Source organism: Parabacteroides sp. Y3-G-102, assembly GCF_023656845.1.
GTDB lineage: Bacteria > Bacteroidota > Bacteroidia > Bacteroidales > Tannerellaceae > Parabacteroides > Parabacteroides distasonis.
On record NZ_JAMOKU010000006.1, the window covers coordinates 1 to 57671 of the forward strand.

Here is a 57671-nt window from a genome sequence, read left to right on the forward strand (position 1 = left end):
TGAAAGTATCTCTGATGGCAGAATCAACTGTGCCAATGCTAATAGTCCTTGATTGTTCATGGTACAAAGGTGCAAATTTTCTATAGAATTAAAGAATTTTCCCCCTGATTTATCGGGTGAGCCCGGAGCTGGCAGGGACACTCGGGATGAAGCGCGACAGGAACGGCAAACTCACGGCGAGCAAGGCCGAGGAAAAATACGGCGAGGCCCTCCGCCTGTATGAGACGACGGGCGAAAGCCTGAAATCGATAGCCGCCCGCTTGGGGCTGGTTTACAATAGCATCGGAGGATACGTGCGACGACACTATCCCGAACTGATACGCCGACACGAAGCGCTGGTCGAGAGGGAAAAGAAGACCGGTTTGTGATAGAAACGAATATAAAACATAAATAAATAGAATGAAGAAAAAACTTTTCAGCTTGATGTGCATGATATGCTTGTTTACATGTACTGCCGCATGGGGACAGGATGTCGCCTTGAAGACGAACGGGCTGTTCTGGCTGACCACCACGCCTAACGTGGGTGTGGAAGTGGCACTCAGTCCGAAATATACGCTGGAACTGGCTGGTGCCTACAACCCTTGGACGTTCAAGGACGACAAGAAGATGCGTTTCTGGCTGGTGCAGCCGGAACTGAAGTACTGGTTCTGTGAAAAATTTGAAGGCCACTTCGTCAGTGTCCACCTGCATGGGGCGCAGTATTACGGCGGGTTCAAGAAGAAACGCTATGACGGTTATCTGGCAGGGGGCGGCTTCACCTACGGATACGACTGGATTCTTTCCCCTCACTGGAACCTGGAGGCCGCCATCGGCATCGGTTACGCCCGCCTGTGGTACAAGGAGAGTCCCCGGACCATTTGCGAGAAATGCCACGAGGACAAGACGAAGAACTACTTCGGCCCCACAAAGGCTGCCATCTCATTGATTTACACTTTCTAAAGGTTGAACTGACATGAAATCGAAGATACAATATATTACATTGCTCGCTGCCTCTGCCGGGCTGCTTGCCGGTTGCGCCTCCCAGCGTCAGGCGGGAAGCGGCATAAGGGTTACGCCGGCGGCTTGCGTACTGGTTCCCGAAGACGGGCGGAACGCCGATATGGACGTGGTGTTCCATGTACCGGAAAACTATTTTACCAAGCGTAGCCGTCTGGTCATCGTTCCCCAACTCGTGGTGGGCGACACGGTGAAGGACGAATACCTGCCATTGGTGGTGGACGCACCTATCTACAGTAAGAAACTCAAACGCCGTGAAGTGCTGGAAAACTATACCGACACGCTTGCCGCCGGCATCCGCAAGGTGGACAACACCTCCGCCTCGTTCGAGCTGCCCTACAACGGAACAGTCGTTCTTCCCGCCGGGGTCGATACCGCCCGTGTGGTGGCGGTGGTCTCTACCGACGGCTGTGGCGAGTGCACCGGCATCGACACCATCGAGGTGGCATCCATCGGGCGTCCTTCGCTTTATATCCAATGGATGGAACCGCAGTTCGTGGTGCGTCCGAAAGTGGTGGACGGCAAGGGTGAGGCCCGTCTGGCTTTCGAGATTAATAAATACGATATCAATTTGGGGTTGGGCAACAACCGTTCCGAGCTGGAAGCCATGCTGGAAACCCTGACCCCGGTGCTGAAAGACACGCTGGCAACGGTCAACTCGTTTACCATCAGCGGTATGGCTTCGGCCGACGGCTCGCTGGCTTTCAACACCCGTCTGGCTGAGAACCGTGCCAACGCTGCCAAGGACTGGGTTGCCGACCGTTTGAGTCTGACTTCGGCACAGAAGAACGTCATCAGGATAGATTCCCGTCCCGAAGGCTGGAGGCCGGTGCTCGACTCCATGACAAAGGATGGAAATCCCGACTCCGTCAAGGTGAAAGACATTCTGGAGCGGTTTGCCGACCAGAACGACGACGTGCAGGAACGCCATATCCGCCGCCTCGACTGCTGGAACACAATCCGTGACAGATACCTGTCGAAAGACCGCAAGGTGGAATACACCTACTCTTATACCATCAAGAGCTTCACCACCGACGATGAACTGCTTGACATGTACGCCAAACGCCCCGACGCGTTCAACGAACCGGAACTGCTGAAAGTTAGCACGCTCATGCAAACCGATGCGGAGAAAATCGAGGTCTATCAGACGATATTGAAATACTTCCCCGATTCCGAGACGGCGAAGAACAACTTGGCTGTGCTCTACCTGCGCACCGGCAACGAGGATGCCGCACGCAGCATGCTCCGCCAGTTGCCCGGACGCTATCCCGACATCGAAGGCAAACGGTTAAAGGTGGAGGGCGCAGAATGATGAAGAAAGCGTTTGCATACCTGCTGTCCGCACTGGCCGTGGGGCTGGTGCTTACCTCCTGCATCCGCGACGAGATAGCGGAGTGTCCGCCCATGCGCATCACGCTGGCAGTGAAAGACAAGAACTATTTCAACGAGAACAGCGTGGCGGCCAAAGGGCTGATCGAGAAGAAGGCCGACAACCTGCCTTTCCGGGAGTATGTCTCTACCTTATATTATATCGTGCGTGACGAGGCCGGAAACACCGTGGCGGAGCATGCCACCTACGAGGTGACGGGCGATGCCAACGAGGAGGTGATAGATATGCCGATTGATCTGCCCTACGGCAAATACCACGTCACGGTATGGGGAAACCTGAAAAGCGAGGAACCGTTAGGCGATGACCTCACAGCCGCCGAGCTGGAGCACGCTGACGCAGCGAGCCGGGATGTCTATCTGGCGGATGCCGAGGTGGAATACGCCTTGGGGTCGGAGCATCACACCGTGGAGCTGGAGCGCACCAAAGGCCACCTTATCATCGTGGCGGAGAACCTGCCGGACTATATCGACCTCTCCGATAAAACGATATGCGACGTGTATAGCTTCGTTGCCACCGGTCTCAAATACGACCGCCTGACGGATCTGACCAGCCGTACCCATTGGACGGAGAAGAACCATATCACGACCCATACGCTGACCGGTCCCTCGAAAGGCTTCGAGAAATCCACGCTCAAGGTGGCGTTCCACGATGCCGACAACGCACCGGCTTCGCCCATGGCTCGTGCCAACAGCAGCCTGCTGCCGGAGGATATCCGCATCACGATGGGACGAAACGAGATTACAGTGGTGAAGTATGTCTATATGAAGGAAGACGACCCAGATCCAGATCCAGATCCAGATCCAGAGCCTGATCCAGATCCAGAGCCCGATCCAGAGCCCGATCCAGATCCAAAGCCGGAACCGGGTGGCAAGTTTGACATCTATGTACTGGTGAACGACAACTGGGAAGAAATACACGGACTGATCGTAGAAGAATAAAAACAGAGTTTAATCAAATAATTGTTTAATTTAATTTTCAACAAAATGAAAAAGTATCTATGTATGGCAGCGGCAGGTATGCTCCTGTTCTCTGCATGTAGTAACGAAGATGATGTTATCAACAACGGTAACTCATCTGCTGACTTCGAAGGGCAGGAACTCATTATGAAGGTAGTTAACACTGGCGATGGTTTGACAACTCGTGCTGCACGTCCTTTGTATAGCTCTGAAGCTGGTCAGAAAATCGACAAAGTGAAGCTGGCTATCTTCAAACTGAATGGTCTGGCTATTGAAAGTTGTGTTTTCGAAAAAACATTCGATGACTGGCAAAATAATGGTCAGAATTATGGAGGTGACCCCGATAATAAATCTGATCATGGCAAGTACGCTTCTTTGAACCTGAAGAAAGAAATTAATCCTGATGAACCGACAAACAAAGGTCTTGCTCCGGGTGATTACATGGTGTATGCGGTAGGTTATAACTCAGTAAGTTCAGTTTATACCTATGATCCGGGACTGACAAACATTGTGAAAGACTGGGGCGAGGCTGCAAAATTTAAATCAATTAAGGCTAGCACCAATGGTGATGCAGAGGAAATCTTCGCAGGTAGCATTGCTAAGATTACGGTAGGTAATGATAGAAATTTTACTATTGTAACAGATAAACCTGATAACAACATCCTATATTTGCATCGCCAGGTAGCAGGTGCTTTCGGTTATTTCATGAATATCCCAGCTGTAGGTCCTGACGGAACAAAAGCAACTCACTTGCGTTTGGTTGCTGCTAATAAGAATATGGCTGTTAATATGACCAAGTTCAATACAGATTTCAGAGTAAGTGACAACAACGTGAAATACGTTGTCAATGGTGAAACTCCTGGAACTAGTGATGCTAAATTTAAAGGAGGTTCAGAAGGCTTCGTCGTTTATAATATCAAATTGGAGGATTGGTTTACAGCTGGCGATTCAAATAATGATGGTGTATTGGGTAAAGGCGATACTTGGGCTATTCCTCAAACTATAAAAGACAAGGGAGAATTTGATGCCATTCAAGGAACTGTCTTCGCCGGTGAGTTCGTAATTCCTTTCGCAAACAAGAATGCAAAGACCTTTGAGTTACAACTAGTATCAGGAGAAGATAAGACTGCGACAATCCTTAGAACTTGGACTGTAAACTTGAAAACAAAACAAACTGGTGTTGTTGGTCTTGAAAATGACACTGAGATTGCAAATGAATCTGTATCTTCTTACAGTATTGTTCGTAACCACCTTTACACTATCGGTAGAAAAGACGTTGCTAATCCAACAGATCCAACAGATCCAACAGATCCTGAGAATCCTGAAGATTTGAGCAAGGGACAGATTCTGACTCTTCGTGTAAACGATAACTGGGAAGTAATCAATCAGTTAGACATTGAGCCGGAAATCTAATCTCCCCCTCATGTAACCTCATTTATGAACCCTGTTTCATAAATCTAATATAATCCGGAAGTTTCCAAGGGCCGAGCCCCCGGAGGCCTCCGGATTATTTGCATAATGTGAACGCACAATCATATTTTTACTATTCATCTCAAAAACAACAATCACCATGAGTATCTTCCTGAAACCCGTGCAACGCCGCAACCCGGTAAAGCCGAAAGACCCTATGAAGTGGTATCCCGTGCAATACACCACCAAGCTGGTGGGCGAGAGCGAAGTGGCAGAAATGATTGCCGACGATACTACTCTCAATCCTATGGAAGCGCAAATGGCTATCCGCCAGCTGCGCAAGGTGGTGCAACGTCTCCTGCTCGACGGCAAAAGCGTGAAGTTGGGCAACTGGGGAACCTTTAACGTCACCCTCAGCACCGAGGGAGCCGACACAAAAGAAGCCCTCTCTGCCCGCAACGTGAAGACGGTGAACATCAACTTCCAGCCCGGCGACGAGCTGAAAACCGCCATGCAGAAGGCCGACTTCGTATGGCTCAACAAAATCGTGGAAGGCAGCACCTCCACCGACTCCGAAAGTCCCGACGAGATCGATGAAGGCGACGATCGCCCCGTCATCGAATAACGCTGTCGGCTCCATTAGACATCCGATTGCCCGCCCCGTTCCGGCTGTTTGCTCAACCCCTTTCCGTGAGTCGGGCAACTCAAATCAGCGAGTCGGGCAACTCAGAACTGCGAGTCGGGCGACTCACGACAACCGTTCGGGCAACCCGGCAGAAGCCGCCCGTCCCGAACAGAAAAAAAACAAATCGCTCTTTGACATCTTGGAACATGACGGAAAACAATCTTTGCAAGGAGGGGAAAAAGAAACAGAGAATGAGGTGTTATGAACTTTCAAAGCGTATGTTGAAGGATTAGCATAGTTCTTCCCCACATAAGATACGATTCATAGAAAGAAGTTTTCCGTTCCCCTCGTTGCGCCCAAAGAAAGGCGCAGCGAGGGGAATGGTCCGTTTATACCCGTACCGTTCCAAGGATGGCTTGAAGAAGCGACAAGACATAGGATTGACAACAGATATAACGACGATATAAATATAAAAAGTAAAATAATAAACAGGAATGAAAAGATTGAAACTAAGGGCAATGGCCTTGTCGCTATTGCTGGCAATCGGAATGAATGTCATGGCGGGAGAAATCGTGGTCGAGAATCCACGTTTCCCTCGCAAAGCGTTAATTGCGCCCGACTGCATGATCAACACGATGATTAACGTCGTGGACGTGGCTTCGGGCACGAATGAGATGAACAACCTCTTGGATGAGAATCTGGACAATTTTGCTACCTTGGCGGGATTGGCCAAAGTGGGTGTGCTCTCTGACCCCATTGTCAGTGTAAAAGACCTGAAACATACCTATCCGGCAGGGACAAAGGCGGGGTTTTGCGTGGTGAATGAATCCGGCAATCTTCTCAAAGTGGATCTTTTAGGAAATGTAAAAGTCTATTTCTATCTTGACGGGCAACTCCAAGAGGGTGTAACCGTAGAGCAGTCAGACAAAGAATTATTGTCGCTCAGCTTGATACAAATGGGTGCAAGCGATGCAACGCTTTCACTTACTGCCCAATCAACAAAGCCTTTCGACGAGATTGGTTTGTTTGTGGAAGGTGTCGATGTAAGTGCCCTTAGTGCCACAAAGGTGAAATATGCTTTTGTGGGAGATGAAAGGAAGAAAACGCTGACTACAAACAATTTTGACGGTATTCAAGTAGATGCAGGATTATTTACTAAAGATAATGCAATTGATACAATCCTAACCAACACATGTTCATTTGCTACAAGAGGGATCTTAGTTAAAGAAAGCTATATAACTCTCTCTGAATTTGGAAATTTCCCGAAAGGAACAAGAGTGGGTTTTAAGTTTAAATCAGAGACCTTACTATCTCTGAATATTGCAAAATCTATGAAATTTAAATTAATTGACGGTAGTAGTAGTCAAGAAACAATCGTCAATGGAGATTTATTAAAAGTAGGTCTTATAGGAACAACTGATTATGATATATCTATCCAAGCTGAGCGAAAATTTAATAAAGTAGAACTTATCATTGATCATGGATTATTAGGTGGATTGTTGGATATATCTAAACTCTCCTTCTGCTATGGCTATATCGAAGAAGAGCCAGAGGTGCCCCACCACCACGATCTGAACCTCAGCATGAATCCTGTGATTTGCCCGGAAGAGACGGAATACCAACTCCAACCCTCTGACGGAAGCGTCACTTGGACTTTGGAAAACAAGCCTGCGGGCGATAATTCCGTACAGGTTTCCTCTACCGGCAAAGTAACCAATATGACTCCCGGTGTGACAGGCGAATATGTTTTCAAAGCTACGGCGAGTGACGGATGTTCAGGAACCGTTACCCTTACCAAAGGTATTCAACAGTCTGTCAATCCTGAATGCAACAAGCCGATTGCGGACGAAATGGAACTTGCCGGCAACATTCATGACTCAAGTGGCTCGTTGATAAGCATCTCTGATTTGAAAAATCCGAATAATATCATAGATCAGGATATGAGCACCTATGCCGAATATGTTGGTGGATTGTCTTTAGCCAATAACATGCAAATCATCGGCGTGAAAAAGAAAACAGCCGAACCGATGTGGACAAGCGGCACAAACGGAAAACGTGTCGGCTTCGTGGTGGAAATGAACAGTGGAGTGTTGGGACTCAATGCCTTGGAATACTATAAGATTCGTTTGTACAGCAACAAGACGCAGCAGTATGTGCACGAAGCAGTGGTTAGCCGTTGGAACACCGTTTCGGCCGGACTGATTGGCAACAATCAGGTGCAAAAGGTACGCCTTAGTGTGGAAGTGCCTGCCAATAAAGAGTTTGACGAGATTACGTTATGGAAATCCGGCGTATTGGATTTGCAGCTCAATGCCTTGCGCATTTATGGAGCTTTTATGAACGATGCCGGTAGTTATTGCTATACCGACGATCCGTTGGGATGCGGCAGTACGATTATCTCCACGGAGACAACCGGAGCCTCTATCAATTACGACGAGACCGGCTTCACCGGACTTGCAGGAGCAGCTACTTTTATCAAAGATTTGCAGCGTCTGATTGATGACAATCGGGATTCTTACACTTATTCGGACGGAATCAAGGTGGGAGCTGCCGTGAAATATGCCGTCAAGCTGGGCCGTACGTTCGGTAAGAACCAGCAGATCGGCATTATTATGGACAAAGAAACCTATCTCGCCAATTTGGACGTAATCAATAGTTGGACAATGAAAACCTATTACCGAGGCACAGAGACCGGTGACGAGAAGAAAGGCTGGAGCGTGTTGGGACTGGATGCCATAGGTTATGGCGATAAGATTTACCTGTTGCTGAACCCCACAAAATCTTTCGACGAGGTAAGGATACAAACGGGTACACTGGTTGAAGCTCTAAGCGGCCTTAAACTTTACGGTCTGTTTGTCCGTAACGATGCCGACGGCGATGGTATCCCCGATTGTGAGGACGAGAACAGCTGCGGACCCGATGTGCCCGTTGTGCCGGGCGACATTGATTTCTCGCTCTCTGCCGAGCATCTTTGCCAGCAGGACAAACAGACTGTTACCATCAAAGGCACAGCCGGTAGTATTTACAAGATCTCATGCCCCGTGCAGGGTTTCAATAACATAGAGGTATCAGCAGGTGACAACGGGCAATGCACTTGGAGCGGCACGATGCCGAATGCGGGACATAATCTCACTTTAACCGTTACGACACAAGACGGTACAAAAAGCGCATCCAAAACGTTCACGGTACATCCGCTTCAAACGAAATGGAATGGTAGTGTAGATAACGATTGGAACAATTGGGACAACTGGACGGAAGGTTCACCGTTAGCTTGTTCGAATGTGATCATTCCGGCTGACTGTACGCACTATCCGGTCTTGACAGACGCATCGGAGAACCTTTGTAATCTTATCCATTTCGAGATGGGTGCCGAAGTGGTGAATACCCACTTACTGACCTATAAGCAAGCCTCTGTCGATATGACACTCGATGCGGACCGTTACTACATGCTTTCCGCCCCCTTGCATGGGATGGTAACGGGCGATATGTTTATCCCGAGAGGAGGAAACCCAGCGGTATTTACCGAAGCAAATGCCAACAACGCTCCCCAGAACCGTTTCAACCCACGCGTCTATCAACGCTTGTGGGCGACCAACGCTAAAGGAAAGCCTATATCAGGCAGTCTGATAGAGGTAGCTCCTGATGAAACCCGCTGGACACCACCGTTCAACGCCTTGGCAGAAAAGTATGAGCCGGGCGAAGGTTTCTCGATGAAGGCTGCTAAGGGCACGGCAAGCCAATCGCTTACCTTCCGTTTCCCGAAGACCCATACTGAATATGAATATGTGACGGATCAAAACCAACCGACCGGCATCAAGGAGACAATCAACCGCGATAACGTTGGCCGCTTCATTTGTGAGAATGAAAAAGAAACGGTGGATTTCCCCTTTACCGTTGCGCTCTCCAACAAAGAGGCAGGAACCACCTTCTTGGCGGGAAATCCCTTTATGGCGCATATCGATATTGAGAAATTCATGACCGCAAACAAAATCACTTCTGTCAAGGTGTACGATGGCAACAACGCCAACTCACAGATATTGGTCGATGGCCAACTGGTCAGCAATGGAGCGGACTATACGCATATCGCTCCGATGCAATCGGTCTTCGTGACGGTGGCAAACGATGCCCAAACTTTGGATGTCACTTACACGGCTGATATGCTGGCTTCGGCTCCGGGATCTTTGCTGAAGAGCCATCGATTGGCAACCGAAAACCATTCGGACTTGAACCTGAGCGCAACTGCCGGCAAGCACGTTGCCAACACCTTGGTACGTCTCTCTCCGGTAGCTTCGAAAGCCTACGTTCCGGGTGAGGATGCCGAACTGCTGGTCGATAACGAGGTGCGCCCGGCCATCGCCCTGTTCAGCGTGGCTGGCGGCAAATCGCTCGACATCCAACAGTTGGATGGGGCAGACAGAATCCCCTTGGGCTTCTACCTACAAACACCGGAAACGGTTTCCCTGACCATACGGAAAAGCGGAAGCGGAGAATGGGACGGATGGTATCTTTCGGATATCCAGCTTCAGAAGAGCTACCCGCTGGAAGCAGCCGAGACAGTGATTCCGCTGGGTGTGCTCAGCACGAATGTAGGCCGCTTCTTCCTTGTAAAAGGCAATCCTACGGCAAACGAGTCCATCTCTGATGGCGAAATCCAGTGCTATTGCTACCGTGAGGGAACAGACCGCATCGTTGTCCGCTCGACAAACGCTCCGATGAAACGCTGCGAGATCTACTCGGCAAGCGGTACACTCGTAGACCGTGCCAATGGCGAAAGCACGGAATACCGTCTTCGCCCGACCTCCGGTATGAACATCATCAAGGTGTATCCGGAAGGAAAGGAACCCAAGGTATTCAAGGTGTCGTGCTACTAAACACGATGCTGAAGAACAGAATGTAGAATGAAACATAAAAAACAAGCATATGAGTCTGAAATTATCGAACACAATCAAGGGAACGCTTCTCTTCCTGACCTGTCTGGCAACCGCCGGCTGCGGACAGGAAGATATGCCCACGCCCGACGACGGAAGGCCGCAGGTGGTTCTCACCTTCAGTGCCTCGCCGGGCTTGATAACCCGTACCCAGCTACCGGGTCCGGACAATCTGCAACACGTCCAAACGGTGCAGCTCTACATTTTCAACGGAACAGGAAACGATGCCCAGTGTGTAGCCTCCGAAGCGGTGGACTGGGAGGATATTAAAGCTCCTGCAAACGGAGCAAATACAGCCTCTAAGACACACCCGGTGCAGTACAATCAGTTTACGGCGGGACAGCCCTATACCTTTCTTGCCATAGGTATGGACAACTGTTCTGGCGATACTTACGGTCTGCCCGCTGCGGTGCAAGTAGGTCAAACTACGTTAAGCGATGCCAAGGCGGTGCTCGCTTCCGGTAAGAGTCGTAACGACATCGCCGTATCCGAGCTTTTCGGCGGTTCCACCGTGCTCACTCCTGTAGAGAAAGGGCAGATAACAGGCACCATAGACCTCTACCGCCGTGTGGCAGGCGTGATGGGCTGGTTCAAGAACATCCCTAAGCAGGTGAATGGAAAAGATGTGTCCTCCCTGCGGATCGAGCTGTACAAGGCGCAGAACAAGAGTATCTGGCTCACCAAACCCCAATCGGGAGCGGATGTCATCATGGAGCCTATTGCTGAAAACGATGACAATAAGACCTTGGTGCAAATAGACTTGAAAGATACGGATTTCGGACCGGAAACAGTTGTATCCAAAGGCTCGTATGTGCTCCCCATGATTGCACCTTTTGCCACGGCGGATGAAATGACAGAAGCCGGGTATAGCGATGAGAGCATCTACGTAAAAGATTATACCCTCCGGGTAGTCTTGGCAGATGCAGACGGCAAGGTCATACAGGCAAAGCGGGTGAAAAACAAAGATACTAATACCAATGGCGGAACAGAAGGCGGTACCGGTATCATCACCACAAGCGAAGCCTACCGCTTCCCCATCAACGCCAACTGGTTCTACCCGATAGGTACAAAAGATGCGCCGATAGACTGGCCGGAAGAGGGAGAAGATGGCAATATTGTAATCACCGTATCTCCTAACTGGGATTGGAAAGGAAATTTGGAATGGGCAGATTAACGAACAATAAACAACGGAATAACATGAAACGATATTTCTTTTTATGCGGATGCCTGCTGGCCCTGTTCGCTTCTTCGTGCAGCGACGATATAATGGAATCGGGAGGTGCAGGAACAACAACCGGAGAAAACGGTAAATGTATGATAACAATTTCGCTGCCCAGGTCGAACGCACGAACGGGTGAAGTTGTGGGCAATGGTGAAACTAATGCCTCTGGAACATGTGTGGTAGATAAGGGCCTCCTTCTCATTTTTGAGTCGGATGCTCGGAATAATAAGGATTATGCACTCAAAAAAAGTGTGGATCTCAGTTTTGTCAACAAAGATTATAGTACGGAAACAGGATATATTTTTAAGGAGAAGAGATATACGGCAGCGGCTGAATTTGTGCCTGAAAAAGGAAAATTTTATCGGCTTTATGCGTATGCCTATAATTCGAATGGCGTGAAGCCGAATTTTGATTATACCGGCAAGGTGCTTCAGAACCTCAATGAAAAATTAGGACCTGATAGACTTGCTTCCATTGCTGTATCTATACCACCAGAAGTGCCGACCTTCAATGAAAATGTTACGCAGGAAATCTACGGTGGATTTTTGGATGCTTTTGGCGGTACTGAGCCATATCCGCAAGATGGATCTAATGCTTTAATTGACCCGACAAACAACCATTATTTAACTGGAGGTATCACAAACGGTATCATTGTAGGAGATGATGAAGACCAATATACCAGCTACGGCGCAGACATTCGCCGTCAGACAGGACGTCTTGACATCACATTGAGCGAGATGACTTCACAAAATGTGACAAAAGCGACCCTGCTGATAGAGCGATATACGGACAAGGCTCCAATAGGAATGGAAGTTATTCCGGAGATTGGTTATTGCAATCCTTTCGAGAAAGAAATTAACGAAGTGAAGGTAGCGACCGCTACACCTGATACTGATGGGAAGATTCGCCTTTGCGCTGACATGCTGCGTTTTGAGAACTCGTATGTCTATATCGAATTGGAATATGAAGACGGAAAAAAATCCCGTTATTTGGTACGCAGTGCCGACAAGGAAGTACCGGCTGGTCCGGATGCAACGGTAACACAAATCTCAAAGGATTTCAAAATAACCCTACTTGAAAACATCTGGATTTTGATGGAGGGGACTTATGACAATTTAGTGAAGAATAATCTGAAAATAAAAGTAAACTGGGAAGCGGACGTAGAAGGTCCTGACCTGATTGTGCAATAAATTAAAGCGATATGACAATGAAAAAGATATATGACAGCCGAATCCTCTCTGGGTTGCTAATGCTCCTAATGGCTGCATTTTGGACATCCTGCTCGGAAGATACCATAGGAACAGAAACCAACGGGGGCAAGCTATCCTCCGTCACGTTCCATATAGGTGGAATAGAGGGGCTGCGCACCCGTGCGGCAAACGGTATAGAGAACATAGACTTCAGTAAATATGGAGCCAAGCTCTATCTGTTCAAAGATCAAATTAAAGATAGTCAAACCGATCCGGATAATCCTTATCCCAATTTCAAACTTGACAGGGAACCTGTTGAAATTACAGAAGGCTACGTTACGATTGATAATCTTGATAGAACACAGAATAATTACATTTATATCATAGTGGCGTATGAAAAAGCTTATGCGGAGAAAGCCAAAGTAATGTCTTGGAACGCAGATTATTATAATGGCGTAGAACTTGAAGCAGCTAAATCTCTCTATACAACTTGCTACATTGCAGCTCTAGATGAAAATAATTATGCCCCTTATCCCACAGATGGAGAAGATCAGTTTATGATTTACGGAGCCGGAGGCGAAATAGCTTCGCAACTCGATCAATTCGTTCCGGTGGAAGTAGTTCTGACTCGCCAAATGGGAGCCGTAGTTTTCTCCACAGGGGCAGATAATATAAAAAGCATACCGGCAAATTGCACGATAAATACCGACTATTATCATCTGTATTTATCACAGATAATTGAAACACAAAGCGGTACACAAAATCATTGCAGTGATTTTGCAAGTCATAATTCTAATCCGGAAATTTCTATTGAATTTAGTGGAGGTGCTTTTATTAATGAGATAAAAGGCTACATGGTGTATCTGCCATGTACGACAACAAAAGCGTACGAGTCTTATGAAGCTTCGAATATTCCAGACAATGAAAAGATAAACTACAAGGCTGCTGAGCCGGAAGTTACAGGTATGACTTCCATTACAATACAAGAAAAAACGTATTCAACAAGCGAGCTATTTCCCATCTACCCCAATCGCCGCACCATCTTGACGATTGGCGACGGTTCAAAAATCACGGTTTCATTTGGAGATAACCAAGGCAATATAAATCAGGAAGGAGATTGGAATGGCGGTTTATAACAAAAAACAGATTAAAGGCATGAAACATCTATATATACTATTGGCAGGATTGGCATTATGCGGTTCTGCCTTGACCGGTTGTAGTGAAGATTACCTGCTCGGAGAAGAGGGAAATACGGTGAATACCGAAACAGAGGCGGATGTTCCCGAAGGATATGTTCGTGTATCGTTCGTTCCGCAAGAGGCTATGCAGACTCGTGCTGCGGTGGATGGAATCAGCAACTCGATTTATCGGGTACAAACTTTGCTGTATAAAGATAATGCACTGGTAGAAACTAAAACAATCTTGGACGATACCGAAGGAACAGGGCTGGAATGGCCGTATTATGGAGGCACCTATCGGAAAGATTTGGAACGTGGCGGAACATATACCATTGTGTATCTGGGTAACATACCGCAAGAGAAGCTGACCGGCACAGACGATAAGACTACGGCTCGCATCGCTGCTCCCGATAATGACATGTTCCGTGAAACCAATATGTATTATTTCTTTTCTGAGACATTTACTGTGCCAACGGATCAAAATACAACGAGATGGCAAATCCCTGTTATGCTTCGTCGTCTTGCGTCTCGCCACATCATTGGCGGTTACGGCATACCGGAGGACATAGAAGCAGAAGGAAAAGATTATTCGGAGAAATACTACGCAAGTATGCTGGATGAAAATCATTCGTTGGGAATAGGCAAGAAACTGTTCTCCGGCATGACAAGCGAGATGGGTAAAAGTTTCAAGGCATTGCTGATTCGCGACATTGTCTTTCCCAATGCCTATCTGCTTGAAAAGAGTTTTATTAAGTCAGGTAGTGCTTTGGCTACTTGGTGGGAAGCAAACAAGGATAGCTATTGGGAGGTTTATACAAAGGAGAATCCCTATTGGACTCAAGAGTATTTGAGCCAACAATGGAAGCGAGGTGAAGCCTCCAATTGGCATGGAAAGTTCGCCAACGAGACAGGTAAGGAGAAACCAAAAGCTCTGTTCAATTTGTTAAATGCGATAGTCGATGAGAATAACGAATCAATTCTAACTTTTATACTTAATGGGATAAAGGAAAAGGACTATGGATATGTTGATAATGGAATTACCCAAAATCCTGGATCTTATACATCTACACGCCAAGAAATAATGGAAGCCTTACAAAACGGTTTGCAAAATTCAGCATTGGGTGTATGGGATCGTAGCAGTAAAATTAGTTTCACAATAAATAAGATACCGACCTCTTTGGATTTCTCATTAAATGCGGTAGAATCCAGAGAAATGGTTGTTGCTGACCAACCGATCAATGATGCGACAACCAGCGAACCTAATTTCACCTTTTTGCTGTTGGGAACGAAAAGCAGTGACTTTTCGTTTGCCTCTTCAATCGCAATCAGCGGTATCAACACTCCGGAATCCGGCTTTGTGGGACAGGCTCTTACCCCTAACGTTTCAAACTCTTATAGGGTAAAGCCTACAGGTGAATTGGAATGGAATAATACAACCGATAAAAAGGTTGCAGTTTATTTTAGCTATCATTATGTGATGACGCAGTTGATTGAACAACTCAGTCTTAACATACCAGTAACAGAGTGGATTGATGCAAATGGACCACTTTATTATGCCCTCATTCCATTGTATAATATCACTAATGCGAATACATGGCGAATTAATGAACATAACGGGTTATTGACAACCTATAATACAGGAGAACAGACCTGTATCAAATTCTTGATACCCGATTTCAGTTCATCAACCACCCAAAATGTAGAGTGGATAGTGGAAAGCAGTGCAAGTAATAGTAACTAAGTGAAAATGATGCTATTATTAACAATATCATTATATTAAAATTATAGTATAAAGGATTTTAGTATTAACTTAAAACTGTTGAGAAATGAAAAAGATTTGTTTCTTGCTTATGGCTTTCTTCTGTCTGTTTGGTTCCCTGCGGGCGGCAGAAGTTGTGCCCGAAAAATTGACTCCGCTGGTGGGAAAGAACTGTGTCATCAACCAGATAGACAAAAGTCTGGTCGATGCGGTGGGTATGGAATCGGCATTGGCGAACCTGTTGGATTCCAACACGGATAATTATGCCAGTTTAAGCGGATTGGCAGGAATTGATGTCGCATACCACCAGATTATTTCCATCAAGGATATTGCAAACGACTATTCAGGAAAAGATCTGGAAGCCGGGTTTGTAATACAAAGCGTATCGGATGGTACCAATTTACTGACGGCAGATGTGCTGAAAATGTTCGTTGTTGAAACTTATCTTGATGGCGAAAAACAGGAAAGTTCAGTCATGGAAGGCTCAGAAAGTGGTCTGCTGGATCTGAACTTGATAACCATCGCTGCTGATGGAAAGACAAAAGTCTCTATCCGTACTACAAAACCGTTCGATGAAGTGCGTCTGGCTGTAGCCGGTGTGAATGTAGAAGCCTTCAAGCAAATGAGACTTTATTACGCTTTCGTCGGTGCAAATGAATTGAAGCCAATCACCAAGACTTTTCATTATGAAAGCGCATCAGTTCATGGTCATAGAACAAATGGTCTTGCCAGTGAATGGACAAGTGCCATGTGGAATTGGCCGGATCAGAAAGAAAGGTTGGTCGGAAAAAATTCAGAAGCAGATGGTGTAGGATTCGGTCTTATCAGTGGCTTGTTGACAGACCCTCATGTTACCATCAATGCCGGTGAAACTATCCCAGCCAATACAGAAATTGGCTTCATGGTGGAAAGCGGTTCGGTACTTGCCATCGAACTATTCAACAATACGGTGCTGACTACCTATGATGAAAATGATAATGAAGTGGAATCCAAAAAGATTGTCTCTGTATTAGGTTTGTCTGCCTTGAGCGGTGGAAAGAGTACAGTCAGCATGGTAACAACTAAACCTTGCCAGCAGATAAAAATCCAGTTTGGCGGTTTAAATATAGATTTGGGTGGCACGAAGATTTTCTATGCCTTCACACGTAGTGCAGACGTTGAAGTGGAAGATGATTGCGATTTGAAGTTAAGTGCAGATGTAGCCGTTTGTTCTCAATACTCTTACCAGTTGAGCGGAATAGACGGTATCAAATGGAGCATTATAAGTCAACCGGATGGAGCGAATGCTACCGTTTCTTCTACTGGTTTGGTAGAAAATATGACCGTACAAGGTGAATACATCATTCAGGCTGAAAAGGGAAATTGTATGGATCAAGTCATCATCAATAATAAGCCTACAGGTATCTCTTATGAATGTAATCGTCCGATAGTTGGTAATGGTGTAGAACCGTTTACTCCCAAAGGTGGCGGATGCTTGTTGTGTATTTCACCAGACTTAGACCCTGATAAGGCGTTTAATGTTGTGGATGAAGATTTGACCAACTATATTGAATATACCAAAGGCTTGGATTTGTTGAGCAATACAAGCATTTATGGCGTACAAAGCCCGACCATTTATGATGCTTCTGAAGAAAATCCTCGCCGTGTGGGTTTTGTCATGCAGGCTACAGATCAGTTCCTGTCTGCTGATTTGCTGAAGTTCTTTGTCATCAAAACTTATTTGAATGGAGAATTGCAGGAATCATCTCCGGTGGATGAGAATGATGCTGTCACAGCTGATTTAATCGGAAATAAAGACAATCAAATGCGTTTCAGTTTTGTGGCGACCAAACCGTTCAATCAGGTTTCAATTTGGACAGCTGGCGTACTTAGTTTGAATATCAGCAAATACAGAATCTACTACGCCTTTGAAGAACCGGCAACAAGCACATGTTTGAACCAATTTTCTTCAGCAGCTTGTTTGACAATGCTATCGGCAACACAACATGGTGCATCTATAAATTATGGACGTACAGGTTTCGGTGGTGTTGCTAACGTAGGGGCAACGATGCGGAATCTTTGCAATGTGATAGACGGGGATATGACAACCTCTGCATATATTGGGAAAGTAGCAGGAGTGGCGGCCAATACCTCATTGTCTATAAAGACCAATCGTGTTTTTGAACACGGTTATCAAGCCGGCTTTGTGATAAAAGAACAAACATTTGTGGGCAATGTGGATTTGTTACGAGGATTGCGTATCAGAACCTACTTGAATGGTGTTGCAACTGGTGATGAAGACATAGCACCAGAAGTGTTGTCGTTGGACTTGATTGGTGGTTCAGGCAAATCACTGATAACAGTAACACCGACCAAACCTTTTGATGAAATCCAACTGGATATGGGAGGTTTGGTAGATGCATTGGTAGAGTTGCAGGTATTCGGTGCATTTGTTCAATCTGATACAGATGGCGATGGAACCCCCGATTGCTTGGACAAGAATCCGTGCGGAACACAACTTGTTGTTTTGAATGCTGATGTACCCTGTGGCGCTACATATGCTGAGATTGAAATAGCAGGATATGATCCGGAAAAACAGTACACACTGTTTGATGGAAAGAACGAGTATGTTTTTATTGATGGTAAAGCCTCATTTGATATAACTCCTGGATATTACAATTGTACTATCCGTGAAGAAGGAATTGACGTGTACCAGAATCTGATAATAGAAGTACATCCTGATTATACAATTTGGAAAGGAACCAACTCTTCAGATTGGAACGATTGGGATAACTGGAGTAACGGAGTTCCAGGGGCATGTACGAATGTTCTTATTCCTTCCAAAGATTCGATAGACAATTCAAATGGAATTCATTATCCGATTTTGGAGCGAGGAAGAGGTATTTATGAATGTAACGGAATTTATTTGAAACCGGGAGCAGAATTGATAAATCAGAATCTGTTGACCTATAATAAAGCATGGGTGGCATTGAACATTTATCCGGAAAGATCAAATATGGTTTCAATTCCTCTGAAAGAAAGTTTCTCTGGAGATTTCTTTGCCTACAAAAAAAGTGGAAGCAAGGAGCCGTTACAACAGGATTATAAAAATCCGTTGTTGGGAGATACTCTTATAGGAAATGTGAACAGATCTGTCCCCTTTATTATCACTTCTATTTGGGAAGATGGTTGGAAACAGATTCGCACTATATTGGATCACAAAATCAATACCGCAGAGGGCATTGCGGTAAATTCGGTAAAGAATCAATATGTGAATACCTCTGAGCCTTTAGAAATTATATTCGGTAAAGAAGACTCTCTTTATAAAAAGGTTAATAATGCAGGAATAGAGTTGTCCGGAACAATAGTCATTCCACGAGACATGTCTAAAGTTGGAAAATTTACATATGATGCTGATACCCTACAGTCAACAATAACTGGAAAGGCAGAACAAACTCGCTATTTGTTAGGCAATCCGTTTGTGAGCCATTTGAATGTTGCTGCATTCTTAAGCAACTCACACAATAGTTCCGTGCTAAAACCTTTCATAAAGGTTAACAGCAATATAGCAGAAAATTCGGTAGTTGATTACGAAAAATTGACAGAAATCAGTGCTAATGATTTATCTGCTAAAGTAGCTCCTACCCAATCGTTCTTTGTAGAAGCACTTCAGCCGACAAAAGAACTGACAATTGTATTCACTCCGGACATGATGACTACCGGTGATTACATGGAACAGCAACCCGCTCCGCAGACCAAGTCAAAGGCAAGCGGAAGCACCGGCATCAGCCTTTCCAACATCAAGGCTTACGCCAAGGACGGCGAGGCTGTCATCTCGGCAAGCGAAACCATCAGGAGCGTGCAGATTGTTACCGCCGCAGGCCAAGTGCTGGCAAGCAAACAACCGAACAGCACGGAGGTACGCATGCCTCTGGGCCAGGGTATGAATATCGTCAAGGTTCAGACTGAAAACGATGTACAGACATTCAAGTTGATGAACAATTAATAAACCAAGGTGGCCAAGGCGAAGTGGACACAGGAGACTGTTCCGACTGCTTTGGCCCTTTTTTTAATATCGAAAAAAATAACAAGATGAAGAAAAAGCGAATATGGACAGCCGGTCTTTTCGCGCTGTTATTGGCCGCAGGATGCGACAACAGCAGTGAGATCGTCGAGGGACAGGAGCCGGATAAAGGACCGGTGCAGGAGTTCACCCTTATGGTGGAAAGTGACGGTGAATCGTATCTTGACAACAACGTGCCCCAGACACGGCGCACGGCTTCAAGCGCCACACCCAAACAGACCATCGACAAGGTGGCCCTGGTCATCATCCGTGATGACAACTCGGCGGAGGTGGTGTACCACACCACACTGGAAGGGTGGAACGACACGCAAAACATCGTGAGCCGGCCTTATGCCGACGGTTCGAGGCAGGGACGCAAGGCTGTTGTTACCTTAAAAGAAGAAAACCTGCTGGAGGATGGCAAAGACTATCAGGTTTATGCCGTCGGTTACCAAAGCGGCACATACGGAGGGTATGTCCCCTTCAAGGATGTGGAGGTCGGAAAGCCGTTCACGCACACCGAAACCGTTACCGTGCCGGACGGGGGGCTCGCTGATGAAATCTTTGCCGGAAGCCGGATCTTGCACGTGGAGAACGGTGAGATAACGACCGCAGAAAATTCTCCCGCCGGGTAGCCGGACGGGGCGGTCATCCTGCGCCGGCAAGTGGCGGGCATGTTCGGATACTTTACCCGTATCCCGACGGAGATAGGCGGGACGAAGGTAGCCGGCTTGCGTCTGGTATCGACCCGCAGGAACAGGACGGTTATCCTGGGCGGTTTCCGTTCGAATGAAAGTCCCGAAGACTTCAACCTGAAAAATGCGGTAAACGGTATGGCTCCTGATACGGAGTATGATGCACGTCTCTTCGGATCAACCAAAGACGACGCTTTTCTTGTCTATGAGGTGAGGCTGAAAAACTGGTTCCCAGGCAATACCGAGAATCCCGGACTGCCTCTGGATATGAATTCCGACGGTTACCTGGACGGGAAAGACACGAACTGGCAGGTGGATGGGGAAAAATATCCCGACAGCTCCATCAAGTTGCAGAAAGGTTCGGTATTCGGTGACTGCTTCTGGGTGGCATCGGCTGTTGAACCTAACAATGCTGCAAACGATGCCTCCACCCTTCAGATGCAGCTACTGGACGAGACAGGTCAAGTGTTGAAACACTGGGACGTGTCGCTGCAAGAGAAAGCGGCCTTGCAAGCCACCCGTACCGTCATCACGCTGGACGGGAACGGACGGACAATCCTCTCCACCGAAACCACACCCGAAACGGAGCGTTGCTTCAGCATCGTTCGCAACCGCCTTTATGCAATGGGTACGAAATCACGCAGCCAGAGCCATGACGGGGACGAACCCATTGACCTGTCGAAGGCCGACAAACTTGTGGTGGATGTCGAAAACGACTGGGAAAGCTGGGACACGATAGTTATCAGGGAAAAATGACAACGGCATTTTTGGCAAAAAAGTATTATTGACTTGTTTAATTTAAATATGACAATACACATACGATATAAAATCCTATTGGGTTACTTCGTATTAATGGCAGTCATCATCAGCATGGCTGCCATTCTTTTCCATGAACGGAAACGGGTGTGTGAAATCGAGTCGGAAGTGACCACCATTCATCAGGTCCGGCGTGATATCAGTGCCGTACACCATCAAATTACCATTCTTGCCTCTTACGGTGAGTCTGTTATCGGATGGGATGAAGAAGATTCCCGCAAATATCGGGAACGGCGGTTAAAGGTGGACTCTCTGTTGGAACAGATGAAAAGGAACTGCATCGCTTTTGTTAACCCCATGCAACTCGACACGCTCCGCGCTTTATTGAAAAATAAGGAAGAACATCTTTACGGAATCATGCAGGCTGTCAGCGCACAAGATAAAGCCGACAGTCTGTTGCAGAATCATCTGCCAGCCGTGGCAGAACAGGCAATCCGGAACCACACCGTCACCCGCAAGAAAAAAGGCATTGCCGGGTGGTTCGGAAAGAAAGAGACCATACAGGTTCCCCAAGATCCGGGGTCGCTCCGTTCGCTGAACATACAGCTGATCTCCATGCTTGAAGAACGGGAGGACGCGATTGATACCTATACCGACAGACTGCGGCACCGCAATCGGGAATTGAACCGGAAATTGTACACCTTGATTACAACACTGGACAATCAGGCGGAAACCGTATTCCGAAACAGGGAACATCATCTGAAAGAGGCATACGAGCTTTCCACACAGGTTATCACCGGTCTGGTCATAACGGCCATTCTCCTGTTGATCATATCCTACTGGATCATCCAGCGGGATGCGTATGCCAAGGAGGAAAGCCGGAAACGATTGGAAGAAACGATAAGACAGAATGCCGCATTGCTGGATATGCGCAAGAATATCATCCTCACCTTGTCGCACGATATCCGAGCCCCTTTGAACATCATCAGCGGCAACACCGAATTGGCGATGGACACACGGGAGAAGAAACGGCGGAACATTTATCTGAACAATATCGGAATCGTTTGCCGCCATGTGGTACACCTTCTCAACAACCTGCTGGACGTGTACCACCTGAACGAGGCGAGAGAGATACGCAACGATGTCCCGTTCAACCTTCATGGATTGCTGGAACGTACCGCTTCGGGATTCTCGCACGTGGTCAATAACAAGGGTATCCTGTTCGACAGCGATTTCAAGAATACGGAGGTCAGGCTTTATGGGGATGCGGACCGCATAGAACAGATCATAGACAACCTGCTTGCCAATGCCGTCAAGTTCACCGAGTCCGGTACGATCAGCTTCCATGTCCGTTATCACGACGGGAACCTGATTCTGGAAATAAAGGATACCGGTATAGGCATGAGCGAGGAGACGCTTTCACGCATCTTCCGCCCGTTTGAGCGTCAGACCTCCGCCGCCAATGCCGACGGTTATGGTCTGGGGCTGTCCATCACGCAAGGGCTCGTGAACCTGCTTGACGGGACTATCGAGGTGACAAGCTCCATTGACCGTGGAAGCACGTTCCGTGTAACCCTTCCGGTCCCGGAGACAAATGAGCCGGTGGAGAGCGAAAACCCGATACTGCCGCATTTCGAGTACCTTCCCCATAGCGTGCTGGTCATTGATGACGACAGTATGCTCAGGGATGTGATTAAGGAGATGCTGGAACGCAACGGTATAACATGCACGGTATGCTCCTCTGCCAGAGAGGTGGTCAAGGCCATGCGCTGCATGGATTATGACCTGCTCCTTTCCGACATCCAGATGCCCGGAACCAACGGCTTCTCCCTGCTTGCCCTTTTACGCAACTCAAACATCGGCAATTCGCGCACAATACCCGTTGTCGCCATGACCGCACGTGGCGACAAGGATAAAAAAGCCTATCTGGAAGCCGGATTTGCGGACTGCATCTACAAGCCGTTTTTTTCCCCGGAGCTGCTAAGCCTGCTCTCGACCGTAAAGAGATGCCGGGAGGATGAAAACCGGGGGATTGATTTCAGCACGATGCTGGCCGAGGTCAACGACAAGGTAAAGCTGCTATGCTCCTTCATCGAACAGTCGAGACAGGACGCGGAGGAACTCGCTTCGGCAATGAACAACGCAGACCGAAAGAAATTGCGTGAGACCGTACACCGTATGCAGCCGATGTGGGAACTGTTGCAGATGGAAGAGACCTTGTCCGCCTATCGGGTCTTGCTGAAAGACAAAATCGCGGGCGATGATGCCGTACGGGAGCATACACACCAAATAATAGAATGTACCGCCATGCTGATAGCTGAAGCGGAGAACGAAATAAAAAAACTGACAAATGAAACGGAAAATATTGATAGTTGAGGACAATATTGGTTTGTCGCAGATGCAGAAGGACTGGTTTGCGCAGGCGGGTTATGATGCGGTGACGGCCATGAACGAGCCGGTAGCCCGTTCGTTGATACGTAAGACCGCATTCGATTTGATACTTTCGGATGTACGTCTTCCGGAAGGGGACGGAATATCCCTCTTGGAATGGCTCCGCAAGGAAAAGAAGGATATTCCCTTTATCATCACGACCGAATATGTATCGGTCCCGGATGTGGTGCGTACCATCAAATTGGGTGCGATAGACTACCTGCCCAAGCCGGTACGCAAGGAACACCTGCTGGAACTGGCAGAGGATGTATTCCGGCCCATGGTCACGGTACGGAAACTGGAGAAGGTGCTGTTTCATCGGACAAGTCCGAAGATTCTGCAAGTGGAGAAGTTAGCCAGACTGGTTGCCCCGTCGGAAATGTCGGTGATGGTGCTCGGTGCCAACGGTACGGGCAAGGAATCTGTGGCGCAGAGTATCCATCAGGGCAGTGAACGCTGGAACATGCCCTTCGTGGCGGTGAACTGCGGGGCATTGCCCCGTGAACTGGCCGCCTCGCTTCTCTTCGGACACGAGAGAGGGGCGTTTACCGGTGCCGATACCGCCAAGACAGGCTACTTCGATATGGCGAAAGGCGGGACTTTGTTCCTGGATGAGGTAGGGACAATGTCTTACGAGATTCAGTCCATGCTCCTTCGTGTGTTGCAGGAAAATATCTATTCCCCGATAGGCAGCGGCAAGGAACGGGTGGCTGATGTGCGGATTATCGCTGCCACGAACGAGGATCTGCAACAGGCCATCAGGGACGGGCGGTTCAGGGAGGACCTCTACCACCGTTTGAACGAGTTCGAGATCCGCCAGCCCTCGTTGGCCGAATGCGCGGAAGACATCATCCCTTTGGCTGAATTCTTCCGTGAGCGTTACTCAAGGGAATTGAAAAGGGAAACAAGCGGTTTTTCCGATGATGCCAGGCGCAGGATGCTTGCCTACCCGTGGCCGGGCAATGTGCGTGAACTGCAAAACAGGGTGAAACGTTCCGTGCTTGTTTCCGAAGCACCGGTGTTGGAGATGGACGGATTGGACACCGGAATCCATCAGCATGACAATGAGCCGGCTTCCACGTCGGTTATCCAGCCATTGAGAGACGAATCGCTGGAGAAAAAGAATATCATCAATGCCCTTAAAGCCTGCAACGGGCACCGGGAGCAGGCGGCCACGATGCTGAAAATCAATCCGGCAACGCTGTACAGGAAGATGAAAAAATACGGGCTGAATTAAAAATGATGCCCGTCGTTAATGCAAATCTCGCTGAATATGTGTACATTTGCAATTAAATAGAGAAAAAACGGCATACCGTCTGTGAGGCGGTTGCCGATTGTATATGACATAAGACCGCAAGGCGTTTCTAATGGGAATCTGGAAAATTAACATTAACAGGAACTATTGCGTGATTGCTTATGCTATGCCTACGCATAGCGTGCATTCACCTATTCCTGTTAAGGCATTCCAGAGCCTCCATTAGAAGTAGTGTGTTTGCACGCTTCTTTTTTGGAACGGCTTCCGGTCCGGATTTAAAACAGAATTTATATGTCAAAAATCCAAGCGGTAACGGTAATGACACTGGACGGCTTCCTGCCGGAAACCGACAACGTGCTGACGCAATGGGCAATGAACCACAAGAAAGGGTTCGTCCAATGGCGGGAACGCTGCAATGCCCGGATTTTACCTCATTCGATACTGGATCTGCTTTGCGAGAAAGACAGAAAAAGTGATTCCTTTACCTATCTTGCAGAAGTTCATGATGCAGAATCCCTTGAACTTCTTCGGGGACTCTTCCATTACAACCTTGTGGAAGAGTTTATTATTTACCTGTTTCCTTATTCCGCCGGCAAAGGGATTTCCGTACAGGCCATCCTTCCCGTCCGGCAATGGCAGTTGCATAAGGCCGTTGCTTTTCCCAACGGCATCTGCCGCCTGATATACCGTAATCCTTGCAGGATGTAACTTGCATATTGCGAGATTTCTTGCGTCCTGCAAGGCCGTTATTCCATCATTACTTTTCTCCGATAAATTTTATTTCGCTGTATATCAGCGGAATGCCTGTGTCATTCCGTGAAATGCAGGGTCATTGGCACGCCGTTAGCCCTATATCATAATATAACCTGTTGCGCGACAAGGTGTAACCAATCAATTATTTACACTCAAAAGACAGACCGTATTATGATACAGACAGACCGCGAAACCTTCCAGATGATGCTTCATCAGATCATGGAACGGTTCGACAAGATTGAAGACAGGCTGAGCCGAATGAACCGCCAGACCTCGGCCCTCGACGGCGACAAGCTGCTAGACAACCAGGACATGTGCGAGCTGCTCGGCATCACCAAGCGCACCCTCGCACGGTACCGCCAGAAGAAGCTCGTGACTTATTACATGATAGACGGGCGTACCTATTACAAATCCTCCGAGGTAGAGGCATTCCTCAACCAGAAAGGAAAGCGTATGCCCGCGAGACTGAAAAAACAGATGGAAATTTAATTAAACTGAAAAGAATATGGAACTTGTATGTATTGACAAACAGACTTTTGAAGAACTGCGTGTCCGCTTCTGCGAATTTGAGGAACGGGTGACGCACGTATGCCGTCCGGTTGAGGATCTCGGTCTGAAGAACTGGCTGGACAACCAGGAAGTGTGCGATGTGCTCCGCATCAACAAAAAGACCCTTCAGGCGTACCGGGCCAAAGGGCTACTGCCTTTCAGCCGTATCAAGAACAAGCTCTTCTATAAGCCGGAAGATATACAGAGATTGTTGGAATTGAGTTATCACCCTTTAATAAAGAGCAAATTATGAGCTATCATTTTATTGACAAGAAAGACCCGCGCATAGATGTTATGTTCCAGGGGCTGAAGAAAATGGAGAAGATGCTTTCAGCGATGGAGGATATGCCGAGATCTCTTTTCAACGGTGAACGTTTCCTTACGGACGAGGAACTTTCCAAAGTCCTGCGGGTAAGCAGGCGCACATTGCAGGAATACCGTACATTCGGTGTGATCCCTTACTACATGGTTCAGGGAAAGGCTCTTTACAAAGAGTCCGATATCATGAAGATTCTGGACGATGCCTACAAACGGTGCCGGGAAGAGCAACGCTGGGTATAGCCCTTCCTCACTAACCAAGCACGGAGAAACAGCCTGCGCTTCGTTCAGGCCGCTTCTACGTTTTCCGTTTCAGGCGGTCGTTGATTTCTTTGTCTGCTTTTTCTTCACCGTGAAATCCTCTTCACAAAGGTCAATCCTGTTTCCGAAACCTGTGGCCCTCAACCGTTTCATATCCTCATCCACTTTCGTGTCCGTAACCTGCGCGTAAATCTGCGTGGTGGAAATGGAGGTATGTCCCATCATGCGGCTTACCGTCTCTATCGGAACACCGAGCGAAAGAGTGATGTGGGTTCCGTAATTATGCCGGGCCTGGTGGAAGGTCAAATCAAATCCATATACCCGACCTAATTCTTTCGTCAGCTGGATAAAATATCTGCGGGTATAAATATTGAAAACTCTGTCCCCGGTTCTTAGGTTGCGGTATTTCTCTATGATTTGGAGTGGAATATCCAACAGGCGGACAGAGGAAAGCGTGTCGGTCTTTTGCCGGTGGATATGAATCCACCATATGCCATCCTTCGCCTGCGTAATATCATTTACTGACAGCTTCTTCAAATCCGCATATGCCAGTCCGGTGAACGTCGAAAAGATGAACATATCCCGTACGAATTGTAGTTGCGGCTTCTCCACCGGCGTAGTCATCAATGTCTTGAGATCCTCCAGTTTCATGTGGCGGCTCTTCCTTTTGGGCAGTTCGGGATGCAGGCGGCAATATGGATCGCGGCGCAATGTGCCTTGGCTGACCGCACGCATCGTGAGTTTCTTCAAGCGGTACAGGTGCTCATGCACGCTTTTGGGTTTCAGGTTGCGGACTGTACGCAGGAATACCTCGAAATCGTCATAAAACACCCGGTCAAGGCTTCGTAACGTTACATCCTCCACACCTCTCTTTTCCCGGACGAAAGCGGAAAGATGCTTGTAGGAACGCAGATAGGAGTCGTATGTCTCCTGTATGCGGTCTATCCCGACACGTTTCTTGAATTCCTCATTATGCTCCCTGAAGAGAGCCAGCAGGGTAAGCGGTTTCTGTCCGATACCCTTGACTGCATTCTTGACCAGTTCCGCCGTGATGAAACCCAGGCTGTTCTTTATCCGCTCATAATGTCCGGCAATCTCGCTTGTCAGGTCATTTATGGCGCGGTTTACTGTAACGGCATTCTCGCTTCTTCCGTCAGCACGCCCTTTCTCTGGATTCCAGATGGCAGGATTGACCGAAACCTTGGTTCCTATCTGTGCCCATTCTGCATCAATGCTCACCTTGCACAATAGCTGGCACATCCCGTCCTTGCGCACTTTCGTACGGTTAATATAAAACAGCACGGCAAAAGTGCTGCGCCGTTTAGTGTTCTGTTTTTCAATATTCTTTTCCATATAATTGTTTTCAAGTGGTTATTAAATGATGACGGAGAAACACTCTGAAATTTTCCGGTTCAAGGCCTTTGTATCGGCATCTATCTTGTCATCGGTCACTTTCGCGTAAATCTGTGTCGTTTCTATCTGGCTATGTCCGAGCATCTTGCTGACCGTTTCAAGAGGAACTCCGTGGGAGAGCGTGATTTCCGTTGCGTATGTATGCCGGGCGGTGTGGAAGACCAGCGGACGGTCTATATGGCAGATCTTGGCAATCTCTTTCAAGTAAAGGTTCAGCATGGAATTGCAATACACCGGCAGTAACTTGTCACTGGGAGCTGTGTCGCCATACTTCTTCAGAATCTGCAACGGCAAGTCCAGCAGCGGAATCTCAAATTCTATCTTGGTCTTCTGTCTGGCACTTTTAATCCACCATGTCCCATCCTCCGCAAGGCATAGGTTATCCCTAGTCAACAGGCGCATATCTCCGTATGAAATGCCGGTGAAGCAGGAAAACAGAAACAAATCACGGACATGATAGAGAGTCTGCCTGTGAAGCGGGGTGGTCATAATCCTGTGTAACTCTTCTGCCGTGAGATATTTCTGTACGGCTTTGGGACGCACCGGCTCATATCCCAAAAACGGGCTGGCGGTAATGATGCCGTCAGCGATGGCCTCACCGACAATCGTTTTCAGCTGTACGGTCAGATTGATAATCGTTCCGGGAGCGAGATTACGTTCAGTCCGAAGGTGCAAATCATACTTGTCGATGAAAGAGCGGTCCAACGCGGAAAACGGAATATCCGACAGTTTGTATTGCACCTGCAAGAATCTTTCGATATGGTTGTAGGCATTGCGATAGGCCCGCAGGCTTCCTATTGTGCGGTTTACTCCCACACGCTTTTCAAAATTGCAGATGAATCGTTTGAAATACCCCAAAAGCGTTTCCTGCCCGCTGGCCATTCCAAGCAGTACACCTTTCACTTCATCGGCTGTCACACCGTCACGAACAGCCGACTGCTCCGTGTAGATATTCAATGCCATCGCACGAATCTCATCCAGACGGTTGTTGATTTCCTTTGCCGCCACGCTCTTGCCAGTTGCACGTCCGGAGGTCCAGCGTGACTGTGGCACTTTCATCTTCACACTGAAAGCCGCCTCGGAATACTTTCCGACATTCAACTTTGCCATTACAGGACAGTTGCCGTCAGCATCCGCCTCGCTCTTTTTCAGGTAGAACGATACCTTTACATTTGCCTGATTCATAACTAATTCCTTTGTTTGCAAAATTATTATATGCAGAGCAAATGAACGGCATGAAAAATATAGCGGAACGAAGAATAAGATACCTTGGCTTGTAAACAGAGCCTATATTTTTTTCCAATACGGAAAAATATGACTAAGTTTGCATCAACAGACATAGCAAAAACTGCGTTCTTTACTATGGTAAACAGGATATAGAACGAGATGCGGGAGCAATTTCCAAACCTCTTTTTCAATCCTGAAAAAGGCAACGGATAGGTAGCGATTCGTTATCCTAACTCCCCCCAAAAACGGTCAAAAGCCATAAATGGAAGAATCTGGTACAAAACCACATATCCCTTTCGGTTTCAAACACTTTGCATTATTTTCTCCAAAGCCATCCGTATGTGAGCGAGTTTCCTTATCTTTGCGCCTTGATGATACATATTCTTGAGTCTGAAAATTAAATATTTATGTTATTTAATTCCATAGAGTTCCTTATATTCCTGCCATTGGTTTTCTTTGGTTACTGGTTTGCTTTCAAGTCTTTGCGGTGGCAAAATCTATTTGTGGTAGCTGTTAGTTACCTGTTCTACGGATGGTGGGACTGGCGCTTTTTGCTGCTGATCCTGTTTACGTCGTTATGCAGTTACTTGAGTGGAGTCTATTTGGAGAAATGCGCTGGCAACCGGTCGGTCCAAAAGTGGATAAGTGCCGGCAATATTTTACTGAACCTTTCGATCTTGGGTGTGTTTAAGTACTTTGATTTTTTTACCGAGAATTTGGTAAATGTCCTTCACCTATTGGGCTGGGATGCCGATTACGTGACGTTGAATATCTTACTCCCTGTCGGGATCAGCTTTTATACGTTTCAGGCTTTGAGCTATACGATTGATGTTTACCAAGGTAAAATCAAGGCGACTCATGATATCGTGGCATTCTTCGCTTATATCAGTTTCTTCCCCCAATTAGTGGCGGGCCCGATAGAACGGGCTACTCATTTGTTGCCTCAGTTTCTCCGGCCTCGTAATTTCGATTGTGATCTGGCGTTGGATGGTATACGCCAGATGCTTTGGGGATTTTTCAAGAAAGTGGTGGTTGCCGATAACTGCGCTTTGTTCGTGAACGGTGTGTTTGAGAATTACCAGACGTTGGATGGGAGTACCTTGTTTCTGGGGGCTTTCTTCTTTACGATACAGATTTACGGTGATTTTTCCGGATACTCGGATATAGCGATCGGCTGTGCCCGGTTATTTGGCATAGACCTTATGCAGAACTTTAAGTATCCTTATTTCTCTCGGGATATAGCGGAGTTTTGGCGGCGTTGGCATATATCGTTGACGACTTGGTTCCGGGATTATATCTATATACCGCTAGGGGGAAGCCGGGCAGGGAAATGGAAGAGCTTCCGGAATACCCTTGTTATTTTCTTGGTAAGTGGGTTCTGGCACGGGGCTAACTGGACGTTTGTGGCATGGGGAGCGTATCATGCATTGTTGTTTCTGCCATTGTTATTGTTGGGTCAAAATAGGAGGTATAGAGATTCCGTGGCGGAAAACAGTTTCCTTCCCTCTGTGAAGGAATTGACACAGATGGGAGTTACGTTTCTACTGGTCTTATTGGGATGGATTCTGTTCCGGTCGGAAGATATATCTCAAGCGGCTGTGTACCTCGAGCGGATGTTCAATGCCTCATTATTCTCGGCTCCTCAACTTGTGGGCTTGGGATTCGGGCAACTCCTGCTGAAGAAATGTTTCTTTTTCACGGCTCTTATGTTCATTGTGGAATGGATCGGCCGAAAACAAGCGCATGGGTTGATGATAGAGGACCTGAGCCTTCCGGTTCGGTATGTTATCTATACGGTATTGCTGATTATCATCTATGGTTTCGACGCCAGTAATCCACAAGGTTTCATTTATTTTCAATTCTGATAAGTATGAGAAGGTTCTTTATAGCTATATTCCGGTATTTAGGGGTGGTAGGATGTTTAGGGTTGCTTAGTTGTCTGTTGATCCGCTCCTATTTTCATATAAGCGTACCCAGCCTCAAGAGTGATCCGGAAGTAGAGGTATTGATTTTGGGAGATTCCCATCCTTTACATTCGATATCCGCCGATATGCTGGGGAAATCGAGGAATGACGCTAAATCCAGTGAGAATTATTTCAATACCTATATCGATTTATGCTTGAAAGCGCCTTACCTTCCCCATTTGAAAACCGTGATATTGGGGTTTGGTTATCACACGTTTACCGTGGTCGATGATTCCTATCAGGATGAGTTTCCTGCCTATATGTCTATTTATCCCCATCTGAAGGAGCGGGAGGATTTGCGACCCTTGGTACAGGAGGCTGTTTCGCCGGTAACCCGTAAGGAGGTCATGTATTCGTATGAGTTTGGCGTTCCGTTCAAGAATTGCGTAGCTGAGATTAAAAGGAATGTGATCGAGCGTATTTTCACGGGGGCGACCGGGGGAACACTAGACGTTATTATCGATCGTCATTACTATGATGATAAGGGTGCTTATTTATTGCCATCCTCATTTCAACAAGAGATGTTGGGGCGAATCGTAGAGGAATGTAAGAAGCGGGATCTGTCTCTTATTTTGTACAATGCCCCTGTTTCCACGGAATATATGGAACGGGTTCCTTCGAGTTATCGAGAATTGACGGATTCTTTGGCTCGGGAATATGTGGATGATAAAACGGTCTTTTATTTAAATTATACGGCTGTATCGCTACCTGATTCTTGCTATAGGGACGCTGATCATTTGAATGAAATCGGTATCCATAGATTTACCCCGTTGTTAAAAGATACCTTGACTTGTTTGGGGGTAATTTCGGAATAGTTTTCGTATATTTGTAGAATAAACGATCGAATTAAATATACCACATGAAAGGAAACCCGCTTTATATCCTGCTTTGGCTATCCCTTATTCTTTGCTTTGCCTGTTCACCCGGTAAAAAAGAAAAGAAATATGTCATCGGTGTATCTCAATGCTCGATGACGGATATTTGGCGTCAATCCATGATACGTGATATGGAAGTAGAGGCTTTAAATCATCCGGAGATCGAGTTGGTCGTAATGGATGCTAGTCAGGATAATGATACTCAGATCAGCCAGATAAAAGGTTTTATCAAGAAAAAGGTGGATTTGCTGATTATATCGTCGAATGAGACCGAGCCTGTTACGCCTGTCGCTGTTGAGGCGTACAGGGCTGGTATTCCCACTATCATATTGGACCGGAAAATTAATAGCGATGAATATACGACGTATATTGGAGCGGATAATTACGAGATCGGTCGCTCGATCGGAATGTACATCAGCTCCTTGATCAAGGGGGAGACAACGATTTTAGAGATATGGGGACGGAGAGGCTCTTCCTCCGCTACAGAAAGACATCAAGGTTTTGTCGATGCGATGTCTATTGATCCGAATGTGAAAATCCGGGAGTTGGATGGGTATTGGTACAGGAAGAATGCCTATGAGGAAGTCTTGAAGCTGGATTCCATAGAGGATGTCGATATCGTTTTCGCTCATAATGATATGATGGCCTTAGGGGCCCGTGAGGCGATTGAGGAGCGAGATTCGTCGCTGGTGGGGCACGTGGAATTTATAGGCGTGGATGGACTCTTGGGAGGAGGCTTAGGCGTGGAGGCGGTTGCGCAGGGTAAGTTGGATGCCTCTTTTTATTATCCGACAGGTGGTGGGGTGGCTATTAAGGTAGCATGGCAGATCTTAAGCGGACAAGCTTATACGAAAAAGTATGCATTAAGCACCGCTATGATCGATAAGACCAACGCCGGTACCCTTTATTTACAATCAGACCGGTTGGTAGAATATCAACGCCAGATCGAGAAACAGCGTGCGAATTTGTCGCAATTGCTCTCGAAATATAACTTTCTTTATAGTTCCTTGATTATTATCTTGATATTGGCGCTTTTGTTGGGTGGTTCCGCTATTTACACGGTTTATATTAATCGTAAAGTGCGCCAGAAGAATCATTTGTTGAATGAGAAAAATCGTTTGGTACAACAACAGAAAGAGGAACTCTCGGTAGCGAACCAGCGTATCGAGCAAGTCACGGCACAAAAATTGCAGTTCTTTACGAATGTATCTCACGAGATAAAGACTCCTTTAACCTTGATTCTCGGGCCTCTGAACAAGATGGCGCAAGATGCCCCGGCAGGCGCTTTCGCGGATGATATCCGCATCGTTAAGAAGAATGCGGAACGCTTGAAACGTGTGATCGACCAATTGCTGGATTTCCGGAAGATAGAGAATAATAAGATGGGATTGCGGGTTACTAAGATGGATTTGGTCTTTTTAATCCAAGAGGTGAAATCTTATTTTAATAATCTGGCCCAGAGTAAGCGAATTGATTATACCTTCCTGCATGAAATGGATTCTCTTTTTGTTTGGGTGGATACGGACAAGATGGAGAAGATATTAACGAACTTGCTCTCGAACGCCTTTAAGTTTACCCCGGAGCAGGGGAAGATTACGATTCGTTTGCGGGAGGAGGAGACGGAGGTTGTCTTATCGGTGGAAGATAATGGAGAGGGTATTCCCCCGGAAAACCTAGCCTCCGTATTCGAGCGCTTTTTTACAAGCGGGCAAAGCTATGCTCCGGGAACGGGTATCGGACTGCATTTGACACGGGAATTTGTCCTTATGCATAAAGGCTCGATCCACGTGGAAAGCGAGCAAGGCGAACGGACAGTGTTTACCGTTCAGATCCCGAAAGGTAAATCTCATTTTGATGAATCTTGTGTCTTTCTGTCGAATGCGACGGAATCGTCCTCTGGTGTAGCGCATTTGGATATATCCCAAGTTCAAGAAACGTTGAATAAGAAATATGATTATACGATCTTGATCGTTGAGGATGATTGGGATATTCGCGCTTATTTACAGCATGAGTTGTCCGGGAATTTTAATGTACTTGTAGCGGAGAATGGTGCCAAGGCCTTGGATATTCTATTGAAGGAAAATGTATCACTGGTCGTCAGTGACGTGATGATGCCGGAGATGAATGGCTTCGAGCTTTGCCGCCGGGTTAAGTCGGATATGGCCCTCAGTCATATCCCGGTAATCTTGCTTACGGCTCTTTCGGATGACAGTCAACGCTTGTATGGATTTGAGGGGGGAGCGGATGAGTATATCCAGAAACCGTTCAATATCGAGATCGTGAAATTACGTATCATTAAATTGTTGGAAGAACGTAATCGTTTGCGGGAGGTTTTCTTGAAAGAGTCTCAATCGCCTGCGGGACTTTCCATCGAGACTAAAGGGAAGGTGGAGAGTCTGGATGATTTGTTTATGCGTAAGTTTATCGCTTTAATAGAGGAGAATTATAGCGATCCCGATTTCAGTATAGAGAAAGGCAGTGAGAAACTGGGTCTGTCTCGTGTGCATTTATATCGAAAGGTGAAGGAGTTGTCCGGGATTACCCCTACGGACTTTTTGCGTAACTATCGTTTGAAAAAGGCATCCGCCCTATTGAAGCAGCGATCCGGAACGATTAGCGAGGTTGCTTATGCCACGGGATTCGGCTCGCCGGCCTATTTCTCCAAATGCTTTAAGGCGGTTTATAATATAACGCCAACCGAGTTTATAGAGTCTTTGTAAGGATGCTGCTAGTACAGATGTTACATGCGGGTAACGTCTGTTATTGTCCCTTGGAAATAAATCTTTTATGTAACTTGTGTGATTTATCTTGTAGCTATAGTTATCGTTGTATTTATAACGATGATATACTTTTGCGGTGTCGATAAGTACGAAAGTTGTTTTTAATAGAAAGACCATGGAACAGGTGACTGAATCAAGACGTAAACCAATTGTCGTTGGGATTGGAGAATTATTATGGGATATGCTTCCTTCCGGGAAAAAGGCTGGGGGTGCCCCGATTAATTTTGTCTATCATGCGTCTTGCCTAGGTGCTGAGGGATATGCTATCAGCGCTGTCGGAGATGATGAGTTGGGTAAAGAGATCGTTGATGAGTTGGATAAGAATCATATCCAGCATTTGATCGAGAAAGTGCCTTACCCGACGGGAACCGTTCAGGTAGAGTTACGAGAAGGTATCCCTACTTATACGATTCATGAGCGAGTGGCTTGGGATCATATATCGCCTACATCCGACGCGATTGATTTGGCGGAGAAAGCGGACGCTATTTGTTTCGGTACATTAGCCCAGCGTTCCCGTCAGTCCCGGGAGACGATACAAGCGATCTCGTCGTTTGCGCCGAAAGACGCTTATCGTTTGCTGGATATCAATCTTCGCCAGCGATACTATGATAAGGAGTTGATCGAGGAGTCTTTGTACTTAGCGAATGTGTTGAAGGTGAATGATGAGGAGTTTAACGTTCTTCGGGACTTATTCGGCTTGAATGGAACTGAGAGGGAAGTGGCTTTATGGTTTATTGAGAAATACGGCCTTCGGATGTTTGTCTTGACTGCGGGGAGCTCCCATAGTACGATTTATACGAGAGAGGAGATCTCTACGTTGCCCACGCCGGAGGTCACGGTGGCGGATACGGTCGGGGCGGGGGATGCTTTTTCGGGGGCTCTAATCATCTCGCTCTTAAAGGGGAAGTCCTTAAGCGAGGCCCATCATTTCGCTGTAAAGACAGCGGCTTTCGTTTGTACGAAAGAAGGTGCGTGGCCTGTTTATGAAGAGTAATTCGTTTATATCATATGTGTTTAGATGTTTTGAGTTTATACAATTTCGAATAGGTATTACGTTTTTAAGGTAAAAAGGTTGTTAGGATATAAGAAGAGAAAGGCAAAAAGAAAAAGATGGTTTTTGTTTTAGGTTAAGTTAGATTAGATTGGTGAAAAGTGGCTCGGCTGTTGAAGTCGGGCTATTTTTATGTCCTTATGTTTCCTTCAAATAGAATGGTCTCGATAACCTGCAAGATTCTTCTTACAGGCTAACGAGACCTTCCGCTTTTATCTTTTCTGATAGCTTACAATTAATAAGCTCTCTCCAATAACCAAGCGTCTTGGAAGTTAGGAGCGTATTTCGCCTTGATGGCATCACGGCTATCGGCGGCGTCCGCTTTATTGTCGAAACTAGCGACGATCACACGCAACATACCTTGCTCGTTCTCGCCCAACACTGCGTTATAGCCATCATTCTGCATACGTTCTTTTAATGCGTAAGCGTTTGTCTTATTCTTGAAACTACCGACAACAACGCTATAACGTTTCAGACGGCTAGCGTCCTCGCCTTGAGCGGCGTTGATTTTTTCCGTACGAGTGGTAGCCGTAGAGGTTCTGGGTTTTGAGACAGGAGCGACCTCAACAACTTCTTCCTCTTGTTCTACAACCTCAACAGGAGCCGTCGACTCTTTTTCTTTGGCCTGTTCGTAAGCAGCCTTGTACGCGCTCTGTTTAGGTTTACATGAGCCGAGTGCTAATACCATACATACAGCGGCTCCAAATAACCAAATCTTATTCATACTGTTCAGTTCTTATAATTAGTAACGCGAAGATATAAATTATATTTAGTACTTTCGCACTCAAATTGTAATATATTATAACGGCATGAATAAATCTATCGGAACAATGATTATGGCAACATCTCTACTGTTAGGTGCTTGCAATCCGGCTACGGATGTGAACGTGAAGGAGACCGGTGATAAGAACCTTATCGGGAAGTCGGACATCCGGATCAAAGACGGTCGCATGACCCCGGAAGCTTTGTGGGCCATGGGACGTATCGGCGGTATGAACGTATCTCCGGACGGGAAAAAAGTGGTGTATACGGTGGCGTATTATAGCGTACCGGAAAACAAGAGCAACCGTGAGGTCTTCGTGATGAACGCTGACGGATCGGATAATAAGCAAATCACGAAAACCGGATTCGCTGAGAACGAGGCCGTATGGATCAAAGGAGGAACCAAGATCGCTTTCTTATGTAACGAGAGTGGTAGCAGCCAGCTTTGGGAAATGAATCCGGATGGGACGGACCGTAAGCGACTTTCCGATTATGATAAGGATATCGAGGGTTTCGCTTTCTCTCCCGATGAGAAAAAGGTCTTGTTTATCTCGCAAGTGAAAACCGTGAATAGTACCGCTGATAAATATCCGGATTTGGATAAGGCGACAGGTGTTATCATTACGGATTTAATGTACAAGCATTGGGATGAGTGGGTGACTACCGCTCCGCATCCTTTTGTCGCCGATTTCGATGGCAAATCGATCAGCAATCCTGTGGATGTAATGGAGGGCGAGTTGTTTGAGAGCCCGATGAAGCCGTTTGGCGGTATCGAGCAATTGGCTTGGAACACTACCTCGGACAAGATTGCCTATACCAGCCGCAAAAAGACGGGTAAAGAATATGCGATCTCTACGAATTCGGATATTTATGTATATGATCTGAATACGAAGCAAACGACCAATATAACGGAAGAGAACAAGGGATATGATACGAATCCCACCTATTCTCCGGACGGAAAGAGTATCGCTTGGCTAAGTATGGAACGTGATGGTTACGAGGCGGATCAAAATCGCTTGATGGTAATGAATCTGGAGACGGGTGAGAAAACATTCGTAAGCAAGGATTTTGACTCCAACGTGGATTCTTATTGCTGGAGCGCTGATTGCAAGCGTATCTATTTCACGGGCGTTTGGCATGGCGAGTCGCAGGTTTATCAGATAGACTTGGCGAATGGCAATAAGATTACCCTGCTGACCGAAGGTATGTACGATTACGCCTCTGTCGCTCTTCTGGGCGATAAGCTGATCGCTCAACGTCATTCCATGAGCATGGGAGACGAGATCTATTCGATCGATTTGACAGGGGATCATACGGTAACTCAACTTACGTTTGAAAACAAACATATTTACGACCAGCTTACGATGGGTAAGGTAGAGGAACGTTGGATGAAGACGACGGATGGCAAGCAGATGCTAACGTGGGTTATCTATCCGCCTCAGTTCGATCCGAATAAGAAGTATCCTACCTTGTTGTTCTGTGAGGGTGGCCCGCAAAGCCCTGTGAGCCAGTTCTGGTCTTACCGTTGGAATTTCCAGATCATGGCGGCTAATGACTATATTATCGTGGCACCGAACCGTCGGGGTCTTCCCGGATTTGGCTTGGAATGGAATGAGGCTGTCAGCGGCGATTATGGCGGACAATGCATGAAAGACTATTTCACCGCTATTGACGAGGTAGCCAAGGAACCGTATGTAAATAAGGATCGCTTGGGTTGTGTAGGCGCCAGCTTCGGTGGATTCTCCGTATATTGGTTGGCAGGTCATCATGATAAACGTTTCAAGGCGTTTATCGCCCACGATGGTATCTTTAATATGGAAATGCAGTATCTGGAAACGGAAGAGATGTGGTTCGCCAATTGGGATATGGGTGGAGCGTACTGGGAAAAGCAAAACGCTACGGCTCAGCGTACATTCGCGAACTCCCCGCATAAGTTCGTGGACAAATGGGATACGCCTATCCTTTGTATCCATGGAGAGAAGGATTACCGGATCTTGGCTAATCAAGGAATGGCAGCGTTTAACGCCGCGGTTCTTCGGGGTGTACCGGCCGAGTTGCTGATTTATCCGGATGAGAACCATTGGGTATTGAAGCCCCAGAATGGCGTTCTATGGCAACGCACATTCTTTGAGTGGTTGGATATGTGGTTGAAGAAATAAAATTTGAAGGCCGTCCCCAAAGTATATAGCTTTGATGGACGGCCTTCTTTTCTCAACGCAATAACAAACTAAGCGATAGTAATATCCTTATCCAAATAAATATCTTGAATTGAATGAAGTAACTCCACGCCGTCTTTCATCGGACGTTGGAACGCCTTTCTTCCGCTAATCAGCCCCATGCCACCCGCACGTTTGTTTATGACAGCGGTGACGACAGCGTCTTTAAGATCTGAGGCGCCATGAGATTCCCCACCGGAGTTGATAAGCCCGACACGTCCCATATAATTATTAGCAACTTGGTAACGGCAGAGGTCGATCGGATGTTCTGTCGTTAACTCTGTGTACATCTTTTGATCGATCTTCCCGAAATTGATAGCGGTGAAACCTCCGTTGTTCTCCGGTAGCTTCTGCTTGATGATATCGGCCTTGATCGTGACGCCAAGGTGATTAGCCTGTCCGGTCAAATCGGCTGCCGCGGAATAGTCGATGCCATCCTTTTTAAAAGAGCTGTTTCGTAAATAGCACCATAATACGGTCGCCATACCTAGTTCATGGGCATACTCGAATGCGTCGGCAATCTCGACTAGCTGACGTCGGCTTTGCTCTGATCCGAAATAGATCGTGGCCCCTACAGCTACGGCGCCCATATTCCATGCTTCCTTCACCGTGCCGAATAAGATTTGATTGTAAGAATTCGGATAAGTAAGAAGCTCATTATGATTTAGTTTTACCAAGAATGGAATCTTATGGGCATATTTTCGTGCGACTGACCCTAGTATGCCGAACGTAGAAGCGACTGCGTTGCAACCACCCTCGATCGCTAATTTTACGATATTCTCCGGATCGAAATAAATGGGGTTTGGAGCGAAGGAAGACCCTGCGGTATGCTCGATATCTTGATCTACCGGGAGGATAGAAACATATCCGGTGTTAGCTAATCTTCCGTGCCCCAACAAGGTTTGCAGACTATTGAGAGTCTGTATGTTTCTATCTGAATTGACCCACACATCGTCCACGCAAGTGGGTGATGGAAGATGAAGCAGCGATTTATCAATAGTCTTACATACGTGATTTAAATAATAATCACTTTTGTCTCCTAATAAACTAATAATCTTAGATGTATCCATATAAATAAATATTTACTTAGTAAACAATCACTGTCAAAAATAAGTTCCATAGTTTTTATCGATTAACACATAGAATTAATCTATCGATGAATTATGGTAGTATCGGATAGTTTAGTTAATTTTGTGCCATACAACCAATAAAAATTTTGCGATATATGAAAAAGAAATGGATTTGCACAGTATGTGGTTATGTACACGAAGGTGATGAGGCTCCTGAGTTCTGCCCTCAATGTAAACAACCGAAAAGCAAATTTAAGGAATTAGTAGAGACAGAAGGTGCGTTGCAGTTCGTTGACGAACATGTACTAGGTGTTGCTAAAGGTGTAGACCCAGTGATTTTGGAAGGTCTGAACGCTCACTTTATGGGAGAATGTACCGAAGTTGGTATGTATTTGGCCATGAGCCGTCAAGCAGACCGTGAGGGTTATCCTGAGGTAGCTGAGGCATTCAAGCGTTACGCTTGGGAAGAGGCTGAGCACGCTGCTAAGTTTGCGGAGCTTCTTGGTGACGTTGTTTGGGATACGAAGACTAACTTGAAAAAGCGTATGGAAGCTGAGGCTGGCGCATGCGAGGACAAGAAACGTATCGCTACATTGGCTAAACAACAGAATTTGGATGCGATCCATGATACCGTACATGAGATGTGCAAAGACGAGGCACGTCATGGCAAAGGATTTGAAGGTTTATATAATCGTTATTTCAAGTAATTTAGAGGTATTAGTTATATGTTTTAAAGAGGGGCGTTCTGTGAAGAATGCCCTTTTTTGTATTTGATAAAGTAATTTTAGCCTTTCAAGAGAATAACGATACTATATTTTATGTACTTTTGTACACGTCAACCACAAGGAAAGATGCCGGAGTGGTCGAACGGGCCGCACTCGAAATGCGGTGAGCGGGTAACCGCTCCCTGGGTTCGAATCCCAGTCTTTCCGCTTGATAACTATAACTTATTCACGCAGAATACTAAATGAAGCATATCGATATTGCGATAATGTTTTATGAAATTTGCGATTTCCCTCATATCGTTTCTTAGTGCTACTTTTTGAGAGGGGATATTTGTGTCCCGTATGATGGAGTATACTTTGTCGAAGTTAAGGATATTGAAGGCGTATTCCTTACAAGCTATGGCGGCTTCGGTAGCATAACCTTTATGCCAGTATTCCGCCCTAAGCAAATAACCGATCTCCGGAACCTGTTGACCATTGAATTCTTGATAGGTGAGACCACATTGACCGATAAGCTCTCCGCTGTCTTTCTCTATCATCCCCCATAAACCAAAACCATCGTTTTGATACCTCCTTAATTGCTTATCAAGCCATTCTTGTACCTCTTTTTTACTGAACGCTCCCTCGTAAGCGTACATTACAATCGGATCTTGTAAAAGCTTACAGATATTATTAAAATCATCTTGTTTTAATTCCCTTAATAGGAGTCGCTTTGTCTCTAATATCATCTCTTTCATACGATATTTCTTTTTGTCTTCTCAAATTGTTGGATGACTAGTTAGAATATATCGCTCAAGGAATACCGGAGTTGATCCATCATCAACGGCACTTCCGCCTCCTCGATTCCCGCTACAAGAAGATCGGGAATATCTTGATTGAACTGCTCTTGGAACTTCGAGAAATCACCGGACTCTTTCTCCACGGCTTTTTTATAAAAAGCAAGCGCTCCCTTGATATTCTGTAATGCCCATTCCGTATGTCCCGCATTCAAGAAATCTTGGGTGTTGGGTTGATTATCCATGATCTTTTTGTAATAATTACGGGCCTGATCGTATTTACCGGTCAAGAAAGAACACCAAGCTATTGGACGCCAAGCCTTCGTACTTTTATTGTCCAGATAATCTACCTTGAAATAATATTTCAGCGCCTCATTATAATTCTTGAGTTCAAGATGGCAGTGGCCGATACATATTTGGATCGATAAATCATCCGGATTGAAAGCCTCGTAACGATGATAGTATTTCAACGCTTCTTCCGGTTGCTTTAAGGTACGGTAACAACCGGCGATCCGGCGAATAACCCATTTACTGTCTGGATTGATAAGATCCGCATGTAAATAAGCCTCCAAGGCGCCTTGTATATCGCCATTCATTTGTTTGCAGTAACCGATTTTCTGGAATAAGATATCACTTTCTTGATTTGCGTCGGATAAGCGATTGTAGATCGTGAGTGCGTCAAGGAAGTAATTCTTCCGGAGATAATACTCCGCTATAGTTGTCAAACTTTCCTCATCACTGACGTAAGGCTGCAAAATTGGCAGGTTATGAAAGTCTAGCGCAGATGTAAATATGTCATCAAAATCCAGATGTCCCGGATAAAGTTTGAAGAAACGATACAAGTCCTGTATGTACTGTCCGGATATGATTTCCAGTTTTCCCCGTTTACTGATTAATTCCTCCTTTGTTTGCTGAATCATCTCGGAGGCTTGACTACCAAACTGTCCCATCATCATTTGACGGGCTTGATCCGGCAATTGCATCATACTGAAATATAAGGAATATTTATCGGAATTACACATGAATGCCGCAAGAGTCATGGAATCTAGCATATCCTTTTCCGTTTGATTCTTGCTCAACTGATTGCCAAAAGCGGAATGCTCGGTCGTGAATGGCATGAACCAGTTACCCAGTTCCCGGAAAAAGGGGAAATGCTTTAGATGCACGAAAGTAGAGTGCATTACGTCCGCGCCTTCTTGTTGCAGTTCGCTGAACTCCTCCATTTTCTTCCCTAAGGAACTGTTCGATAACATATTCTGCCACTCCGGATTCATCTCGTTTCCGAGAAGTTCCGGATTGATATCCTTTAAGTTTATCTTTTGACTGATTTTAGGGCCTAGCTTGATCATCTCCGGAATGATCTCGTCTTGTAGCTTACGGGTGATCTTCTCTGTCTCACGGGCTAGGATAAAACGAAGGGTAATCGTGCGGATCGCTTTCGTGAAATTAGGAAATCCCTCGGATAAAGCCGCTAGTCGATCCGCTATCTGCGGATATAACGCCGTACGTTTCCTATAGGTATAGAGCGTCAAGAGAATCCCGATCAACGCGCGGTAACGAATCTCATCTTCTTTGAGATTGGCCGCATCGAATAATAATAGCAGTTTCTCCTTATCGAAAGCGGCTTGCAATCCCAACATTAATGCCGATACGATTTGGCTACCGATGATAAAAGGCAACTCTTGGTCATTCAATAGGTTCCTGATGGAGGCTATTTCTTCCTTATTGAGAGGATTCGAGGTCCAGATCTTATTGAATAATAGGATCGTGGCGGATTCGATTTGCTGCTGCTCCGTGATGGTTCCGGTCGGAGTCTCTATCTTCACCAGAGAGGCGTTTCTCAAGACCTTGTGGAGCTGGTCATAGTTGGTAAGCTCCTTTTGCATCATTCGCCTACGGCTATAATAGGAGAGAGGCGAATCTACCGATAAGGCCTTGTGCTTCACTATATCCGCGAACTCATAGCTGGATGCGATCAAGTTGTTGTATATCTGGTCTTGCATCGGATCTTTAGCCCCCTCGATCCGGTATCGCAACATATATTTATAAGTATCTTGTAGCTCGTTCAACCTGTCTTGGAATGAGTACTCACGTATTCCCGCTATTAGACTTTGGAGAAAATCGAACGCGTTCTTTAGCTCCTTTTCGTCTAATGAACCGATAATTCGGTTGTATGCTTTATTTATTTCTTGTATTGTCATATACTATTAACAACAAATGGTATGCCAAAAGTATAGTATTTAGGCTAAATTTCCTATCTTCGCGTACCTAAAAATAAATTTAGCAGATGAAGAATATCCGCAATTTCTGTATTATTGCTCATATTGACCATGGGAAAAGTACCTTGGCAGACCGTTTGCTTGAGTATACCAAGACAGTAGAAGGTAAAGACATGCAAGCTCAAGTCCTTGACGACATGGATTTAGAGCGTGAGCGTGGTATTACGATCAAGAGCCATGCGATCCAGATGAAGTATAATTATAAGGGTGAAGAATATATACTGAACCTGATCGATACTCCGGGGCACGTGGACTTCTCGTATGAGGTTTCCCGTTCTATCGCCGCCTGCGAGGGTGCGTTGCTGATCGTGGATGCGGCCCAAGGTATTCAGGCGCAAACCATCTCTAACCTGTATATGGCGATAGAGAATGACTTAGAGATTATTCCGGTGATGAACAAGATCGACCTGCCTAGCGCCATGCCGGAGGAGGTAGAGGACCAGATCGTGGAACTGTTGGGCTGCCCTCGTGAGGATATCTTACGGGCGAGCGGAAAGACAGGTGAGGGAGTGACTGAGATCTTGAATACGATCGTGGAGAAGGTCCCGGCCCCGAAAGGTGATCCGGAGGCCCCGTTGCAGTGTCTGATTTTTGACTCCGTTTTTAATCCGTTCCGTGGTATTATCGCTTACTTCAAGGTGGTAAACGGCGTGATCCGTAAAGGTGACCATGTGAAGTTTATCGCTACAGGAAAAGAGTATGACGCCGACGAGGTAGGTATATTGAAATTAGATATGTGCCCCCGTGAGGAGATCCGGACGGGAGACGTAGGATATATCATTTCCGGTATCAAGACGTCCCGGGAGGTGCGTGTCGGTGATACGATCACTCATGTGTCTCGCCCGGCTAAAGACGCGATCGCCGGTTTTGAGGAGGTGAAGCCGATGGTCTTCGCCGGTGTCTATCCAATTGATAGCGAGGATTTCGAGAACCTTCGTGCGTCATTGGAGAAATTGCAGTTGAACGACGCTTCCTTGACTTTCCAGCCGGAGAGTTCCGCCGCGTTGGGTTTTGGGTTCCGTTGCGGTTTCTTGGGCTTGTTGCATATGGAGATTGTTCAGGAGCGTTTGGATCGTGAGTTCAATATGGATGTGATAACCACTGTACCGAACGTTTCTTATATCGTGCATACGAAGAAAGGGGAGGAGATCGAGGTACATAATCCGGGAGGCTTGCCGGACCCGACCTTGATCGATCATATCGACGAGCCGTTTATCCGTGCTTCCGTGATCACGAACACTACCTATATCGGCCCGATCATGACACTCTGTCTGGGTAAGCGTGGCATCCTGCTTAAGCAAGAATATATTTCAGGTGATCGTGTCGAGATTCATTATGACTTGCCGTTGGGCGAGATCGTAATCGACTTTTATGATAAATTGAAGAGTATTTCAAAAGGGTACGCTTCTTTCGATTACCATTTACATGATTTCCGTCCCAGTAAGTTGGCTAAATTAGATATCCTGTTGAACGGTGAGCCGGTAGACGCCTTGTCTACATTGACGCACGTGGATAATAGCGTTACTTTCGGACGTCGTATGTGCGAGAAACTGAAAGAGTTGATCCCCCGCCAGCAATTCGATATCGCTATCCAAGCGGCGATAGGCGCTAAGATTATCGCTCGTGAGACAATTAAGGCTGTCCGTAAAGACGTGACGGCGAAATGTTATGGAGGCGATATCTCCCGTAAGCGTAAATTGCTGGAAAAACAGAAAGAGGGAAAGAAACGAATGAAGCAGATCGGTACGGTAGAAGTTCCGCAAAAAGCGTTCTTGGCCGTATTGAAGCTGGATTAGAAAGTCAATGGAATCCGTTCGCTAACTCAATGGATTTATAAAGAAAAGTCAATGGATTCTGTAACGGATTCCATTGACTTTTTTTATATAAATGGGTCACTTCTCGTTCACGAGCCGTATCCCGCCATCTTCCAGCGTGATAAGATGTTGCTTATAGAGTGCCCCGATCGCTTGTTTGAAAGCTTTCTTGCTACAGCGGAATAAGGAATAGATCACGTCCGGATCGCTCTTGTCGTGTACCGGGATGTATCCCCCTTGTGTTTTCATCGCTTCCAGAATGACGCCGGCGATCCCCTCTACCTTTTGGTAGCCTTGCGGCGTTAGGCTTACGTCTATCTTATCATCCTCACGTACCTCTTTTATATAGCCTTTCAGATGCTCACCTTTCTCAAGACGCTGGAATACCTCATTATAATAGATCAATCCCCAATGCTGGTTATTGATGATCACCTTATAGCCAAGATCCGTCTCATCGGCTACCAATAACTGAACCTCTTGATTCTGCTCGTAATCGATAGGGGTATTGTTCAAGAACTTCTCGATACGTGCGGATGCCATGATACGTCCTGTCACATGATCCAGCCGGACATAGACCAAGTACCATTTTCCCTCTCTCATCGGCATTTTCTGCTCCTTGAAAGGAACGAGCAAATCTTTCATGATACCCCATTCCAGAAATGCGCCGGCATTATTCACGTCTTTTACCTCCATGAACTGGAACTCCCCGACCGTTGCCAGAGGACGTGCGGTAGTAGCGATCAACCTCCCTTCATTATCATGATAAATAAACACCTCGACCTCATCCCCGGGTTTCACGTTTTTAGGTACGTAACGAGTCGGCAACAAGATCTCCACCCCGTTACCTCCATCCAGATAAACCCCGAAGTCAAGGTCTTTCACTATTTTCAGCGTGTTGTATTTTCCTATCTCAACCATATGTTTTTGTTTTGTCACAAACTTACGCAATAATCATGAAAAAGCGGTAAAAACAACTATAATTTTGATTTAGCATGCAGCAATATCTAGACAATTGCATCGTTATAGAAGTATCTTTATACTTGTGGTCCTTTTGAGACCTCATGTTCAAACTAAAAAACGTATATTTGCACCTTATTTGAAGAAAACAAAGATTATGAGAGTGAAATTAGTATCAGTAGTGGCATTGTTTGTCTTATTGTTAGGGGCTTGTTCTGTTCCTAAAGATGTGGTTTATTTCCAAGGAGTGGATGCCTTGACCCCCGAACAGGTGAGTAAGATGAATCAAGCTTATACCTCGAAGATTTGCCCTGATGACTTACTTACGATAACCGTTACGGCATGGGATCCGACAGTCGTTACTCCCTTTAATCCCCCTGTATATGCTTATGCGACTCAAGGTGAGACTACGACGGTTTCTTCCGGTCAATTAAGAACGTATTTGGTTGATCAGGAAGGTGACATAAATTTCCCTGTTTTGGGAAAGATCCATGTGGCGGGATTGACTAAGCAACAGTTAAGTGATAAAATGCAAGAAATGATCTCCCCTTATGTGAAAGATGCATTGGTTAATGTACAGATTGTTAATTATAAGGTCACGGTGATGGGTGAGGTTTCTCGGCCGGGTGCGATTTCCGTGAAAAATGATCGTCTTTCAATTTTAGATGCTATAGGCCAAGTCGGTGATTTGACAATTAACGCGAACCGTAAGAACATTTTGGTTATACGAGATAATAATGGAGAAAAGGAATTTGCTCGTTTGGATATTACCGAGCCGGATATATTTACTTCCCCCTATTATTATCTTCAACAAAATGATGTTGTTTATGTGGAACCGAATAATGCGAAGAAGAGAAACGCCCGTTATAGTCAAGCCCAACAATATAGTATAACCGTGTTCTCCTCAATTTTGAGCGCAGTATCTGTGATAACGACTGTTATATTGGCTATTACTAAATAATAATTAGATGATGGAAGTGAAAGACAACGAAACAATCGGACTTAAAAGTATTATCGTAAGATATCTATTGCAATGGAAATTATTTTTAGGGGTATTCCTGTTTTCTATAATCCCTGCGGTTTTATATCTGATTTATTACCCTCGTACATATGAGATGATGGCCCGTATCCAGATTCAGGAAGATAAAGACCTTGGAGGAGGTAGTTTTGGATTGGGAGAGGCTGCTGGGTTGATGAAATCTTTTGGGTTGGGGGGCGGTTCTTCTAGTGTTATTAATATAGAGGATGAGTTAATGATGTTAACATCGAATAAGTTACTCCGTGATATGGTATTGGATTTGGGAGTGAATGTGGAATACTCTGAGCCTTATTCTTTTGGATATCGATTGTATGAAGAGTCTCCTTTTAAGATGACAACGGATTCTATAACAAATCTGCGATTAGATGAGGATGTGGAGTTCTCCGTATCGATGTCTAATGGGAAGATTGAAGTTTTGGCTGAAACTAAAAGTATGGGAAAGAAACATTTTAATTTCAGTTCTCTTCCTGCCTCTATGGAGCTACCTAAGGGTATGTTTACTCTATCGTTTAATCAAGGAAAGGAAAATATTACATCTGCGAAATTGGATATTATTTATCATCCGGCAGGATGGATAGCCGAGAAGTTAGAGGAAGAATTTACTATAGAGGAAAATTCTAAGAGTTCGAATGTGATAGAGTTGGGATGTATGGATTATGAGCGGCAAAGAGGTTTGGATATGTTGAATACCTTGATTTTGCTATATAATCGACAAGCGGATATGTATAAAAAGAGTGAGGCTCGTAAAACATTGTCTTTTTTAGATGGGCGTATTCAAAATGTTATATCTGAATTAGCGGATGTGGAAAATCAAATTGAAGCCTATAAGAGTAAGAATAAGCTTATGGATGGAGAACATGATGTCCAGTTCTATGTGGATCAAATGAAAGATCTTCAAATAAAATTGATAGAACTTGAGGCACAAGTCAATGTGGTAGGGATGATGGATGCTTTCATAAAAGATCCTGCTAATAAGTATAATCTAGTCCCTGTTCTTTTGACTGCTCAAGAGGGAGAGAAAGGAAGCCCTTTAACATCTTATAATGAAGTGTTGCTAGAACGAGCTCGAGTGATCCAGAACTCAAGTATAAATAATCCTTTGGTTGGAACATTGACGAAACAAGCAGATGAGCTTCGTCAGAGTGTTTTTCAAACTATCAATAATGCTCAAAAAGGGCTTCAGGTTTCTATCGCAGATGTGAAATCAAAAGAACAATTGATTTATGATAAGATGAATAATTACCCTATTGCAGAGCGCCATTATGTAGAGTTGAAGCGTCAACAAGAAATAATACAGGGTGTTTACCTTATCTTATTACAAAAGAGAGAAGAAACAGCCTTAATTTTAGGTCAAGCTAGGGAAAAAGCACGTATATTGGATAGTGCCTATGTTAAAAGTAAACCTATCGCTCCGCGTAAATTATATGCGGCTATTGGAATGTTAATATTTACATTGGTTATTCCTCTTGGATATTTATTTATTAAAGAACAATATTATTCATTACGGGATGAATATAAAAGAGTAAGTTCGAAAAAGTAAAAAGGATCTCTTATGCGTCTAATAGGTTTTTTTATATATAATTTAAGCTATTTTGTACGAGGTTGCTTGAATCGTTTTGTTTCGTTTTTTTATAAACGTTTAATGATGCGGTGTGGGACTCATGTTCGCTTTGCTTCTCTATCCTCTTTGATTACATATAAAAATGTCTCTATAGGTAATGATGTCTATTTAGGTCCTCATGCAATTATACTTGCTACAGAAAGTAAGGTGTTTATTGGCAATAAAGTTTTATTTGGTCCCCGTGTGACATTAATTGGTGGGGATCATCGAATAACGGATGTCGGACGTTTCATTTATGATGTACAAGATAAATTACCCGGGGATGATTTGGATATCCATATCGATGATGATGTGTGGGTAGGGTCTAATGCAACGATTTTGAAGGGTGTGACTGTGGGAAGAGGAGCTGTGGTTGCTGCTGGAGCCTTAGTCATAAAAGATGTGCCTCCTTATGCTATTGTAGGAGGGGTTCCTTCTAAGATACTCAAGTTTCGTTGGGATATTGATACAATATTAGAACATGAACGTAAGTTATATGCTGAGGCAAAGCGTTTCAGTAAGGATGAATTAATTAGGCATAGAGATGAAAACTAAAAGGGTGTTGTTTTTAGCTACTTCAAGGAAGACACGTGGAGGAGTTACGGCAGTTGTCAGAGCCTATGAACAATTTCCCTTTTGGACTAACTATCAGGTTCGTTGGATCGAAACTCATATTGATCGGAATTTAGTCTGGAAGTTTTTATATGCTTTTATTGCTTTTTTGAAATATATCGTTTGTGTGTGGAAATATGATTTGATTCATATTCATACAAGTGAGCTTCCGTCGGTGAAGCGTAAATACCCTTTTTTTAAAATAGCGAAGTTCTTAGGGAAAAAAGTTGTTATTCATTTACACATAGGTAACCAAGTTGATGAAAAGGCTGGAAATAAACTTTACCAAAAGATGTTTCAAGGGGCTGATGCTGTTATCGTATTATCTCAATCTATCCGTCAAAAGGTAGAACTTTTATTTGGTCTGGAAGGTAAAGTGTATGTGATTTATAACCCTTGCCCAATTGTTCCTTCAGTGAAATATACAGATCAATATAAAGAAATTATATTTGCGGGAACATTGAATTATAATAAGGGGTATTCTGTTTTAATCTATGCTTTTGCTCGAATTGCAGCCTCTTATCCGGATTGGAAACTAAATATAGCTGGTAATGGGGAGTTAGCAGAAGCAAAGCAGCTTGCCGTTGATTGTCAAATAGAGAGCCAAGTGAATTTTTTAGGATGGGTGAGAGATGGGGCTAAGGATTTGCTATTTCGTCGAGCATCAATCTTCTGTTTAGCCAGTTATGCGGAAGGATTTCCTATGGCGGTATTGGATGCTTGGGCATATGGCTTACCGGTGATTTCTACTCCAGTGGGAGGTTTACCGGATGTTTTGTTTAATGAAAAAAATGTTTTGTTTTTTGAACCGGGGGATATAGAAGGGTTAGCTCGTCAATTAGATCGTTTGTTAGCGAGTCAGGAACTGCGTTATCAGTTGGGGGAAAGCTCGTTGAATCTATCAAAAGGCTTGTTTAACATGAATGAAATCAATAAGCAAATTGATTCTCTCTATAAAAAATTATTGTAATTGATAAAAGAAATGCGTAAAATACCATTATCTTATTATACAATCGCTGGAGATTATGTGTTCAATTCTATTCCAGAAGAACGTATAACAGTGAATACGATTAATGCTTATTCTTGGGTGATGGCGGATAAGGATCTTCTTTTTCGTCAGTCGTTGATAGAAAGTGATTATTTATTACCGGATGGCATAGCGGTTGTTTGGGCTGCACGTTTCTTGAAGAAGGAGCGCATCCAGAAGATTGCGGGAGCAGATTTACATCAGATGGTCCTAGAGACATTGGAAAGACAAAGTGGGAAATGTTTTTATTTGGGGGCTTCGGAGGCAACGCTCTCAAAAATAAAGGAACGTTTGTCTTATGAATACCCTCATATAGAAGTGTCTACTTATAGTCCTCCGTTTAAGGCTACTTTCTCAGAAGAGGATAATCAAGAGATGATAAGGCTAGTCAATGACTTTGCTCCAGATGCTTTATTTGTCGGAATGACAGCCCCTAAACAAGAGAAATGGATTTTTGAGAATCATAAGGCTTTAAATGCTCATATTACCTGTGGGATTGGTGCAGTGTTTGATTTTTATGCTGGAACAAAAAAACGTCCTTCCCGTTGGATGATTAATATGGGACTAGAGTGGCTCGGTCGTTTGATTAGTGATCCGAAACGTCTTTGGAGGCGATATATTATTTATAATCCAGTTTTTGTTTGGAAAATCTTAAGGCTGCGCTTTCTCAAATCTTGATATGTTAAAAATATTAGACTAGTACTACCTCCGATTGAAAGGCGCTAAGATTTTCAATCGGAGGTGTTATTTTTATAATATAGGCTTTAATAAAGCTGCGTGTTGCTGAATTCGTTTTTCAGGAGGAGGTGGTGTCATATATGTCTTTCCATATAGTTGAGATAGATAAGCATCAGCATTTTGTGGTCCAAGGAATGTATACCCTTCAAAAATATATTCTTTTAGAGGGAAGATTTCATTATAATTGAAATACCGTCTCCAAGGTGTGTCAAAGCCATGTCCGATCAGACATTGTTCTCCTAGATATAGATTATTATGGATATATCTTCTGGACTGTCGCAAATATCTTTTTGTTAAGGCCCTCAATATGGGGTTTAAGTAAGAAACAAATCTTTTTACGGTTGAATTTTTCTTGTCTAATTCAGCATCTAGCCCTTTGCACAAATAGAAGAAATATGACTTATGTCTTTGTTCTTTTTTGAATATCGTTGGATTTAAATGATAACGGTCTGCAGGGAAAATGTCTATAAATAATCCCATGTTATACTGTTTATTTTCTATTCCATTTGAAATAATCAAACTATTCTTATCTCTTATTTTGCAAGGTAAGGCCAAATAATCGTAAAAGGGATCCGTTTCTCTTGTTTGTAGAAATAAGTCTTTGGGTAACTCCGTTTGAGCTATAGTTAAAAACTTCTCATAATCTTCCCTTATAATACAAATGTCTAAATCATCATCCCAAGGGATAAATCCTTGATGACGTATGGCTCCTAGTAGTGTTCCAGAACACATCCAATATTTTAAATTATGCTGCCTGCATATATGATCAATAATTTTAAACATGCGCAACATAACCAGTTGTGCTTGTCGGAGAGTTGTTTCTCCAGATTGCCGATTATCGGGAAAAAGTTTATTGTAGTCAGTCATTATTTTATTTTATTGATTGTTTTATCTTGGATAATATCATTTTCTTGTTCTTTAAAGGAGATAGATTGTTCTTTTTGATTTGCGGCAACTAGCCCTAGAAAAACCATCATAAATAGACCTCTGTTACTAGTGAACGATGCGTCTGCTATATTTTCGATAAGCAGGAAGCCTATGATAAGACATGTTATCGTTAATAATTTAGAGTCGTTCGTGATTTTACTGTATGTGATGGATTTCATGATGATATATATCCAAAAGAGGATAAAAAGAATGATTCCTGCAAAACCGAATTGAGCCAATGAAGGATAATAGGTGTCCGCAATGAATTTATTGTACGATTTGCTTAGTCCCCAAACAGAATCAATGCCATATTTACTATAAATGTTTGAATAAAATACGGCGGAAGTGTGTGTGCCGAAACTAGCTAGACCAGATCCAAAAGGAATGTAATCAAGTAATATGAGAAAAGATGTCGCATAAAGAACAAATCGGGCTAAAAGATCTTTTTCACTAGCATCACCGTCTTCTGTGAATCCTTGTATGAAATAGAGATCTATCTTTTCTCTGGCCACGAATATTATAGCAGCTAATAATATTATACAAGCCATTACGTTTCGGAAATTTATTTTAAGATTCTCTATTTTCCCTAAATAGAAAACAGTGAATATCACTAGTGCAAAAAATCCATAGAATTTTGATCGTCCGGAGGAGATACCTATAGCTAGCATCGCTAAAAAAAGTAATTTGTCTTTTAGCGTGTATTCGCTGCAATATAAATAGGTTAAGGCTAATGCGGTAATTAATGCCGCATAACAAGATGGATGACCAATTATGTGGAAAAATATTCTCACATTATAAAATCCGATAATTCCTAAAGGTAGAAATAAGCACCATAGTAAAAGGCATAGGTCTTGTAATATCTTTTTTTGTTTTTTATTAAACTTGGGCATTAATTGGTAAGTACAGAAAAATGCAAGATATGGTTTCATTTGTATGATCAAATCCATACATATTGCTTTTATTGAGTTGCTACCAATATAAATGGAGTAACAAACGTAGAAAAGAAAAATTCCAAGTACCAATAAGAAAAATTTATTGATAGGCCAATCTTTAGAGAGAAACATATTCCTAAAAAATAGAACTAGTAAAAGAAGACCGCATACTTCGTCTGCAGAATTAAATCCTATGATATCATAAAAAACAATACCAGAGAGTAATGTGATCACAAAAAGATAATAAAAATATTTATTAGTGAATTCTTGTAATGTCATAATGATGTTATAATCCTTTCAAGTTTGCAAATATACAATTTTTTTTTCAAAATGAAGTCTAAATAACTGATAATTGTAATTGTAAGCTAGTTAAAGTGCTGTTTTCACGGATGTAGAAATGTATTGGATGTTTGCATTTCGAATTTATGTATCATAGCTATGATCTCTCAGTCTGAACTTTCAAGAAGTTACTTGGTATGATAAGAGAGCCTGTGAAATTGAATTAAACAGTTTGATCGGATTCTATCTATAATAAGCTGTCAAAAAGGACAATGTAGTTTGTCCCTTTGACAACTTTAAATATTTTTGATTAGGCCTTCTCAAAAACTTACGTTCTTAGTGGATATTGTCCTCTTTCATACAGGTTGCTATTTCTGTTTGTAAAAGATTTCTTGTGAAACTTGGAACTTTCAACTAAGTTTTTATTTAGCAATCCAACTTCCATTAATACGTATCCATAAAGTTGGAGTGCCATTTCCCATATTATAGATGATGTCACCATCAGTCCAAGTACCTACAATAGGATAAGAGGTGCTTCTGCAAATAATATTGTCTCCTAAGAACTGTATTGCTCCATTCGGGATAACCCCAACTTGCTTTTCTTGATTTCCAGTTTTCCACTCAAATCCACATATTGAATTTCCATTGTCATACAGGTGCTTACAGCCACATAAAGGAACATCGCAGTATTCAAAGCTACTACTAGTTCCTTTTGTCCTAAAAATACGTATAAATGTGTGGTATCCAAAAGTATCACCTCCGAAAAGAGTAATTAGAACTCCAAATTTGGATATATTCTCAACAGTAAATGTGGAAGATATTGGGGTTGTTAACTTTCTGGTTTTATCCCAAACTATATTTGCGGTATAAGAATAGGTGCCAGGATCTTTGTGCCAATCAACATGGCTATTGGTTGCACCACTCATTGTTAAGTTCTTGGTGGATATAGCATGATCTTGGATTACGCTAAAGCCAGTCGTTAAGGCTCCTCTGTTTGAAAGTAAATAACTGTGATTATTAAATTTATCAATAGGGGATGATGACACATCATTATTACATATTTCCATTCCATATGGAGCGGATCTATTTATCCAATCTCTTTCTACCCAATGCCTGAAAGAATTTTTTATACTGATATTTACTTTTCCATCTGTTTGTAAATCATATCTTTTTATGTTCCTCGGTTGTGTTTTATTTTCATCTTCATATTCATTTTCATAATAAGCAAAAACTATGTTTTCTAAAGATATGTTAGAAATATCATAATTATTAGCAGTTGGATCTTGTATGTTAATACTAGGTACAGCACCTTTTTCAAAATAGCAACTTGATATTATGGCTGAACTACACATTATTTGTAATTGAGTTTCTTTTCCTTCACAATGATTTGCTTGAAAAATTACTCCTTTGGAATTCTTTATAAGAATATTGGCATTTATTATATTGTCACATATCTCTGCTCCTAAACTCTGATTCAAAGCCAATCCCCCTAAGAAATGTTGAATATTATTTGTGTCAATCCATTTGCCATTTGGTTGTATCATATTATATTTAAATAAAAGAGCATCTCCCATGCCTTGTAAATCAAAAGCATATAGATCTTGAGTATGTGTGACATATTCTGTACTAAAATGACAATGAGTAATGGATTTTCCATCGGAATAATTCTGATGTGTTGATGCTACGGCTTGAACAAATCCTTTCCATCGACAATATTGTATATTTATACAACCTGCAAATAAGACACCGCGTAAATTCTTAATGCTAGAATTAAGATTACAGAAGTAAATATCACTTATCTCTGTATGATACTCAGTATAAGCATATTCCCATGTCCCATTTTCAGGACTGTCTCCACTTACATTTACTTTTACTAAGAAATTACCGGAAAAACTTAATCCACTATTAGGTCTTGGAGATATAATAGTACCTTGATTTAGATAATCATTTTGACTTATATTTTTTGTGTCTTTATATGTATATGCTTTTTCACCTCGTAGGATTATCCCTACTTTAACGTTAATAGTTTTATTTATGTAATATTGACCTCTGGGTAAGAAGACTTCTCCGACCCTTTTAAATTGTATCGCTTTATTGATGGCATCTGAAGAATCTGTATTTTCGTCATTGTTCTTGGCTCCAAACCATTGTGGGTAAGCTCTATCCATAATCCAAGAACCATCCAATTGTATTTCCTTTTCAAAAATTAGGCTGATAGGTGCGATTATATGTGTATTGTTACCTTTTAATGTTCTTGTGATATTGGAGACATTGCTTGCTATTTTACCTCCAGCAAAAATAAGTGTAATATTTTCGGACAATGTAATATTGCCTGTCAATGATTTTGTTGTTGTAATTACATACGTTTGATTGGGACTGAACGAGCTAGGATTAAATTCTGGCCAACTATTGTTCACTGCTGTTAGAATAGATTTAGTAGACATAATCGTTGATTTTTAAATTTATATTAATGCATAAATATAGTATTATTTAAATTCAAAATTAGATATACTTGGTTAATAATATGTAATTCTGGTTTTTATTCTTTTTATCTATTGGAGGAATAAAAAAGTTTTGCAAGCGACATATATGTATAAAATCTTTTTTAAGTTGTTCGGATAAATAGTGAAGAGGTCTTTCCCTTAGGTAGATTATATATGATGCGAGATCCATGGCACGAGAAGAACTGTGAAATCCATATCATAGGAGGTTGCTAGGATGGGTAGCAAATCTACTGGAATAAGGCTTGGCAAGCGAATAACTAATCACTTCCCAACTGGTACGCTTACGACTACCCTCAGCCGTAAGCTTGTGGCTTGACAAACCGTAAGTTGTTCACTTGATAAGCCATGAGCCGATTGTTTGAGCTTCTTGTATTAGATTAATAATCAGTGTGTCTTGTGCATATGTATATGTATTGATAGGGCTAAAAAGAACGCATATTTGGCTCTGTCAATCGTTTTTCTATTTTGTAGTTGATCTGTTGGAAGATTGTCGGTGCGCTAATCTTCTCGATAATGCGGTAAATAATCCTTAAAAAACTTTACTAGGCACATATAGTAGTGCCTAGCGATAGTTGTATTTTAAATATGTGAAATGTAAGAATCCTTAAAAAGTTGAAATCGCTGTACTCCCCATATTCTGAAAGAAATCAAAAGCGTTTCGGAGAAGACAACTATGATCGCTACGGTTGTTGGTATAAGAGCATTACAGAAATACAAGATAATTAATCCAGTTATATGCATTACGGAAGTGAAAACAACTGTCCAGTTCGTAAATAATGGGTGCCCCATGGCTGCAAGGAATGGGTATCCGAGAAGCATTGATGGTATAGTGACAAAACAAGCGCATATAAGAATTCGGAATACCTCAAGAATGTTTGGATTTGCGGTTCCATAGACAATTTGAAGTACATAAGCTGATAATAGAAGTGCTGCTGTTACACAAAACAAATTGGCAAATGTGATACGGTAGAATATCCTTTTGAAAAAAACGACATCACGACTTTTCGCTATATGCGGGAATAATATGCCCGTGAATGGGGATAATAGCTGATTGTATGCTTGGTATAACTTTTCTGCCGCTGAATAATATCCTACTGCCGTATTTCCACAAATAAGGCCTAAAAGGAATGAATTGCTAGTTGTAAATAAAGAGGTAGAAGCCCTCGATAGAAAATAGGTAGAGCTGTCTTTTAAGGAACTTCGGATCTGATTGATGGGAGTGATATACCATCTCATTCCCATTTTAAAATATACGATAAATAAGCTTACGATTCCAGCTAATATGAATCCAACACTATAACATACGGGTACATATATATAATCTTCAGGTTCTCGTATGAAAATGAAAAATGGTATGAAGCTTAAAGATTTTGCCACAATATTAAAAACTG

Annotated in this window: 44 protein-coding genes and 1 tRNA gene (1 of these 45 running past the window's edge); 33 read left to right on the forward strand and 12 right to left on the reverse strand. The window is 44.2% G+C overall.

The window, feature by feature from the left end; genetic code table 11:
- Nucleotides 1-80: 80 nt before the first annotated feature.
- Complete coding sequence (locus NBH16_RS04050) at nucleotides 81-431, reverse strand: hypothetical protein (protein ID WP_250788128.1); 351 nt, start codon at nucleotides 429-431, stop codon at nucleotides 81-83.
- On the opposite strand from NBH16_RS04050, the gene NBH16_RS04055 reads away from it, so the two are divergent.
- The 20 genes from NBH16_RS04055 to NBH16_RS04150 all read left to right on the forward strand — a co-directional run bounded on the left by NBH16_RS04055 (nucleotide 424) and on the right by NBH16_RS04150 (nucleotide 26695).
- Nucleotides 424-939 (forward strand): DUF3575 domain-containing protein, encoded by a 516-nt coding sequence (locus tag NBH16_RS04055; protein WP_250788129.1) that lies wholly within the window; start codon nucleotides 424-426, stop codon nucleotides 937-939. The genes NBH16_RS04050 and NBH16_RS04055 overlap by 8 nt on opposite strands.
- Nucleotides 940-952: 13 nt before the next feature.
- Nucleotides 953-2308, forward strand: coding sequence for a tetratricopeptide repeat protein (locus NBH16_RS04060; RefSeq protein ID WP_250788130.1), 1356 nt, complete (start codon nucleotides 953-955; stop codon nucleotides 2306-2308).
- 47 nt (nucleotides 2309-2355) lie between these two features.
- A complete protein-coding gene (locus NBH16_RS04065; RefSeq protein ID WP_250788131.1) occupies nucleotides 2356-3324 on the forward strand; it encodes a hypothetical protein in 969 nt (322 codons plus the stop codon).
- A 63-nt stretch (nucleotides 3325-3387) separates the two neighbouring features.
- The gene (locus NBH16_RS04070; protein ID WP_250788132.1) at nucleotides 3388-4755 is read left to right on the forward strand and encodes a hypothetical protein; all 1368 of its coding nucleotides are present in this window, start codon (nucleotides 3388-3390) and stop codon (nucleotides 4753-4755) included.
- Nucleotides 4756-4912: 157 nt separating this feature from the next.
- Nucleotides 4913-5377, forward strand: coding sequence for an HU family DNA-binding protein (locus NBH16_RS04075; RefSeq protein WP_250788133.1), 465 nt, complete (start codon nucleotides 4913-4915; stop codon nucleotides 5375-5377).
- Entirely contained in the window at nucleotides 5346-5642 is a 297-nt protein-coding gene (locus NBH16_RS04080; RefSeq protein WP_250788134.1) for a hypothetical protein, read from the forward strand. Before NBH16_RS04075 ends, NBH16_RS04080 begins: the two co-directional genes overlap by 32 nt.
- A gap of 229 nt (nucleotides 5643-5871) precedes the next feature.
- A complete protein-coding gene (locus NBH16_RS04085; protein WP_250788135.1) occupies nucleotides 5872-10248 on the forward strand; it encodes a hypothetical protein in 4377 nt (1458 codons plus the stop codon).
- A gap of 49 nt (nucleotides 10249-10297) precedes the next feature.
- The gene (locus tag NBH16_RS04090) at nucleotides 10298-11479 is read left to right on the forward strand and encodes a FimB/Mfa2 family fimbrial subunit (protein ID WP_250788136.1); all 1182 of its coding nucleotides are present in this window, start codon (nucleotides 10298-10300) and stop codon (nucleotides 11477-11479) included.
- 23 nt (nucleotides 11480-11502) lie between these two features.
- Nucleotides 11503-12717 carry a hypothetical protein gene (locus NBH16_RS04095; protein ID WP_250788137.1) on the forward strand — a complete coding sequence of 405 codons (1215 nt, stop codon included), beginning with the start codon at nucleotides 11503-11505 and terminating at the stop codon, nucleotides 12715-12717.
- A 17-nt stretch (nucleotides 12718-12734) separates the two neighbouring features.
- Nucleotides 12735-13853, forward strand: coding sequence for a hypothetical protein (locus tag NBH16_RS04100; RefSeq protein WP_250788138.1), 1119 nt, complete (start codon nucleotides 12735-12737; stop codon nucleotides 13851-13853).
- Nucleotides 13854-13872: 19 nt separating this feature from the next.
- Nucleotides 13873-15636: a hypothetical protein gene (locus NBH16_RS04105; protein ID WP_250788139.1), complete on the forward strand. Its 1764-nt coding sequence runs from the start codon at nucleotides 13873-13875 to the stop codon at nucleotides 15634-15636.
- Between the two features lie 85 nt (nucleotides 15637-15721).
- Entirely contained in the window at nucleotides 15722-19639 is a 3918-nt protein-coding gene (locus NBH16_RS04110) for a T9SS type A sorting domain-containing protein (protein WP_250788140.1), read from the forward strand.
- Nucleotides 19640-19725: 86 nt separating this feature from the next.
- Nucleotides 19726-20331, forward strand: coding sequence for a hypothetical protein (locus tag NBH16_RS04115; protein ID WP_250788141.1), 606 nt, complete (start codon nucleotides 19726-19728; stop codon nucleotides 20329-20331).
- Between the two features lie 39 nt (nucleotides 20332-20370).
- The gene (locus tag NBH16_RS04120) at nucleotides 20371-21147 is read left to right on the forward strand and encodes a hypothetical protein (RefSeq protein WP_250788142.1); all 777 of its coding nucleotides are present in this window, start codon (nucleotides 20371-20373) and stop codon (nucleotides 21145-21147) included.
- A 48-nt stretch (nucleotides 21148-21195) separates the two neighbouring features.
- The gene (locus tag NBH16_RS04125) at nucleotides 21196-23523 is read left to right on the forward strand and encodes an ATP-binding response regulator (protein ID WP_250788143.1); all 2328 of its coding nucleotides are present in this window, start codon (nucleotides 21196-21198) and stop codon (nucleotides 23521-23523) included.
- Nucleotides 23498-24814 carry a sigma-54-dependent transcriptional regulator gene (locus tag NBH16_RS04130; RefSeq protein ID WP_250788144.1) on the forward strand — a complete coding sequence of 439 codons (1317 nt, stop codon included), beginning with the start codon at nucleotides 23498-23500 and terminating at the stop codon, nucleotides 24812-24814. The genes NBH16_RS04125 and NBH16_RS04130 overlap by 26 nt, the downstream gene beginning before the upstream one ends.
- Before the next feature lie 309 nt (nucleotides 24815-25123).
- On the forward strand, nucleotides 25124-25540 hold the full coding sequence (locus NBH16_RS04135; RefSeq protein WP_250788145.1) for a hypothetical protein: 417 nt from the start codon (nucleotides 25124-25126) through the stop codon (nucleotides 25538-25540).
- Between the two features lie 216 nt (nucleotides 25541-25756).
- On the forward strand, nucleotides 25757-26074 hold the full coding sequence (locus tag NBH16_RS04140) for a helix-turn-helix domain-containing protein (RefSeq protein ID WP_250788146.1): 318 nt from the start codon (nucleotides 25757-25759) through the stop codon (nucleotides 26072-26074).
- A gap of 16 nt (nucleotides 26075-26090) precedes the next feature.
- A complete protein-coding gene (locus tag NBH16_RS04145) occupies nucleotides 26091-26387 on the forward strand; it encodes a helix-turn-helix domain-containing protein (RefSeq protein ID WP_250788147.1) in 297 nt (98 codons plus the stop codon).
- Complete coding sequence (locus NBH16_RS04150; protein WP_250788148.1) at nucleotides 26384-26695, forward strand: helix-turn-helix domain-containing protein; 312 nt, start codon at nucleotides 26384-26386, stop codon at nucleotides 26693-26695. The genes NBH16_RS04145 and NBH16_RS04150 overlap by 4 nt, the downstream gene beginning before the upstream one ends.
- Nucleotides 26696-26764: 69 nt before the next feature.
- Here NBH16_RS04150 and NBH16_RS04155 read toward each other — a convergent pair whose 3' ends face one another.
- Together NBH16_RS04155 and NBH16_RS04160 are read right to left on the reverse strand one after the other, a co-directional pair.
- Nucleotides 26765-28066 carry a site-specific integrase gene (locus tag NBH16_RS04155; RefSeq protein WP_250788149.1) on the reverse strand — a complete coding sequence of 434 codons (1302 nt, stop codon included), beginning with the start codon at nucleotides 28064-28066 and terminating at the stop codon, nucleotides 26765-26767.
- A gap of 21 nt (nucleotides 28067-28087) precedes the next feature.
- Nucleotides 28088-29311, reverse strand: coding sequence for a site-specific integrase (locus NBH16_RS04160; protein ID WP_250788150.1), 1224 nt, complete (start codon nucleotides 29309-29311; stop codon nucleotides 28088-28090).
- 449 nt (nucleotides 29312-29760) lie between these two features.
- Between NBH16_RS04160 and NBH16_RS04165 the strand changes: the two genes are divergently transcribed.
- The 4 genes from NBH16_RS04165 to NBH16_RS04180 all read left to right on the forward strand — a co-directional run bounded on the left by NBH16_RS04165 (nucleotide 29761) and on the right by NBH16_RS04180 (nucleotide 35966).
- Nucleotides 29761-31218, forward strand: a complete 1458-nt coding sequence (locus NBH16_RS04165; RefSeq protein WP_057326649.1) for an MBOAT family O-acyltransferase — start codon at nucleotides 29761-29763, stop codon at nucleotides 31216-31218.
- A gap of 5 nt (nucleotides 31219-31223) precedes the next feature.
- The gene (locus NBH16_RS04170) at nucleotides 31224-32132 is read left to right on the forward strand and encodes a hypothetical protein (RefSeq protein ID WP_250788151.1); all 909 of its coding nucleotides are present in this window, start codon (nucleotides 31224-31226) and stop codon (nucleotides 32130-32132) included.
- 44 nt (nucleotides 32133-32176) lie between these two features.
- On the forward strand, nucleotides 32177-34912 hold the full coding sequence (locus NBH16_RS04175; protein ID WP_250788152.1) for a hybrid sensor histidine kinase/response regulator transcription factor: 2736 nt from the start codon (nucleotides 32177-32179) through the stop codon (nucleotides 34910-34912).
- A gap of 175 nt (nucleotides 34913-35087) precedes the next feature.
- Complete coding sequence (locus tag NBH16_RS04180; protein ID WP_005856006.1) at nucleotides 35088-35966, forward strand: carbohydrate kinase family protein; 879 nt, start codon at nucleotides 35088-35090, stop codon at nucleotides 35964-35966.
- A 292-nt stretch (nucleotides 35967-36258) separates the two neighbouring features.
- On the opposite strand, the gene NBH16_RS04185 is transcribed toward NBH16_RS04180, so the two are convergent.
- Nucleotides 36259-36747, reverse strand: coding sequence for an SPOR domain-containing protein (locus tag NBH16_RS04185; protein ID WP_005856008.1), 489 nt, complete (start codon nucleotides 36745-36747; stop codon nucleotides 36259-36261).
- An 85-nt stretch (nucleotides 36748-36832) separates the two neighbouring features.
- Here NBH16_RS04185 and dpp5 point away from each other — a divergent pair, with 85 nt between their 5' ends.
- Entirely contained in the window at nucleotides 36833-38944 is a 2112-nt protein-coding gene (dpp5, locus tag NBH16_RS04190; protein ID WP_196009752.1) for a dipeptidyl-peptidase Dpp5, read from the forward strand.
- A 68-nt stretch (nucleotides 38945-39012) separates the two neighbouring features.
- Here dpp5 and NBH16_RS04195 read toward each other — a convergent pair whose 3' ends face one another.
- Entirely contained in the window at nucleotides 39013-40071 is a 1059-nt protein-coding gene (locus NBH16_RS04195; protein WP_008771817.1) for a class I fructose-bisphosphate aldolase, read from the reverse strand.
- 155 nt (nucleotides 40072-40226) lie between these two features.
- Between NBH16_RS04195 and NBH16_RS04200 the strand changes: the two genes are divergently transcribed.
- On the forward strand, nucleotides 40227-40778 hold the full coding sequence (locus NBH16_RS04200; protein ID WP_005856013.1) for an NADH peroxidase: 552 nt from the start codon (nucleotides 40227-40229) through the stop codon (nucleotides 40776-40778).
- A gap of 138 nt (nucleotides 40779-40916) precedes the next feature.
- Nucleotides 40917-41003 (forward strand) — tRNA-Ser (locus tag NBH16_RS04205).
- Between the two features lie 8 nt (nucleotides 41004-41011).
- Here the strand turns inward: NBH16_RS04205 and NBH16_RS04210 are convergent.
- Both NBH16_RS04210 and NBH16_RS04215 read right to left on the reverse strand, forming a co-directional pair.
- A complete protein-coding gene (locus tag NBH16_RS04210) occupies nucleotides 41012-41533 on the reverse strand; it encodes a GNAT family N-acetyltransferase (protein WP_005868101.1) in 522 nt (173 codons plus the stop codon).
- A gap of 41 nt (nucleotides 41534-41574) precedes the next feature.
- Entirely contained in the window at nucleotides 41575-43773 is a 2199-nt protein-coding gene (locus NBH16_RS04215; RefSeq protein ID WP_250788153.1) for a tetratricopeptide repeat protein, read from the reverse strand.
- 86 nt (nucleotides 43774-43859) lie between these two features.
- On the opposite strand from NBH16_RS04215, the gene lepA reads away from it, so the two are divergent.
- Entirely contained in the window at nucleotides 43860-45647 is a 1788-nt protein-coding gene (lepA, locus tag NBH16_RS04220; RefSeq protein WP_005868105.1) for a translation elongation factor 4, read from the forward strand.
- 96 nt (nucleotides 45648-45743) lie between these two features.
- On the opposite strand, the gene NBH16_RS04225 is transcribed toward lepA, so the two are convergent.
- On the reverse strand, nucleotides 45744-46583 hold the full coding sequence (locus NBH16_RS04225; RefSeq protein ID WP_005856099.1) for a CvfB family protein: 840 nt from the start codon (nucleotides 46581-46583) through the stop codon (nucleotides 45744-45746).
- Nucleotides 46584-46779: 196 nt separating this feature from the next.
- Between NBH16_RS04225 and NBH16_RS04230 the strand changes: the two genes are divergently transcribed.
- Genes NBH16_RS04230 through NBH16_RS04250 form a run of 5 tightly spaced genes read left to right on the forward strand, consistent with a single transcriptional unit; the run spans nucleotide 46780 to nucleotide 51578 of the window.
- Nucleotides 46780-47583: a polysaccharide biosynthesis/export family protein gene (locus NBH16_RS04230; RefSeq protein WP_250788154.1), complete on the forward strand. Its 804-nt coding sequence runs from the start codon at nucleotides 46780-46782 to the stop codon at nucleotides 47581-47583.
- A gap of 7 nt (nucleotides 47584-47590) precedes the next feature.
- Nucleotides 47591-49201, forward strand: a complete 1611-nt coding sequence (locus tag NBH16_RS04235; RefSeq protein ID WP_250788155.1) for a GumC family protein — start codon at nucleotides 47591-47593, stop codon at nucleotides 49199-49201.
- Between the two features lie 12 nt (nucleotides 49202-49213).
- Nucleotides 49214-49816, forward strand: a complete 603-nt coding sequence (locus NBH16_RS04240) for an acyltransferase (protein WP_250788156.1) — start codon at nucleotides 49214-49216, stop codon at nucleotides 49814-49816.
- The gene (locus NBH16_RS04245; RefSeq protein ID WP_250788157.1) at nucleotides 49806-50843 is read left to right on the forward strand and encodes a glycosyltransferase family 4 protein; all 1038 of its coding nucleotides are present in this window, start codon (nucleotides 49806-49808) and stop codon (nucleotides 50841-50843) included. Before NBH16_RS04240 ends, NBH16_RS04245 begins: the two co-directional genes overlap by 11 nt.
- Nucleotides 50844-51578, forward strand: coding sequence for a WecB/TagA/CpsF family glycosyltransferase (locus tag NBH16_RS04250; RefSeq protein ID WP_250788158.1), 735 nt, complete (start codon nucleotides 50844-50846; stop codon nucleotides 51576-51578).
- A gap of 72 nt (nucleotides 51579-51650) precedes the next feature.
- Here the strand turns inward: NBH16_RS04250 and NBH16_RS04255 are convergent, their stop codons facing one another.
- From NBH16_RS04255 to NBH16_RS04270, 4 genes are all read right to left on the reverse strand, one after another.
- Nucleotides 51651-52505: a LicD family protein gene (locus NBH16_RS04255; RefSeq protein WP_250788159.1), complete on the reverse strand. Its 855-nt coding sequence runs from the start codon at nucleotides 52503-52505 to the stop codon at nucleotides 51651-51653.
- On the reverse strand, nucleotides 52505-53512 hold the full coding sequence (locus NBH16_RS04260) for an O-antigen ligase domain-containing protein (RefSeq protein WP_250788160.1): 1008 nt from the start codon (nucleotides 53510-53512) through the stop codon (nucleotides 52505-52507). Before NBH16_RS04260 ends, NBH16_RS04255 begins: the two co-directional genes overlap by 1 nt.
- 686 nt (nucleotides 53513-54198) lie before the next feature.
- Nucleotides 54199-56220, reverse strand: coding sequence for a glycosyl hydrolase family 28-related protein (locus NBH16_RS04265; protein ID WP_250788161.1), 2022 nt, complete (start codon nucleotides 56218-56220; stop codon nucleotides 54199-54201).
- A gap of 639 nt (nucleotides 56221-56859) precedes the next feature.
- Nucleotides 56860-57671: the 3' portion of an oligosaccharide flippase family protein gene (locus NBH16_RS04270; protein ID WP_250788162.1), read on the reverse strand. Its footprint extends 451 nt past the window's final position; only the last 812 of its 1263 coding nucleotides appear in the window; its start codon lies off the right edge, out of view; the stop codon is at nucleotides 56860-56862.

Bases quoted from the DNA above. Each gene is read 5' to 3' on its own strand.
- NBH16_RS04050 (WP_250788128.1), bottom strand. From the start codon at position 431: ATGCACATCAAGCTGAAAAGTTTTTTCTTCATTCTATTTATTTATGTT.
- NBH16_RS04140 (WP_250788146.1), top strand. From the start codon at position 25,757: ATGATACAGACAGACCGCGAAACCTTCCAGATGATGCTTCATCAGATC.
- NBH16_RS04115 (WP_250788141.1), top strand. From the start codon at position 19,726: ATGAAGAAAAAGCGAATATGGACAGCCGGTCTTTTCGCGCTGTTATTG.
- NBH16_RS04165 (WP_057326649.1), top strand. From the start codon at position 29,761: ATGTTATTTAATTCCATAGAGTTCCTTATATTCCTGCCATTGGTTTTC.
- NBH16_RS04175 (WP_250788152.1), top strand. From the start codon at position 32,177: ATGAAAGGAAACCCGCTTTATATCCTGCTTTGGCTATCCCTTATTCTT.
- NBH16_RS04120 (WP_250788142.1), top strand. From the start codon at position 20,371: ATGTTCGGATACTTTACCCGTATCCCGACGGAGATAGGCGGGACGAAG.
- NBH16_RS04210 (WP_005868101.1), bottom strand. From the start codon at position 41,533: ATGAAAGAGATGATATTAGAGACAAAGCGACTCCTATTAAGGGAATTA.
- NBH16_RS04105 (WP_250788139.1), top strand. From the start codon at position 13,873: ATGAAACATCTATATATACTATTGGCAGGATTGGCATTATGCGGTTCT.
- NBH16_RS04150 (WP_250788148.1), top strand. From the start codon at position 26,384: ATGAGCTATCATTTTATTGACAAGAAAGACCCGCGCATAGATGTTATG.
- NBH16_RS04235 (WP_250788155.1), top strand. From the start codon at position 47,591: ATGATGGAAGTGAAAGACAACGAAACAATCGGACTTAAAAGTATTATC.
- NBH16_RS04090 (WP_250788136.1), top strand. From the start codon at position 10,298: ATGAGTCTGAAATTATCGAACACAATCAAGGGAACGCTTCTCTTCCTG.
- lepA (WP_005868105.1), top strand. From the start codon at position 43,860: ATGAAGAATATCCGCAATTTCTGTATTATTGCTCATATTGACCATGGG.
- NBH16_RS04245 (WP_250788157.1), top strand. From the start codon at position 49,806: ATGAAAACTAAAAGGGTGTTGTTTTTAGCTACTTCAAGGAAGACACGT.
- NBH16_RS04185 (WP_005856008.1), bottom strand. From the start codon at position 36,747: ATGAATAAGATTTGGTTATTTGGAGCCGCTGTATGTATGGTATTAGCA.
- NBH16_RS04200 (WP_005856013.1), top strand. From the start codon at position 40,227: ATGAAAAAGAAATGGATTTGCACAGTATGTGGTTATGTACACGAAGGT.
- NBH16_RS04130 (WP_250788144.1), top strand. From the start codon at position 23,498: ATGAAACGGAAAATATTGATAGTTGAGGACAATATTGGTTTGTCGCAG.
- NBH16_RS04135 (WP_250788145.1), top strand. From the start codon at position 25,124: ATGTCAAAAATCCAAGCGGTAACGGTAATGACACTGGACGGCTTCCTG.
- NBH16_RS04145 (WP_250788147.1), top strand. From the start codon at position 26,091: ATGGAACTTGTATGTATTGACAAACAGACTTTTGAAGAACTGCGTGTC.
- NBH16_RS04155 (WP_250788149.1), bottom strand. From the start codon at position 28,066: ATGGAAAAGAATATTGAAAAACAGAACACTAAACGGCGCAGCACTTTT.
- NBH16_RS04215 (WP_250788153.1), bottom strand. From the start codon at position 43,773: ATGACAATACAAGAAATAAATAAAGCATACAACCGAATTATCGGTTCA.
- NBH16_RS04255 (WP_250788159.1), bottom strand. From the start codon at position 52,505: ATGACTGACTACAATAAACTTTTTCCCGATAATCGGCAATCTGGAGAA.
- NBH16_RS04080 (WP_250788134.1), top strand. From the start codon at position 5,346: ATGAAGGCGACGATCGCCCCGTCATCGAATAACGCTGTCGGCTCCATT.
- NBH16_RS04055 (WP_250788129.1), top strand. From the start codon at position 424: ATGTGCATGATATGCTTGTTTACATGTACTGCCGCATGGGGACAGGAT.
- NBH16_RS04100 (WP_250788138.1), top strand. From the start codon at position 12,735: ATGAAAAAGATATATGACAGCCGAATCCTCTCTGGGTTGCTAATGCTC.
- NBH16_RS04265 (WP_250788161.1), bottom strand. From the start codon at position 56,220: ATGTCTACTAAATCTATTCTAACAGCAGTGAACAATAGTTGGCCAGAA.
- NBH16_RS04075 (WP_250788133.1), top strand. From the start codon at position 4,913: ATGAGTATCTTCCTGAAACCCGTGCAACGCCGCAACCCGGTAAAGCCG.
- NBH16_RS04195 (WP_008771817.1), bottom strand. From the start codon at position 40,071: ATGGATACATCTAAGATTATTAGTTTATTAGGAGACAAAAGTGATTAT.
- NBH16_RS04060 (WP_250788130.1), top strand. From the start codon at position 953: ATGAAATCGAAGATACAATATATTACATTGCTCGCTGCCTCTGCCGGG.
- NBH16_RS04095 (WP_250788137.1), top strand. From the start codon at position 11,503: ATGAAACGATATTTCTTTTTATGCGGATGCCTGCTGGCCCTGTTCGCT.
- NBH16_RS04260 (WP_250788160.1), bottom strand. From the start codon at position 53,512: ATGGATTTGATCATACAAATGAAACCATATCTTGCATTTTTCTGTACT.
- NBH16_RS04230 (WP_250788154.1), top strand. From the start codon at position 46,780: ATGAGAGTGAAATTAGTATCAGTAGTGGCATTGTTTGTCTTATTGTTA.
- NBH16_RS04160 (WP_250788150.1), bottom strand. From the start codon at position 29,311: ATGAATCAGGCAAATGTAAAGGTATCGTTCTACCTGAAAAAGAGCGAG.
- NBH16_RS04180 (WP_005856006.1), top strand. From the start codon at position 35,088: ATGGAACAGGTGACTGAATCAAGACGTAAACCAATTGTCGTTGGGATT.
- NBH16_RS04070 (WP_250788132.1), top strand. From the start codon at position 3,388: ATGGCAGCGGCAGGTATGCTCCTGTTCTCTGCATGTAGTAACGAAGAT.
- NBH16_RS04085 (WP_250788135.1), top strand. From the start codon at position 5,872: ATGAAAAGATTGAAACTAAGGGCAATGGCCTTGTCGCTATTGCTGGCA.
- NBH16_RS04170 (WP_250788151.1), top strand. From the start codon at position 31,224: ATGAGAAGGTTCTTTATAGCTATATTCCGGTATTTAGGGGTGGTAGGA.
- NBH16_RS04240 (WP_250788156.1), top strand. From the start codon at position 49,214: ATGCGTCTAATAGGTTTTTTTATATATAATTTAAGCTATTTTGTACGA.
- NBH16_RS04110 (WP_250788140.1), top strand. From the start codon at position 15,722: ATGAAAAAGATTTGTTTCTTGCTTATGGCTTTCTTCTGTCTGTTTGGT.
- NBH16_RS04125 (WP_250788143.1), top strand. From the start codon at position 21,196: ATGACAATACACATACGATATAAAATCCTATTGGGTTACTTCGTATTA.
- NBH16_RS04225 (WP_005856099.1), bottom strand. From the start codon at position 46,583: ATGGTTGAGATAGGAAAATACAACACGCTGAAAATAGTGAAAGACCTT.
- dpp5 (WP_196009752.1), top strand. From the start codon at position 36,833: ATGAATAAATCTATCGGAACAATGATTATGGCAACATCTCTACTGTTA.